At 73.8% G+C, this 57671-nt stretch carries 52 protein-coding genes and 2 riboswitches (2 of these 54 running past the window's edge); of the genes, 15 read left to right on the forward strand and 37 right to left on the reverse strand.

What is annotated here, in order from left to right:
- From murD to ACSIH6_RS01575, 4 genes are all read right to left on the reverse strand, one after another.
- On the reverse strand, positions 1–431 hold the start of the coding sequence (murD, locus tag ACSIH6_RS01560; RefSeq protein ID WP_435105784.1) for a UDP-N-acetylmuramoyl-L-alanine--D-glutamate ligase. Its footprint begins 1021 nt before the window's first position; the window shows 431 of its 1452 coding nt (coding positions 1–431); its start codon is at positions 429–431; its stop codon lies beyond the left edge, outside the window.
- 2 nt (positions 432–433) lie between these two features.
- Positions 434–1507, reverse strand: coding sequence for a phospho-N-acetylmuramoyl-pentapeptide-transferase (gene mraY / locus ACSIH6_RS01565; RefSeq protein WP_435105786.1), 1074 nt, complete (start codon positions 1505–1507; stop codon positions 434–436).
- Positions 1504–2952 carry a UDP-N-acetylmuramoyl-tripeptide--D-alanyl-D-alanine ligase gene (locus ACSIH6_RS01570; RefSeq protein ID WP_435105788.1) on the reverse strand — a complete coding sequence of 483 codons (1449 nt, stop codon included), beginning with the start codon at positions 2950–2952 and terminating at the stop codon, positions 1504–1506. Before ACSIH6_RS01570 ends, mraY begins: the two co-directional genes overlap by 4 nt.
- Positions 2953–3332: 380 nt before the next feature.
- The gene (locus ACSIH6_RS01575) at positions 3333–5000 is read right to left on the reverse strand and encodes a UDP-N-acetylmuramoyl-L-alanyl-D-glutamate--2,6-diaminopimelate ligase (RefSeq protein WP_435105790.1); all 1668 of its coding nucleotides are present in this window, start codon (positions 4998–5000) and stop codon (positions 3333–3335) included.
- Between the two features lie 308 nt (positions 5001–5308).
- Here ACSIH6_RS01575 and mmuM point away from each other — a divergent pair, with 308 nt between their 5' ends.
- Complete coding sequence (gene mmuM, locus ACSIH6_RS01580; RefSeq protein ID WP_435105792.1) at positions 5309–6220, forward strand: homocysteine S-methyltransferase; 912 nt, start codon at positions 5309–5311, stop codon at positions 6218–6220.
- Between the two features lie 134 nt (positions 6221–6354).
- On the opposite strand, the gene ACSIH6_RS01585 is transcribed toward mmuM, so the two are convergent.
- From ACSIH6_RS01585 to mraZ, 4 genes are all read right to left on the reverse strand, one after another.
- Positions 6355–8325: a peptidoglycan D,D-transpeptidase FtsI family protein gene (locus ACSIH6_RS01585; protein WP_435105794.1), complete on the reverse strand. Its 1971-nt coding sequence runs from the start codon at positions 8323–8325 to the stop codon at positions 6355–6357.
- Positions 8322–8780: a cell division protein FtsL gene (ftsL, locus tag ACSIH6_RS01590; RefSeq protein ID WP_435105796.1), complete on the reverse strand. Its 459-nt coding sequence runs from the start codon at positions 8778–8780 to the stop codon at positions 8322–8324. Before ftsL ends, ACSIH6_RS01585 begins: the two co-directional genes overlap by 4 nt.
- A 10-nt stretch (positions 8781–8790) precedes the next feature.
- Positions 8791–9888: a 16S rRNA (cytosine(1402)-N(4))-methyltransferase RsmH gene (rsmH, locus tag ACSIH6_RS01595; RefSeq protein ID WP_435105975.1), complete on the reverse strand. Its 1098-nt coding sequence runs from the start codon at positions 9886–9888 to the stop codon at positions 8791–8793.
- Positions 9889–10166: 278 nt separating this feature from the next.
- The gene (mraZ, locus tag ACSIH6_RS01600) at positions 10167–10598 is read right to left on the reverse strand and encodes a division/cell wall cluster transcriptional repressor MraZ (protein ID WP_274976909.1); all 432 of its coding nucleotides are present in this window, start codon (positions 10596–10598) and stop codon (positions 10167–10169) included.
- Positions 10599–11130: 532 nt separating this feature from the next.
- On the opposite strand from mraZ, the gene ACSIH6_RS01605 reads away from it, so the two are divergent.
- From ACSIH6_RS01605 to ACSIH6_RS01615, 3 genes are all read left to right on the forward strand, one after another.
- The gene (locus ACSIH6_RS01605) at positions 11131–12123 is read left to right on the forward strand and encodes an AAA family ATPase (RefSeq protein ID WP_435105798.1); all 993 of its coding nucleotides are present in this window, start codon (positions 11131–11133) and stop codon (positions 12121–12123) included.
- 65 nt (positions 12124–12188) lie between these two features.
- Complete coding sequence (locus ACSIH6_RS01610) at positions 12189–13430, forward strand: DUF58 domain-containing protein (protein ID WP_435105801.1); 1242 nt, start codon at positions 12189–12191, stop codon at positions 13428–13430.
- Positions 13431–13438: 8 nt separating this feature from the next.
- Positions 13439–15850 carry a transglutaminase TgpA family protein gene (locus ACSIH6_RS01615; RefSeq protein WP_435105977.1) on the forward strand — a complete coding sequence of 804 codons (2412 nt, stop codon included), beginning with the start codon at positions 13439–13441 and terminating at the stop codon, positions 15848–15850.
- Between the two features lie 552 nt (positions 15851–16402).
- Here ACSIH6_RS01615 and ACSIH6_RS01620 read toward each other — a convergent pair.
- The 11 genes from ACSIH6_RS01620 to ACSIH6_RS01670 all read right to left on the reverse strand — a co-directional run bounded on the left by ACSIH6_RS01620 (position 16403) and on the right by ACSIH6_RS01670 (position 26039).
- Positions 16403–16813, reverse strand: a complete 411-nt coding sequence (locus tag ACSIH6_RS01620) for an SCO2097 family morphological protein (protein WP_435105803.1) — start codon at positions 16811–16813, stop codon at positions 16403–16405.
- A gap of 243 nt (positions 16814–17056) precedes the next feature.
- Positions 17057–18310, reverse strand: coding sequence for a DNA polymerase IV (gene dinB, locus ACSIH6_RS01625; protein ID WP_435105980.1), 1254 nt, complete (start codon positions 18308–18310; stop codon positions 17057–17059).
- 85 nt (positions 18311–18395) lie between these two features.
- Entirely contained in the window at positions 18396–19184 is a 789-nt protein-coding gene (locus ACSIH6_RS01630) for a methyltransferase domain-containing protein (protein ID WP_435105805.1), read from the reverse strand.
- Between the two features lie 61 nt (positions 19185–19245).
- The gene (gene nusB, locus ACSIH6_RS01635; RefSeq protein WP_013151931.1) at positions 19246–19659 is read right to left on the reverse strand and encodes a transcription antitermination factor NusB; all 414 of its coding nucleotides are present in this window, start codon (positions 19657–19659) and stop codon (positions 19246–19248) included.
- A complete protein-coding gene (gene efp, locus ACSIH6_RS01640) occupies positions 19659–20222 on the reverse strand; it encodes an elongation factor P (protein ID WP_435105808.1) in 564 nt (187 codons plus the stop codon). The genes nusB and efp overlap by 1 nt, the downstream gene beginning before the upstream one ends.
- A gap of 137 nt (positions 20223–20359) precedes the next feature.
- Positions 20360–21460, reverse strand: coding sequence for a 3-dehydroquinate synthase (gene aroB / locus ACSIH6_RS01645; protein ID WP_435105810.1), 1101 nt, complete (start codon positions 21458–21460; stop codon positions 20360–20362).
- A complete protein-coding gene (locus ACSIH6_RS01650; protein WP_150253824.1) occupies positions 21457–21969 on the reverse strand; it encodes a shikimate kinase in 513 nt (170 codons plus the stop codon). Before ACSIH6_RS01650 ends, aroB begins: the two co-directional genes overlap by 4 nt.
- A 337-nt stretch (positions 21970–22306) precedes the next feature.
- On the reverse strand, positions 22307–23488 hold the full coding sequence (gene aroC, locus ACSIH6_RS01655; RefSeq protein ID WP_061078462.1) for a chorismate synthase: 1182 nt from the start codon (positions 23486–23488) through the stop codon (positions 22307–22309).
- Positions 23489–23533: 45 nt separating this feature from the next.
- Positions 23534–24508, reverse strand: a complete 975-nt coding sequence (locus ACSIH6_RS01660) for a prepilin peptidase (protein ID WP_435105812.1) — start codon at positions 24506–24508, stop codon at positions 23534–23536.
- Between the two features lie 176 nt (positions 24509–24684).
- A complete protein-coding gene (locus tag ACSIH6_RS01665) occupies positions 24685–25425 on the reverse strand; it encodes an SseB family protein (protein ID WP_435105814.1) in 741 nt (246 codons plus the stop codon).
- 149 nt (positions 25426–25574) lie between these two features.
- The gene (locus ACSIH6_RS01670) at positions 25575–26039 is read right to left on the reverse strand and encodes a MarR family winged helix-turn-helix transcriptional regulator (protein ID WP_435105816.1); all 465 of its coding nucleotides are present in this window, start codon (positions 26037–26039) and stop codon (positions 25575–25577) included.
- 201 nt (positions 26040–26240) lie between these two features.
- On the opposite strand from ACSIH6_RS01670, the gene ACSIH6_RS01675 reads away from it, so the two are divergent.
- From ACSIH6_RS01675 to ACSIH6_RS01690, 4 genes are all read left to right on the forward strand, one after another.
- Complete coding sequence (locus ACSIH6_RS01675; RefSeq protein WP_435105818.1) at positions 26241–26783, forward strand: YceI family protein; 543 nt, start codon at positions 26241–26243, stop codon at positions 26781–26783.
- Between the two features lie 197 nt (positions 26784–26980).
- Positions 26981–27292 (forward strand): DUF2470 domain-containing protein, encoded by a 312-nt coding sequence (locus ACSIH6_RS01680; RefSeq protein ID WP_435105820.1) that lies wholly within the window; start codon positions 26981–26983, stop codon positions 27290–27292.
- A 339-nt stretch (positions 27293–27631) separates the two neighbouring features.
- A complete protein-coding gene (locus ACSIH6_RS01685) occupies positions 27632–30343 on the forward strand; it encodes a protein kinase domain-containing protein (RefSeq protein WP_435105982.1) in 2712 nt (903 codons plus the stop codon).
- Between the two features lie 116 nt (positions 30344–30459).
- Positions 30460–31380, forward strand: coding sequence for an aldose 1-epimerase family protein (locus ACSIH6_RS01690; protein WP_435105822.1), 921 nt, complete (start codon positions 30460–30462; stop codon positions 31378–31380).
- A 171-nt stretch (positions 31381–31551) separates the two neighbouring features.
- Here ACSIH6_RS01690 and ACSIH6_RS01695 read toward each other — a convergent pair whose 3' ends face one another.
- The 8 genes from ACSIH6_RS01695 to rpe all read right to left on the reverse strand — a co-directional run bounded on the left by ACSIH6_RS01695 (position 31552) and on the right by rpe (position 39139).
- Entirely contained in the window at positions 31552–32139 is a 588-nt protein-coding gene (locus tag ACSIH6_RS01695; RefSeq protein ID WP_435105984.1) for a nucleotidyltransferase family protein, read from the reverse strand.
- Between the two features lie 176 nt (positions 32140–32315).
- Entirely contained in the window at positions 32316–33476 is a 1161-nt protein-coding gene (locus ACSIH6_RS01700; RefSeq protein WP_435105824.1) for an XdhC family protein, read from the reverse strand.
- Between the two features lie 111 nt (positions 33477–33587).
- Complete coding sequence (locus tag ACSIH6_RS01705; protein WP_435105986.1) at positions 33588–34052, reverse strand: PH domain-containing protein; 465 nt, start codon at positions 34050–34052, stop codon at positions 33588–33590.
- 162 nt (positions 34053–34214) lie between these two features.
- Positions 34215–34688, reverse strand: a complete 474-nt coding sequence (gene ribH, locus ACSIH6_RS01710; RefSeq protein WP_435105826.1) for a 6,7-dimethyl-8-ribityllumazine synthase — start codon at positions 34686–34688, stop codon at positions 34215–34217.
- Between the two features lie 129 nt (positions 34689–34817).
- Positions 34818–36107, reverse strand: a complete 1290-nt coding sequence (locus tag ACSIH6_RS01715) for a bifunctional 3,4-dihydroxy-2-butanone-4-phosphate synthase/GTP cyclohydrolase II (protein ID WP_435105828.1) — start codon at positions 36105–36107, stop codon at positions 34818–34820.
- 92 nt (positions 36108–36199) lie between these two features.
- Positions 36200–36832, reverse strand: a complete 633-nt coding sequence (locus ACSIH6_RS01720) for a riboflavin synthase (protein WP_435105830.1) — start codon at positions 36830–36832, stop codon at positions 36200–36202.
- Between the two features lie 119 nt (positions 36833–36951).
- Positions 36952–37082, reverse strand: a riboswitch (FMN riboswitch).
- A 154-nt stretch (positions 37083–37236) separates the two neighbouring features.
- On the reverse strand, positions 37237–38229 hold the full coding sequence (locus ACSIH6_RS01725; protein WP_435105988.1) for a phosphatase PAP2 family protein: 993 nt from the start codon (positions 38227–38229) through the stop codon (positions 37237–37239).
- A gap of 238 nt (positions 38230–38467) precedes the next feature.
- On the reverse strand, positions 38468–39139 hold the full coding sequence (gene rpe, locus ACSIH6_RS01730; RefSeq protein WP_435105832.1) for a ribulose-phosphate 3-epimerase: 672 nt from the start codon (positions 39137–39139) through the stop codon (positions 38468–38470).
- A 299-nt stretch (positions 39140–39438) separates the two neighbouring features.
- On the opposite strand from rpe, the gene ACSIH6_RS01735 reads away from it, so the two are divergent.
- Together ACSIH6_RS01735 and ACSIH6_RS01740 are read left to right on the forward strand one after the other, a co-directional pair.
- On the forward strand, positions 39439–39831 hold the full coding sequence (locus ACSIH6_RS01735) for a hypothetical protein (protein WP_435105834.1): 393 nt from the start codon (positions 39439–39441) through the stop codon (positions 39829–39831).
- Positions 39832–39834: 3 nt separating this feature from the next.
- Positions 39835–40773: a hypothetical protein gene (locus ACSIH6_RS01740; protein WP_435105836.1), complete on the forward strand. Its 939-nt coding sequence runs from the start codon at positions 39835–39837 to the stop codon at positions 40771–40773.
- 48 nt (positions 40774–40821) lie between these two features.
- On the opposite strand, the gene ACSIH6_RS01745 is transcribed toward ACSIH6_RS01740, so the two are convergent.
- Both ACSIH6_RS01745 and fmt read right to left on the reverse strand, forming a co-directional pair.
- Entirely contained in the window at positions 40822–42291 is a 1470-nt protein-coding gene (locus ACSIH6_RS01745; protein ID WP_435105838.1) for an RsmB/NOP family class I SAM-dependent RNA methyltransferase, read from the reverse strand.
- A gap of 68 nt (positions 42292–42359) precedes the next feature.
- The gene (gene fmt, locus ACSIH6_RS01750; RefSeq protein ID WP_435105840.1) at positions 42360–43295 is read right to left on the reverse strand and encodes a methionyl-tRNA formyltransferase; all 936 of its coding nucleotides are present in this window, start codon (positions 43293–43295) and stop codon (positions 42360–42362) included.
- A gap of 111 nt (positions 43296–43406) precedes the next feature.
- Between fmt and ACSIH6_RS01755 the strand changes: the two genes are divergently transcribed.
- Positions 43407–45680 carry a primosomal protein N' gene (locus ACSIH6_RS01755; RefSeq protein WP_435105842.1) on the forward strand — a complete coding sequence of 758 codons (2274 nt, stop codon included), beginning with the start codon at positions 43407–43409 and terminating at the stop codon, positions 45678–45680.
- Between the two features lie 67 nt (positions 45681–45747).
- Here the strand turns inward: ACSIH6_RS01755 and ACSIH6_RS01760 are convergent, their stop codons facing one another.
- The 5 genes from ACSIH6_RS01760 to ACSIH6_RS01780 form a co-directional block, all read right to left on the reverse strand.
- On the reverse strand, positions 45748–46287 hold the full coding sequence (locus ACSIH6_RS01760) for a DinB family protein (RefSeq protein WP_435105844.1): 540 nt from the start codon (positions 46285–46287) through the stop codon (positions 45748–45750).
- A complete protein-coding gene (locus tag ACSIH6_RS01765) occupies positions 46278–46985 on the reverse strand; it encodes an SAM-dependent methyltransferase (protein ID WP_435105846.1) in 708 nt (235 codons plus the stop codon). The genes ACSIH6_RS01760 and ACSIH6_RS01765 overlap by 10 nt, the downstream gene beginning before the upstream one ends.
- A gap of 494 nt (positions 46986–47479) precedes the next feature.
- Entirely contained in the window at positions 47480–47662 is a 183-nt protein-coding gene (locus tag ACSIH6_RS01770; RefSeq protein WP_435105848.1) for a hypothetical protein, read from the reverse strand.
- 216 nt (positions 47663–47878) lie between these two features.
- On the reverse strand, positions 47879–48148 hold the full coding sequence (locus tag ACSIH6_RS01775; protein WP_435105850.1) for a hypothetical protein: 270 nt from the start codon (positions 48146–48148) through the stop codon (positions 47879–47881).
- A gap of 262 nt (positions 48149–48410) precedes the next feature.
- The gene (locus ACSIH6_RS01780; RefSeq protein WP_435105851.1) at positions 48411–49760 is read right to left on the reverse strand and encodes an aminotransferase class V-fold PLP-dependent enzyme; all 1350 of its coding nucleotides are present in this window, start codon (positions 49758–49760) and stop codon (positions 48411–48413) included.
- Between the two features lie 61 nt (positions 49761–49821).
- Positions 49822–49936, reverse strand: a riboswitch (SAM riboswitch).
- A 214-nt stretch (positions 49937–50150) separates the two neighbouring features.
- Here ACSIH6_RS01780 and ACSIH6_RS01785 point away from each other — a divergent pair.
- From ACSIH6_RS01785 to ACSIH6_RS01800, 4 genes are all read left to right on the forward strand, one after another.
- Complete coding sequence (locus tag ACSIH6_RS01785; RefSeq protein ID WP_435105853.1) at positions 50151–50546, forward strand: DUF3870 domain-containing protein; 396 nt, start codon at positions 50151–50153, stop codon at positions 50544–50546.
- Positions 50543–51928, forward strand: coding sequence for a CaiB/BaiF CoA transferase family protein (locus ACSIH6_RS01790; protein WP_435105855.1), 1386 nt, complete (start codon positions 50543–50545; stop codon positions 51926–51928). Before ACSIH6_RS01785 ends, ACSIH6_RS01790 begins: the two co-directional genes overlap by 4 nt.
- Before the next feature lie 71 nt (positions 51929–51999).
- Complete coding sequence (locus tag ACSIH6_RS01795; protein ID WP_435105857.1) at positions 52000–53190, forward strand: acyl-CoA dehydrogenase family protein; 1191 nt, start codon at positions 52000–52002, stop codon at positions 53188–53190.
- 140 nt (positions 53191–53330) lie between these two features.
- Positions 53331–53798: a nitroreductase/quinone reductase family protein gene (locus ACSIH6_RS01800; protein ID WP_435105859.1), complete on the forward strand. Its 468-nt coding sequence runs from the start codon at positions 53331–53333 to the stop codon at positions 53796–53798.
- 139 nt (positions 53799–53937) lie between these two features.
- Here the strand turns inward: ACSIH6_RS01800 and ACSIH6_RS01805 are convergent, their stop codons facing one another.
- The 3 genes from ACSIH6_RS01805 to yajC form a co-directional block, all read right to left on the reverse strand.
- Complete coding sequence (locus ACSIH6_RS01805) at positions 53938–56115, reverse strand: RelA/SpoT family protein (protein ID WP_435105990.1); 2178 nt, start codon at positions 56113–56115, stop codon at positions 53938–53940.
- Between the two features lie 588 nt (positions 56116–56703).
- A complete protein-coding gene (locus tag ACSIH6_RS01810; RefSeq protein WP_435105861.1) occupies positions 56704–57258 on the reverse strand; it encodes an adenine phosphoribosyltransferase in 555 nt (184 codons plus the stop codon).
- A 283-nt stretch (positions 57259–57541) separates the two neighbouring features.
- Positions 57542–57671 carry the 3' end of a preprotein translocase subunit YajC gene (gene yajC, locus ACSIH6_RS01815; RefSeq protein WP_435105863.1) on the reverse strand. Its footprint extends 236 nt past the window's final position, so only the last 130 of its 366 coding nucleotides appear in the window; its start codon lies beyond the right edge, outside the window; the stop codon is at positions 57542–57544.

A 57671-nucleotide genomic window follows, 5' to 3' on the forward strand; every position in this document is an offset into this window, starting at 1 on the left:
GCCTCCAGCATGCGCACGGTGGTGGTCTTGCCGTTGGTGCCGGTCACGGCCAGCCACACCTGGTCGGCGGGCTTGAGCCGCCAGGCGAGTTCGACGTCCCCGATGACCTCGATCCCGGCCTCGGCGGCCCGGACCAGCAGCGGGGAGTCGGGGCGCCAGCCGGGCGAGGTGACGACCAGGTCACAGTCCCCGGGCAGCGGGGTGGCTCCCAGGACCACCTCGGCGCCCTCCGACCGGAGCCGGTCGGCCACCGGGCGGACGGTGTCGTCGTCGCGGCCGTCGACGACCGTCACACGGGCCCCGCGGGCCAGGAGCGCCCTGGCCACGGGTGGCCCGGACACGCCCAGGCCCGCGACGCAGACCCGGCGCCCCTCCAGGGGTGCGCCCTCCGGTGCGGGGCCGGACGGTGTGTCGGAAGCGTGGTGCGCCATGCCTACCTCGGCATCCATTCCAGGTAGAAGAGCCCGATGGCGATCGCCACGAACAGGCCCTGGATGATCCAGAAGCGGATCACGATGGTGGGTTCGGCCCAGCCCTTGAGCTCGAAGTGGTGTTGGAGGGGTGCCATGCGCAGCACACGTTTGCCGGTGAGGCGGAACGAGGTGATCTGGACCATCACCGACAGGGTGATGATGACGAACAGGCCGCCGATGAGCAGCAGCAGGAGCTGGGTGCGGGTGGTGATGGCCAGACCCACGATCAGGCCGCCCAGGGCCAGGGAGCCGGTGTCGCCCATGAAGATCTTGGCGGGCGGGGCGTTGAACCACAGGAAGGCGATGCAGGAGCCGAGCACGGAGGCGGCCACCACGGCCAGGTCCAGGGGGTCGCGGACCGTGTAGCAGCTGTCCGAGAGGTAGGACACGCAGGACTGGCGCAGCTGCCAGTTGCCGATGATGACGTAGGCGACCAGGGACAGGATCGTCGCGCCGGTGGCCAGGCCGTCGAGGCCGTCGGTCAGGTTCACCGCGTTGGAGAAGCCGACGATGAGGAAGAGGGCCCACAGGACGAACAGGCCGATCATCAGCGGGGGGCCGAAGTCGCGGAGGAAGGAGAGGCTGGGGGCGGCGGGGGTGTAGCCGTAGCCGTTGGGGAAGAGGGTGACGCCGTAGGCGAAGCCCACGCCGATGATGGCCTGGCCGACCATCTTCGCGCCGCTGCGCAGGCCCAGGCTGCGGCGCTTGTAGATCTTGATGAAGTCGTCGAGGAAGCCGACGCAGCCCATCCCGACGAACAGGAACATCACCAGCAGGCCCGAGGCGGTGGGCCCGCTGGAGCTGGGCTGCACGATCAGGAGCACCACGTGGGAGCCGAAGTAGCCCACGACGGCGCCGAGGATGACGACGATGCCGCCCATGGTGGGCGTGCCCTGCTTGGTCTTGTGGCCCTCGGGTCCGTCGTCGCGGACCTCCTGGCCGAACTTGAACCGGTACAGGAGCTTGATCAGCGGGGGCATCAGCCCCATGGAGACGACGAGCGCGAGGGCCGCCGCCAGAGTGATGCCGATCACCGGGCGTCACCCTCCATGATGAGGTCGATAACCCTTTCGAGCCCTGCCACGCGTGATCCCTTCACAATGACGACGTCTCCTGTGCGCATCCGCGCGCGCACCGCCGCGGCGGCCTCGTGAACGTCCGCCACGCGAACGCTCTCGCCCTGCCACAGTCCCTGCCGCGCGGCGCCCTCGGCGCCGACGGCGATGCCCTCGGCCGCCTCACCGACCACGACCAGGTGGGCCACGCCCGTGCGTGCGGCGAGCTCACCGATCCTCTCGTGCTCGACCCCGCCGTCCTCGCCGAGCTCGGCCATGTGGGCCAGGACGGCGATGGAGCGGCGGCCCCGGGCGAGGGCGCCCAGGGTGGTCAGCGCCGCCCGCATGGACTCGGGGTTGGCGTTGTAGGCGTCGTTGACGAGGGTGGCGCCGGCGTGCTCGGTGACCTCCATGCGCCACCGGCTGACCGGTGTGGCGGCGCCGAGCGCCTCGGCGATCTCGTCCACGCCCATGCCCAGTTCGTCGGCGACCGCGGCGGCGGCCAGCGCGTTGTGGACCTGGTGGGCTCCGACGAGGGCCAGTTCCACCCGGGCGGTGCGCCCGGCCAGGTGGAGGGTGAAGGAGGGGGCGCCCGTGTCGCGCAGGACCACGTCCGTGGCGCGCACGGCGGCGTCCTCCCCCAGTCCGTAGGTGACCACGCGCGCACGGGTACGCGAGGCCATGGCGTTCACGCGCGGATCGTCGGCGTTGAGGACGGCGACTCCTCCCCCGCCCCTGGCCGCGGCTCCCGGCGGGAGCGCCTCGACCAGCTCGCCCTTGGCCCTGGCGATGGCGTCGCGGTCGCCGAACTCCCCCATGTGGGCGCTGCCGACGTTGAGCACCACGCCGATCCGGGGCGGGGCCACGCCGCACAGGTGGGCGATGTGCCCGATGCCGCGGGCGGCGGCCTCCAGGACCAGGTACCGGGTGCCGGTGTCGGCGCGCAGCACGGTGAGGGGGTGACCGATCTCGTTGTTGAACGAGCCCGCCGGGGCGACGGTCGGGCCCATACGGGCCACGACCTGCGCGATGAGGTCCTTGGTCGTGGTCTTGCCGGAGGATCCGGTGACCGCGACGACCTCGGCGCGCTCCGCTCCGCGGCGGGGATCGCTGAGTTCTCCCGCGACGTGCCGGGCCAGCCGCGTCAGGGCCGCGACCACTCCCTCGTCCCCGCCCTCCGCCAGGAGGTGGGGGGCGTCGACGGGCCGGGAGACCAGGGCCGCCGCCGCTCCGTCCGCGACCGCGGACACGGCGAAGCCGTGTCCGTCGACGCGTTCGCCGCCCAGGGCGACGAAGAGCGCGCCTGGCGCTGCCTGCCGCGAATCGATGACGACGGGGCCGTCGACGACGGCTTCGGGGCGCGCTGATCCGCCGATGGCGGTTTGGGTGATCTCAGCGATCCGATCGAGCGTGAGCGCGATCAAATCCACTCCTCATGTCAGGCCCGGTCCACGACGCCACAGGGGCGGCTGGCCACCCGGCCGGAGTCTCAGGTCAGGGGATGACACCGCGGATGCCGCGCGTTGCCGCGCCGGGCCTCACCACGGTGTCGGCATGGGCCGCGTCGTGGTCGCCACCGGGGGCGTCACGTGTCGGGCTGCGATTGCCGGACCTACCTTAGAACATCTTGGGGCGTCCGGGATCCCGTCGGGCCCCACGGGCGGCAATATGCGCCACTTCGTGACCGTCGGCCCGCACCTGCCCCGAAGCGCTCGGACGCCGTCCGGCGCGGACGCGGAGGGGGCGCGGTCCGTGCCCGCGCCCCCTCGTCCAGACGGTTCGCACTCCGGGAGTGTCGGGGGTGTCAGCCCTGGTCAGGCACCCGGTGGATGTCCTGGAGGGCGACGCCCAGCCGCTCGCGGGCGCTCATGCCGAGATGGTCCTCGATGGCCGCGCGCAGCACCTCGCGGTCGTCGAAGGGCAGTACCTCGCCCTTGACGTACTGGCCGGTCTCGTGGCCCTTCCCAGCGACGACCACCACATCGCCCGGACGGGCGCGCTCGACGGCCATGCGGATGGCCTCGGCCCGGTCGAACTCCACCGTGACCCGGGCGCGGTGCTCCTCGGGGACCTTGGCGACCCCTTCGAGCATCGACGCGGCGATGCTCACGGGGTCCTCGGTGCGCGGGTTGTCGTTGGTGATGACCAGCTGGTCGGCCAGGCGCGCGGCGGCCTCGCCCATGAGCGGGCGTTTGGCGCGGTCGCGGTCGCCGCCGCAGCCGACCACCATGGTCACCTCGCCCTCGGTGGTGGCGCGCAGGGCGGTCAGGACGGCCTCGATGGCGCCGGGCTTGTGCGAGTAGTCCACGAGCGCGGTGAAGTCCTGGAAGGCGTGGGGCACGGCGTTGGCCACGACCGGTTCCATGCGCCCGGGCACGCCCGGGGCGGCGGCCACACCGGCGATCGCGGTCTCCAGCGGCAGTCCGGCCTCGACCAATCCGACGATGGCGGCCATCGCGTTGGAGACGTTGAAGGGGCCGGGCAGGGCGATGGAGGCGTTGGCCTCCATGCCGCCGGGGCCCACGATGCGGAAGGCGCTCCCCATGGCGCCCAGACGCACGTCCACGGCCCGCCAGTCGGCCTCCATGGCGGTGGCGGGGTCGGCGTCGGTGTAGCCGTCCACGGCGAAGGTGGTGACGGGGACGCGGCCGTCGGCCTGCACCATGTCCACGAGCGCGCGGCCGAAGCGGTCGTCGGCGTTGACCACCGCGATGTCGCAGTACTCGGGGGTGAACAGGCGGGCCTTGGCGTCGAAGTAGTCGCGCAGGTCGGAGTGGAAGTCCAGGTGGTCCTGGGACAGGTTGGTGAAGACCGCGACGTCGTAGCGGGTGCCGCCCACCCGGCCCAGGGCCAGGGCGTGGCTGGAGACCTCCATGGCGGCGGCGGAGACGCCGCGTTCGCGCATGAGGGCGAACAGGCCGTGCAGGTCGGTGGCCTCGGGCGTGGTGAGCGAGGAGGTGACGCGCTCGTCGCCCACACGCATCTCCACGGTGCCGACGAGGCCTGTGTGCATCCCGGCGTGGCGCAGGCCCGACTCGACCAGGTACGTGACGGTGGTCTTGCCGCTGGTGCCGGTGGTGCCGATCAGCAGCAGGTCCTGCGCCGGGTCCTTGAAGATCCACGAGGCCGCCGTGCCCAGCGCGGCGCGCGCGTCGGGGACCACGACGACGGGCAGCCCGGTGGCGGCGGCCCGCTCGACCCCGTCACCGTCGGTGAGGATGGCGGCGGCGCCCGCATCGGCCGCCTGCGCGGCGAAGTCGGCGCCGTGCGCGCGGGTCCCGGGCAGGGCGGCGTACAGGTCGCCGGGCCCCACCTTGCGGGAGTCGTGGGTGATGCCGCGGACGTGCACCTCCCTGTCGGGCACCTCGGGGGGTCGGTCCGCGCCCAGGTCCGGGCGCAGGAGGGAGGCGTCCGGCCCGAGCAGCGCTGCGAGGGCGGACAGTGGACGAAGTGGCGTGTGTTCAGGTCGCATTACCGGTGGCACGTGTGGAGGTTAACCGCTGTCGACGACCGGCCGGTAATTTCCACGCTGCGTTCGCCGAGGTTTCCCGAACCGGGCGTTTCGCCCAGGTTACGCGGGTTCGTCGCACGCGTCGATGACCGTCCTGTGTCCTTCTCGGCCGGGGGCGCGCTCCCGGCGGGCGGGATCCGCGGAACCAACGACCGCGAGGAGAGCGGCTGTGCCCTGGCGGGCTCCGGACGGTGCGGCGGCAGGCCGGCAGCCCCGGGCGGGCTGTTCCACGCCTAGTCTGGAGGTCTCCTCGGACGCGGAGGTGACACATGGCCGGAACCGTCCCGTCGGAGCGCCCTCTGGTGCTCGACGGCGGGCTGGCGACCCGCCTGGAGGCCTACGGCCGCGACCTGGGCGGCGGGCTCTGGTCGGCGCGGCTGCTGGCCGAGGAGCCCGACCTCGTCCGCCGGGTGCACCGGGACTACTTCGAGGCGGGTGCGGACGTGGCCATCGCCGCCGGTTACCAGGCGAGCGTTCCGGCGCTGACCGCGCGTGGCGCCACCGAGGCCGAGGCCCTGGCGCTGATCGCCCGCTCGGTGGAACTGGCGCGATCCGAGCGCGACGCTTTCGGCTCCGGCCTGGTGGCCGCCGGGGTGGGTCCCTACGGCGCGGCACGGGCGGACGGCTCGGAGTACACCGGCGACTACGACCTGGACGAGGAGGGCCTGTACGCCTGGCACCGGGAGCGCTGGCGGGTGCTCGCCGACGCCGGGGCGGACCTGCTCGCCTGCGAGACCGTCCCCTCGGCGGCCGAGGCCCGGGCGCTGGCCCGGCTGCTGGCCGAGACCCCCGGCGCCCGCGCGTGGATCAGCTTCTCCTGCCGGGACGGCGAGCGTGTCAGCGACGGCACGCCCCTGCGCGGGGTCGCCGCCGAACTCGCCCCTCTGCACGCCGACGGGCGCCTGGTGGCGGTGGGCGTCAACTGCACCGCGCCCCGGCACGTCCCCGCGCTGGTGCGCGCGGTCGCCGCGTGCGGCGTCCCGGCGGTGGCCTACCCCAACTCCGGGGAGGAGTGGGACGCGGCGCGGGGGCGGTGGACCGGCACGGCCGAGCCCGAGGAGTTCGGTCGCGCCGCCGTGGGCTGGTACGAGGCCGGAGCGGTGCTCGTGGGCGGGTGCTGCCGCACCGGACCCGAGCACGTGCGCTCCGTGCGCGCCCACCTGGACCGCGCCGCGCCCTGACCCGGTGGCCCGGCCCCGATTGGCCGTGATCTCGTACCTGTGGCGGGGTTCGAGCGCCGAGATCGGCGACAAGTACAAGATCAACGCAGGTCAGGGCCCACGCATCACACCGGCGACGCTTTCGGCCAGTCCGCCTAACCGGCGCTCTGGTCCTCCGACAGCCGGATGGCGGGCGGCTCGGTCCCCGACGGCGGGATCTTCAGCGTCTTGAGCGCGAAGGACATGATGTCGTTGAACACCGGTCCCGCGGCCTCGCCGCCGTAGTAGTCCTCCTGCGGGTCGTGCAGCACCACCTGGACGACGACCTCGGGGTCGTCGGCGGGCGCGAACCCGGAGAAGGTGGACGTGTACCCGCCGCCGTCGTAGTCGCCCGTCTCGGGGTCGATCCGGTTGGCGGTACCGGTCTTGCCCGCGACCCGGTACCCGTCGATGCGGGCCTGGGGCGCGGTGCCCTCGTCGCTGGTGACCGCCTCCAGCATCAGCGCGAGCTGCCCGGCGGTCTCCTCGCTGATCACACGCCGCTGTTCGGGCTCCTCGGACGGGGTGAACTCCCCCTGGGCGTTCACCGTCCCGGCGACCACCCGGGGCTCCACCCGCACCCCGCCGTTGGCGACGGTGGCGTACACCGACGCCATCTGCGCGGCGGTCACCGACAGGCTGTGGCCGATGGAGACCGACGGCAGCTGGGTGCCCCACCAGTCCTCGGGATCGTTGAGGACGCCCGCCTGCTCACCGGGCAGTTGGAGCCCGGTCGGCTGGCCGAGCCCGAAGTCCTCCAGGTAGGAGTGCAGGACGCCCCGCCCCACCTGGTCGGCGATCTTGATGGTGCCCACGTTGCTGGACTGGGCCATGATGCCGTTGGTCGTCAGGCGCAGGGTCTCGTGGGGGCTGGAGTCGTTGAACGTCTGGTCCAGGTACCGCATGCTGTCGGGCACGGTGTAGACCGTCTCCGGGGTGGTGAGCCCCTCCTCCAGGGCGGCGCCGATGGTGATGACCTTGTTGGTGCTGCCCGGCTCGAAGATCGTGGCCACCGCGCCGTTGGACCACTGCTCGGCGGAGCTGGAGGAGATGTCGCTCTGGGAGTAGGTGGGGTAGTCGGCCATGGCGAGGATCTCACCGGTGCCGACCCGCTCCACGATGACACTGCCGCCCTGGGCGTCCAGCTCCTCCACGCGCTCGGCGAGGGTCTGGGCGGCGTACCACTGGATGTCCTGGTTCAGGGTCAGGCGCACGTCCTGGCCCGGCTCGGGCTCCCTGACCAGGCCACCCGCCATGGGGATCTGGGTGCCGTCGGCGCCCACCTCGACGCGGCGCTTGCCCGCCTCACCGGCCAGGGTGTCGTTGAGGTAGCCCTCCAGCCCCTCCAGGCCGTGGCCCTCGGCGCCCACGAAGCCGACGAGGTCGGCGGCGCCGGTCTCCTCCGGGTAGACGCGCTCGTAGGAGGTCTGCGAGCCCAGACCGGACAGGTTGAGGCCGGCCAGCTCCTCCCACTCCTCGGGCAGGACCCCGCGGGCGACCACCTCGTAGCGGCTGGGCGCGGCGTCCACCTTCTGGGCGACCTCGTCCTCCTCCAGGCCGAAGCGGGTGACGAGCTCCTCGACGAGCTGGTCGCGCTCGTCCTCGGCGACCATCTCGGGGTCGACGAAGACGGTGCGCACCTCCAGCGACAGCGCGAAGGGGTTGCCGTCGGCGTCGGTGATCTGGCCGCGCAGGGTGGGGATGTCGATGGTCTGGAGGCGCGTGTTGGAGGCCGCCTCGGCGTAGTGGTCGGCCTCCACGACCTGGAGCTGCACCAGGCGTCCGGCGAAGAGCAGCAGGACGGCCATGACCAGGGCCCCGCCGATCTTGATGCGGCCCGGCGGCTCGCCCCTGCGGAAGGTGCGGCGCAGCAGGGGCGGGAGCGAGGGCGGGGAGCCCCCGCGGCGGGGGCGCTCACCGCCGCGCGCCTCCCGCGCCGGACGCCCCTGGGCTCGCGCCGAGGGGCGGGCGCCGCCGTCGGGGCGGCGCGGCTCGCGCTGGGGCCTCCTGTTGGGCCGGGACCCCGAGCGGTTGGCCGCCCCGGGCCTGCGCGGGTCCCGGGGACGCCGGTCCCTGGGAGCGCTCACTCACCGCTCCCGGCGGCGCCGCTGATCTCACCGGTGTCGGGATCGAGGAAGAGCGGGGGCTCCCCGCCCTGCTCCATGCCCATGGCCTCGGCCTCGTCGGAGATGCGCCCGGAGCTCTCCAGCTCGGCGACGGTGCGGCGCCCCTGCTGCTCCTCGTAGGACAGCTCCCGGTTCTCCTCCTTGAGGTTGGAGATGGCGAAGGCCTCCTCCGCCACGACGCTGCGCAGGACGAGCAGGCTGACGAGCGTGGCTCCCAGCAGGAACAGGATGAGCAGGACGAAGGGGATGCGCGGCGCCCGTCCCTGCGCACCGTCCCCGGACCGGGTGCGCCCGGCCGGTGCGGGCGTGGGCTTGGCCGGGGGCTTGGTCGCGCGCTTGGGCCGCGCGGGGGCCTTCCCGGCTGGGGCCTTGCCACCGCGGGCGGGTGCGCGGCGCGTGTCCGTCCTCGTGCTCATCTGGGTCTCCCTACTGCCGCGGTGGTCGCACGCGCTCGGCCGCCCGGAGGCGGGCCGACTGTGCGCGCGGGTTGCGTTCGTTCTCTTCGTCCGTGGGGAGTTCGGCGCCCCGGGTGAGGAGCCGGAGTTCGGGCTGCCGGTCGGGCAGGGGAACCGGCAGGTCGGCGGGCGTGGTGTCGGTGGCCAGTGCGGCCAGGGCCCTCTTGGTCATCCGGTCCTCCAGCGAGTGGTAGGACAGCACGGCCACGCGGCCGCCGACCGCCAGGCGCGCGACCGCGGCGGGCAGGGCGCGTTCGAGGATGGACAGCTCGGCGTTGACCTCGATGCGCAGGCCCTGGAAGGCGCGCTTGGCGGGGTGGCCGCCGGTGCGGCGGGTGGCCGCCGGGATGGCCTCGCGCACCAGCTCGGCCAGGGCGCGGGTGGACTCGATGGGCGCCTGGGCGCGCTGGCGCTCGATGGCCCTGGCCACGCGGGAGGCGAAGCGCTCCTCGCCGTAGGCGCGCAGCACGCGGGTGAGCTCGGCGACCGGGTAGGTGTTGACGACCTCGGCGGCGGTGAGCGGCTGAGTGCGGTCCATGCGCATGTCCAGCGGCGCGTCGTGGGCGTAGGCGAAGCCGCGGTCGGTCTCGTCCAGCTGCGGTGAGGAGACGCCGAGGTCGAGCAGGACGGCGTCGGCCTCGGCTGCGCCCGCCTCGTCCAGGGCGCGCGGGATGTCGGAGTAGACCGCGTGCACGAAGTGGGTGCGGTCGGCGTAGGGCGCCAGGCGTGCGGCGCTGCGCTCCAAGGCGGTGGTGTCGCGGTCGACGCCGACCAGGCGCATGCCGGGGCAGGCGCGCAGGAGCGCCTCGGAGTGGCCGCCCAGGCCCAGGGTGCCGTCGACCAGGACGGCGCCGGGCCGTTCCAGGGCCGGGGCGAGCAGTTCCACGATCCGGTCGAGCATGACGGGCACGTGCAGGGGGTCGGCTCCGGAACGGGCCGCGTCGCCGCGCGTCCGCTCCCCGCCGGTGTGCTTCTCGCCGGTGTGCTCCCCGTCTGCGGGGACGCCGTCCCCGCCCGGGTGGGCGTCCCCGGGCCCGCCGTCCTGCCCGTGCTGCCGGATGTCCCCCATGCGCTGCTGTTCCTCCACGCTGTCGCCGTCTCCCCCCGAGTCGCCGCGGTAGCGCCCCGGTCGGTGCGCTCCACGGTGTCCTTGGCACGGCCCGGCGGGTTCCGACGGGCCTCCGGACACGGCCGCTATTGTCCACCTTCCGGTGGCTTCGCGCTCACGACCTGGCACCGGGGAAGTCGCGCCAGCTCGTGGAGACCGCACCCGGAGGCCGTTGCCGGACTCCGGCTTGCGAGGGTGTGGACTGTGTGCTGGTCGGCCCGGCGGTGCTTCCGCCGGGGTCACAGCACCCCGGGCAGCACCTCCTCCGACAGTTGCGCGAAGGCGGGTTCCTGTTCGGCCTCGTAGTCCGACCACGCCCGGGAGTCCCAGATCTCCAGGCGGGTGTTGGCGCCGATCACGACGCACTCCCGGTCCAGGCCCGCGTAGTCGCGGAGCTTGGCCGGGATGGTGACCCTGCCCTGTTTGTCGCAGTTCTCGTCCGAGGCGCTGGCGAAGAGGACCCTGCTGTAGTCGCGCACCGCCTTGGCGGTGACCGGGGTGGTGGCGAGCGCGTCGGTGATGCGCCGGAACTCCTCCGCCGGGAAGACGTAGAGGCAGCGTTCCTGGCCCTTGGTGATCACCAGACCCCCCGACAGCTCGTCGCGGTACTTCGCGGGGAGGAAGAGCCGCCCCTTCTGGTCGAGCCGGGGCGTGTGGGTGCCGAGGAACACACTTCCACCTCCCTCACCCTCGAAGTGGAGAATTCACCCTCTCCACGGTGCCCCACCTTACTCCACTCTTCCCCACCGTCAACAGATCTTTCCGGCTTTTGCGACCTCTGGGAACGGCGAAACCGCAGTTCACAGCGCTGGGCGCGGAGGTGGGGGGAAGTGGAGGGCGCGGGGTGTGTCGCGGGGCACGGACCTTCGGGACCGCGGCGACCTGCGGCGACACCGCGCGCGTGCGAGCGTGCGCGCGCGGAGGAACGGGGGTGGGCGCCCGCCGGATCGGCTCGGCGTGTCGGACCGGCGTGTCGGGTTCCGGGGCTGGTCGGAGACAGGATCCTCCCCGCTCCGCACCCTCGCCCCGGACCAGCGACGTCACCGAGGATCAGGTGGGTAGTTGGAACCCTTTGACCTCTTTGGCCATCCCTGAAACCAATCGTCCGCTGATTCCGGCACTTTGGTTTGCAATCGGTTTGAATGGGCTTAGCCTCAGTTCCGAACAGCGACACACGGAGCCACAGGGAGCGGGAGGGGTCTGGTGTCACTCGGTACACACCACGGCGGTCGCGGGGGCGGCGTCCAGGGGGACGTCGGTGAGATCGTCGCCGTGGCCGACCGCGTCCGCGCCGCGATCGAGACGGTCATCGAGGGCAAGCCGGAGGTGCTGCGCCTGGCGCTGACGGTCCTGCTCGCCGAGGGCCACCTGCTCATCGAGGACGTCCCCGGCGTCGGCAAGACCATGCTGGCCAAGGCCTTGGGCCGGGCCGTGGACTGCTCCGTGCAGCGCGTGCAGTTCACGCCGGACCTGCTGCCCAGTGACATCACCGGCGTCAGCGTCTACCACCAGGACCGGCGCGAGTTCGAGTTCAACCCCGGCCCGGTGTTCGCCAACATCGTGGTGGGCGACGAGATCAACCGCGCCTCGCCCAAGACCCAGGCCGCCCTGCTGGAGTGCATGGCCGAACGCCAGGTGAGCGTGGACGGCCAGACCCGCGCCCTGGAGCGGCCGTTCATGGTGGTGGCCACCCAGAACCCGGGCGACATGGAGGGCACCTACGCCCTCCCCGAGGCCCAGCGCGACCGGTTCATGGCCCGCGTCTCGGTCGGCTACCCCGCTCCCCAGGCCGAACTCGACATGATCGACTCGCACAGCTCCAGCTCGCCGCTGGACAGCCTGACGCCCGTCACCAACGCCGCCCAGATCCGCGACCTGGCCGACCGGGTGCGCACGGTGCACGTGGCCCCGGGCATGCGCCGCTACGTCGTGGACCTGATCAACGCGACCCGGACCAGCCCCGAGTTGCGCCTGGGCGCCTCGCCGCGGGCCACCCTGCACCTGGTGCAGGCCGCCCGCGCCTACGCCGCCCTGGACGGACGGCACTACGTCGTTCCCGACGACGTGCAGGCCCTGGCCGTCCCGGTGCTCGCGCACCGGCTGCTGCCCGGCCCCGAGGCGCAGATGGAGCGCCTGACCCCCGAGCAGATCGTGGCCAAGCTGGTCGCGCGCCTGCCCGTGCCCGGCCCGCAGTAGACCCGGCGCCCGCGGCACTCACGTCCGCCCCGCCCCCGTACGCACCCGCCCCCGAGAGAGGGTCCATGCGCCCGCACCGAACCCTCACCGCACGAGGCGTCTGCATGCTCATCCTCGGCCTGACCGCCCTGGTGGCCGGCCTGGTCGTGGGACAGCGCGAGGTCGTGGGCCTGGGCGTGCTGCTGACCGTGGTCCCGCCGCTGTCGGCGCTGACGATCCTGGGTGCCGCCTCCCGCGTCGTGCACAGCCGCACCCTGTCCCCCGTCCGGATCCCGGCGGGGCACAACGCCCAGGTACAGCTGCGCGTGGGCAACTCCTCGCGAACCTGGCCGGTGGCCGCGGTGTCGGTGCAGGACACACTGCCCGTACCGCTGGGCGGCGAACCCCGTTACACGGTGGGTTACCTGGGTCCGCGCGCCGTGCGCGACGTCGCCTACCTGGTGCGCCCGGCCGTACGCGGGAACTACCCGGTGGGCCCGCTGCGGATCGGGGTGACCGACCCGCTGGGGTGCGTGCGGGTCAGCCGCAGCGTGGGCGGGCCCTCGCGCCTGCTCGTGACCCCCGTGACCGTCCCGCTGACCGCGCTGGGCGCCGCCGACGGCTCCAAGGGCGAGGACTCACCACGGCGTTCGATGACCGGCGCCGGGGAGCAGGACCCCGTCCCCCGCGAGTACCGGTACGGCGACGACCTGCGCAAGGTGCACTGGCGGTCCACCGCCAAGCACGGTGAGCTCATGGTGCGCCGGGACGAGCAGCACTCGCGCGAGAACAGCGTGGTCCTGCTGGACACGCGGCGCGGGGCGCACGGGTACCCGGGCCCCGGCGGGTCCCTGGAGACCGCGGTGAGCGCGGCCGCCTCGGTGGCGGTGCACCTGCTCGACAGCGGCCACGAGCTGCGCCTGCACACCGAGCGGGGCCGGGTGCGGACCGCGAACGCGTCGGGCGTGCTGGACAGCCTGGCCGTCGCGGAGTCCTCCGACACACCCGGGCTGCTCGGCGGGATCGGCATGCTGGCCGACTCCCGCGGGACGACCAGCCTGGTCGTGGCGGTACTGGGCGCGGTGGACCCAGAGGAGGCCGCCGCCCTGTCCCGCGCGGGCGGCCGGGGCGTGCGCGTCGCCGTGCTGTGCGCGCACGCCGCCTGGCCCGGCCCCGACACCCTGCGCGGGGTCCACGACGTGCTGACCGCGGCCGGATGGCGCGTCCTCGTCCTGGGTTCCGCCGCCGAACTGCCCGACCTGTGGCGCCGCGCCTGCGCGCCCGCTCCCGCCGCCGGGCCGCACACCCCTCGGAAGGGTCCGCGTTGAGAGCACTGATGCCCCTGGCCACCCTGGTCTGCCTGCTGATGGCGCTGCCGCTGCTGGGCAGCCTCGTACGGGGCGAGACCTGGTGGGTCCCGGCCCTCGTGATGACGGTGGCGGTGGGCGGGGTGTCCGCGCTGTACCGCCTCGGCGGCTGGAGCTCCTTCCCGGTGCCGTTCCTCCAGGTGCTGGTGGCGGCGCTGCTGATGACGCCGCTGTTCGCCGGGCACGTCGCGCCCCTGGGGCTGCTGCCCTCCGGTGACGTGGCGGCGCACCTGCTGCGGGTGTTCGACGAGGGCCTGGAGACGGTCAACGCCAGCGCGCCCCCGGTCTCCTCCACCGCCGGGATCATGCTGATCATCGCGCTGGTGTTCGTCCTGTTCGCGATCGTCGCGGACTTCCTCGCGGTGACCGCGCGCTGCCCCGGGATGGTCGGCGCCCTGGTGGCCGTGCTGATGGCGGTCCCGCTGATCGTGGACGACGCCGGACTGGGCTGGCTGCCCGCGGCCAGCGGCGCCGTGGGCTTCCTGCTGCTGCTCGCGGTGGACGTGTGGGTGCGCGGCCGCGAGTGGGGCGTGCGCGTCCCGGACGGCCACGACTCCTCGGCCCGGGTGCTGAGCGCGGTGCGCAGGACGGCGATGGTGTCGCTGGCCTCGGCCGCCGCGGTGCTGCTGGCGCTGACGGTGCCGCTCGCGGTGCCGTCGTTGCGCACCGACGTGCTCCACACGATGGCCGACGGCACCTACATCGGCACCGGCGGGGACCTCATCACCACCACGCACCCGCTGGTCTCGCTGCGGCGCGAACTGGCCGCCTCCTCCGACCGCACGGTGCTGACCTACCGGACCGACGCCGAGCAGCCCGACTACCTGCGCACGTACGTGCTGGACGAGTTCGACGGCGCGAACTGGACGATGACGCCGGTGAACGCCTCGGGCGACACCCTGGTCGACGGGGAGCTGCCGCCGCCCACCGGGTGGGGGGCGGACTCCTCCGGCGACGCGGTGACCACGCGGATCTCGATGGACTCGGACTCGCCCGGGATCGACTTCCTGCCGCTGCCGTACTGGGCGCGGACGGTGGACGTGGCCGGGGAGTGGTACGCCGACCCCGCCAGCCACATGATCTTCACGACCGAGAGCGCGCCCACGGGGCTGAGCTTCACCGTGGAGACCGTGGACCGGGAGCCGTCAGTCGAGGAACTGGCCGACAGCGGCAGCCCGCGGTCGCTGCCGGGCGACTTCCGCGACCTGCCGAGCGGGCTGGACCCGCGGGTCCGGGAGCTGGCCGAGCAGCTGACCGGGGACGCCCGCACTCCCTACGAGCGGGCGGTGGCGATCCAGGACCACTTCACGGGGGGCGCGTTCACCTACGACCTGTCCCCGCCCGCGGTGCCCGACGGCGCCGACCCGCTCGCCTACTTCCTGTTCGAGGACCAGGTGGGCTACTGCGAGCAGTTCGCGGGGGCGATGGCGGTCATGGCCCGGCAGGTGGACATCCCGGCGCGGGTGGCGGTGGGCTACACCGCGGGCGAACGCCAGGGCGACGACCGCTGGGCGGTGTCCGTGGGCGACGCCCACGCCTGGCCGGAGCTGTACTTCGAGGGCGCGGGCTGGGTGCGGTTCGAGCCGACCCCGTCCTCTGCCGGGGGGCAGGGTTCGGCGTCGGTGCCCGACTACTCCCGGGGCGGGCAGGAGGGCGCCGACACCCCGGAAAGCGCCGCGGAGGAGACGGAGGACCCCTCCCCCGAGGAGTCGGAGGCCGCGGAGGACGAGGCCTCCGCGGAGGACGAGGAGCCCAGTGATGCTCCTGAGGAGGAGCCCGAGGACGAGCCGTCCTCGTCGGTGGCGGCTCCGGGCGGCGGTGCGCAGGACGGCCCGGACCTGTCGTGGCTGCCCGTGGCGGGCGCCGTCGCGGGCGTGCTGCTGCTGTTGGCGCTGCCCGCGCTGGTGCGCGCCCTGACCCGCTGGTCCCGGACGGCGTCGCTGTCCGGCGGCGGGCGGGAGACGGGCGCCGGGGGCGCGCACACCGCGTGGCGGGAGCTGCGGGACACCTGCCTGGACCTGGGCGGTACGTGGTCGCTGGCGGAGAGCCCGCGTGCCACGGCCGAACGCCTGGCCGGTTCCGGCCCGGTGCCGCGGCCCGAGACGGCCCCGGTGGGGCTGATGTCGGGGGCCGCTCCGGGTCCGGTGCCGCCGGAGGCCGCGGCGGCGCTGCGGCGGCTGGCCCTGGCCGAGGAGCAGGCGCGCTACGCGCCCTCGCCCCAGGCCCCGGAGGAGCTGCGCGAGGACCTGCGGACGGCCCTGGCGGGGCTGGCCGGAGTGGTCGGTGCGGGAGCGCGCTTGCGCGCGGTGCTCCTGCCCCGGTCGCTGGCCCCGTGGCACCGACCGCGCCGCGCCGTCGACCCCGAGCCCGTGACGTCGTAGTTGGCTGACCAGCAATGTTGTTGGCGTGACGCAAGGGTCCTGACCTGCGATGATCTTGTACCCATAGCCGATGTCGGCGCTCGGACCTCGCTATGGGTACAAGATCTACTGCTTCACCATGGTGGTGTCGGGGAGGGTTTCGACGGGAACCGCTCTGACCGTGGTGCTGGGGTGACTCCTACAAGATCTGTCCGTGAGGACCTGGTCGTGACCTGTCCACCAGCGGTACCGGCCGGGCTCCCGCCGCGGGACGGGGCCCGGAAACCGGGTACTCGGACGCCGTCCGCGCCGACGCCGGACCCCGCCGGTGCTCCCGGCACGCGGGCGCTGGCCAATGTCCGGGCACGGGCAGGGCGATCGGCGACCCCCTGTGCGCCTCCTCAGCCCCGGGACGCCTCCCGAGCGACCACGACCCCCGCAAACGTGGTGGGCCCCGCACCACTGTGCGGGGCCCACCACGGGGAACTGCGTGTCCGGCACGGATCCCCTGCGGGATCCCCGCCCGACAGGGTACGGCCGAGCGCGACCGGCGCGGGGTGTGGGACCGGGGTCCTACTCCTCACCCTCCTGGCGACGGCGCCAGCGCTCCTCGAAACGATTCATCATGCCGGGACGGCTGCCGCCCCGACGCTTCTGCTTGGGCTCCGCCACCGCGGTGCCCTGGTCGGCACCGCCGCCCCCCGAGGCCTTGCGCCAGGCGTTGGCACCCCACAGGAAGCACAGCAACATGACGAGGAAACCGAGGACGCTGATGGCGACCTGGGCGACTGTGGACTGGAGCATCAACCCCGTCATCAGCAGCACGATACCGATGACGAAACCGAGTCCGGCCTTGATGATCCAGCGCTTGTAATGGACCGCGGGGTTCGTTTGCCGAACGGTGTTCGCGAACTTCGGGTCCTCGGCATACAGCGCCCGCTCGATCTGGTCGAGCATGCGCTGCTCGTGTTCAGAGAGCGGCACGGCGCCTCCCTACGGCAGTCCCCGGTTGGGGTGACGGGTACTGAAGAACAGTCTCTTGGTCAGTGGTATGCCCAGAATACGATGAGCTAGCGCCCGGTGGAAAGAAAAGCTGCGTGCGTACCTGACCACCACAGGCCACGATACCCTCGCCCTGTATCGGAAACACCGGCTTCCATGCCTCTCTTCTACCCTCATTCCGGTCCTACCCTTGGGAACGCTCCGAGGGCCCCGGAAGTTGCCGCATCATACGTCGTTTTCGTCACGCTTGGCCAACACGGCCGACTGTATCGCGCCCGGCCCGAAACGTGCCGTTACGCGATCCATAACCCGTTCAACATCCCTCCAACCCGATTCCTCCTCCCCCAGTGCCAACTGGCGGTGCACCTGCTCCACCGGAATGACCCCCTCCACCCGCACCCCCACCAGGCGCAGCGGTACCCCCCGCAACCCGGAGGCGGTGTACAGCTCGCGGGCGACGGCGCTGATCTCGCGGGCCACGTCGGTGCCCTCGGGCAGTGTCCGCGACCGGGTGATGGTGGAGAAGTCGCCGCGGCGCAGCTTCACGCTCACCGTGCGTCCCGCCTGCCTCGAGGCCCTCAGGCGGCGTCCGACCTTCTCGGCCAGCCTCAGCAGCTCGCGGTCCACCACCCCGGGGTCGGCCACGTCCTCGTCGAAGGTCTCCTCCGAGCCGACGCTCTTGTCCGGCGACTCGGGCACGACCGGGCTCGTGTCCACGCCCCGGGACAGCTCGGCCAGGCGGGTTCCGGCCTTGTCGCCCAGCTCCATACGCAGCAGGTCCGGCTCGTAGCGGGCCAGCTGGCCGACCGTGCGCACGCCCAGCCGGGCCAGGGTCCGCTCGGTCCGGTCTCCCACCCCGGGCAGCGCCCCGACCGGCAGCGGGTCCAGGAAGCCGCGCACGTGGGCGGTGGGCACCAGGAGCAGGCCGTCGGGCTTGCAGTGCGTGGAGCCGAGCTTGGCGGTGAAGCGGGTGGCGGCCACGCCCACGGAGCAGGTCAGGCGCTGTTCCCGGCGCACCCGCTCGCGGATCATCGCGGCGATGCGCACCGGCCCGCCCAGGCGGCGGCGCGCGCCGGACACGTCCAGGAAGGCCTCGTCCAGGGAGAGTGGCTGCACCAGCGGCGTCACCGAGCGCAGGATGTCCATGACGGCCTCCGACGCCTGACGGTAGGCGCGGCCGTCGGGCGGGAAGACCAGGGCCTCCGGGCACAGGCGCAGGGCCCGCGCCATGGGCATCGCCGAGTGCACGCCGTGCGCGCGGGCGAGGTAGTCGGCGGAGGAGACCACGCTGCGCGGGCCTGTGCCGCCCACGATGACGGGACGCCCGCGCGCCTCGGGGTGGCGCAGCTGCTCCACGCTCGCGAAGAAGGCGTCCATGTCCAGGTGCAGGATGTGGCAGTCACCGTCCGGTCCGGAGCCGTCCGCGGGGAAGTCCGCGTCCAGCGCCGCGATGCCCTCCGGGGAGGCCATGCCCCGCATCGCGGCGCCGCGTTCCAGTTGGCGTCGGCTCATACAGCCAGGTTATGCCGTGCCGGGGGGAGCCCCGTCCCCCCGGCACCGGGGTTCAGGAGCGGTGTGCGACAACGTGCAGCTGGGTGGCGACGCCGATCAACTCGGGGTGCTCGGCGGCGGCCCTCTCCAGTTCCACCAGGTGCTGCCCGGCGTGGGCGTCGCCCTCCCAGGCGTGCCCGGGCACGAGGTCGGCGAACGCGCGGACGCCGCGGACGCTCTCCCCGGACAGTCCGGCCCGGCCGATCAGCTCCAGGATCTGCTGACGGGTGAAACGGCGCGGCATCGGGTCCCCCTCGCCCCAGCGGCCGTCGGGGTCGCCGAGCAGGTGGTGGGCCTCGGTGATGTGCCCGGCCAGCGCACGGTGCAGGGCGCCGGCGACCGCGTTGGTGACCAGCAGGCTCACCGCACCGCCCTCCCGGGTGGTGCCGACCACGTCGTGCAGCGCCGCGGCGGGGTCGTCCACGTACTCCAGCACGTTGTGCACCAGGACGAGGTCGGCGCTGCCCGGTGCGAACAGGGAGGCCAGGTCGCGGGTCTCCCCCTGGACCCCGCGCACGGACACCCCCCGCTCCGCGGCGCGGCGCTCCAGGGCCGCGAGCGAGTCGGGGCTGGGCTCGACCACGGTCACCCGGTGGCCGAGCTCGGCCAGGGGGACGGCGGCTCCGCCGGTGCCCCCGCCCGCGTCGACGATCTCCAGGGGTCCGTCCCCGAGCCGGTCCAACAGTCCGACGAGGGCGTCCCACACGACCGCGGTCCGGGCCGCGTTGGCGGCCCGCCCCGGTCCGGTCGCCCCGCTCGCGCCGAGGCCGCCGCCCGCGGCCACGCTGGTCCTGTCAGTCACCTGCGTTCCCTCAATCCACGTTGCCCCGGCGGTCCCCCGAGCGCCGATGTGCCGACACTCCCTAGAGCGAGAGCGTCGACTTGTTCTCCATCAGCCTGGACAGGAGTCCGCTGACGAAGTTGGGGGACTCGTCGGTGGACAGCTCCTTGGCCACGCCGACCGCCTCGGCGATCGCCACGCCGTCCGGGATGTCGTCGGCCCACAGCAGTTCGTAGGCGCCCATCCGCAGGATGTTGCGGTCCACGACCGGCATGCGCTCCAGGGTCCAGCCGATGGCGTAGGTGTCCAGGAGCTCGTCGATGCGCTCGCGCCGCTCGTCGACCGAGCGGGCCAGACTCTCGGTGAAGTCGTTGATCGGCGGTTCGGGCTGGGCCCGCCGGCGCCGGATGACGTCCTCCACCGAGGTGGCGCGCACCTCGGCCTCGTAGAGGACCTCGACCGCGCGCCGCCGCGCCTTGCGCCGTGCTCCGCTCATCAGTTGACTCGCCCGAGGTAGTCACCCGTGCGGGTGTCGACCTTGACGGTCTCACCGGTGGTGATGAACAGGGGCACCTGGATGGTGGCGCCGGTCTGGACGGTGGCGGGCTTGGTGCCGCCGGTGGAGCGGTCGCCCTGGACGCCCGGGTCGGTCTGGGTGATCTCCAGCTCGACAGCGGGGGGCAGCTCGATGTAGAGGGGGTTGCCCTCGTTGATGGCCACGGTGGCCTTGGTGTTCTCCAGCATGAAGTTCTTGTCGTCGCCGACGACGGTCGCCGAGACCGGGATCTGGTCGTAGGTCTGGGTGTCCATGAAGACGAAGGACTCGCCGTCGTGGTAGAGGTACTCCATCTCGCGGCGGTCGACGTTGGCGAACTCGACCTTGGACCCGGCGTTGAAGGTCTTGTCGACGATCTTGCCCGTGAGGACGTTCTTGAGCTTGGTACGGACGAACGCGCCGCCCTTGCCCGGCTTGACGTGCTGGAACTCGATGACGTTCCAGAGGACACCGCCGTCGAGCCGCAGGGTCGTGCCGTTCTTGATGTCGTTCGTCGTGGCCACTTCGGTCGTCTCTCCAAGGGGTCTGACACGTCGGGGACCGGTCCTCGCGGGGACCCGGTCGGTGTTCGGTGGGGCCGGGCACGGGCACCTCGGGGAGTTCCCCGGGCGCGCCGGTGCGCACGTCGCCTGTGTGCAGTCTAGTGGCTTCGCGGAACCCGGGTGTCGCTCGTGACCGCGCGGTACGCCTCGTCCAGCAGTTCGGGGGCGGGGCCGCTGAGGATGGTGGGCCGCGCCAGGCCGTCCAGGACGACGAAGCGCAGGGTGGCCCCGCGGGCCTTCTTGTCCACGCTCATGGCGGCGCGCAGCTCGGGCCAGGCCTCGGGTGCGTAGGAGACGGGCAGGCCGACCGAGGAGAGCAGTGAGCGGTGGCGTTGGACCAGGTCGTCGCCCACGCGGCCGTCCAGGCGGGCGAGTTCGGCGGCGTAGACCATGCCGATGGAGACCGCGTAGCCGTGCCGGAAGGTGTAGTTCTCGGCGCGCTCGATCGCGTGGCCCAGGGTGTGGCCGTAGTTGAGGATCTCGCGGCGGCCGCTCTCCCGCAGGTCACCGGAGACGACGTCGGCCTTGACCCGGATGGCGCGCTCGATGAGCTCGCGGGTGTGCCTGCCCTCGGGTGCGGCCGCGCCCTCGGGGTCGTCCTCGACCAGGTCGCAGATGACGGGGTCGTCGATGAACCCGGCCTTGACGATCTCGGCGAGGCCGCCGATGTAGTCGGCCCGGGGAAGGCTCGGCAGGGTGGCGAGGTCGCACAGGACCCCGGCCGGCGGGTGGAAGGCGCCGACGAGGTTCTTGCCCTCGGGGGTGTTGACGCCGGTCTTGCCGCCGACGGCGGCGTCGACCATGCCGAGCAGGGTGGTGGGCACCAGGACGGAACGCACGCCGCGCAGCCAGGTGGCGGCGACGAACCCGGCCAGGTCGGTGGCGGCTCCCCCTCCGACGCCGACGACGGCGTCGCTGCGGGTGAAGCCCCGCTGCCCGAGCCGGGACCACAGGTCGGCGGCGACGGCGGCGGTCTTGGCGGCCTCGCCGTCCGGGACGGGCATGGAGTGCGCCCGGTAACCGGCGGCCTCCAGGGCGCCGACCACGGGACGGGCGATCCCGTCCAGGCTCTGGGGGTGGATGACGGCCACCTGGGCGGCGTCGCCGACCAGGGAGGGGAGTTCGGAGAGGACCCCGCTGCCGACCACCACGTCGTAGCGGCCGGCGGAGTCGCCCACACCGATCCGGGTCGCGGTCACTGCTGAGCCTTTCCGGAGTCCTGCCCGGCCAGCGAGGGCAGGATGGCGTCGACGATCTCTTCGGGGTGGTAGCCGGTCGTCTCGACGGTGACGGTGGCCAGGCGCTCGTAGACGGGCAGGCGCTCGTTGAGCAGCTGGCGCAGCCGGGTGCGGGGGTTGCCCGCGAGCAGGGGGCGGGCGACGTCCATGCCCACGCGCTTGGCGGCCTCGCCGAACTCCACCTGGAGGTAGACCACGTGGTGCTCGGCCAGGTCGCGCTGGGTGTCCTCGTCCAGGACCGCGCCGCCGCCGACGGCGATCACGCCCTCCCAGGCGCGCAGGCCCTCGGCGACGACCTCGCGCTCCAGGGCGCGGAAGCGCTCCTCGCCGTCCTCGACGAAGATGTCGCCGATGGGCTTGCCCGCGCGCTTCTCGACCTCGGTGTCGGTGCACAACAGGTCGGCGCCCAGACGCCCGGCCAGGGCCTCACCAACGGTGGACTTGCCCGATCCGGGCGAACCGATGAGCACCGCGATCGCTTTTGCCACGCTCTGCCTGCCTAGGTGATCCGTGGGTCCCTTCCCCGCGTGCGCGGGAGGTACCGCCCTGTTACGTGCGTCTTCCTGTCTAGCAGACCTCGGACACGCGGGTTCGGGAAGACGGGGTTGTCCACAGGCCGGGCCACGCCGCTGGTGCGGGTGCTCGGTCCGCCTCTACGCTCGGATTCGGGGGCGACTTCGTCGCTCACAGGCGCGTCGTGCGCCCCCGAATCCAGTGTGGCCCCTTCCGTCCGTGCCCCGCCAGCCCCGAAGACGCCCCTGTGGACAACCGCTCCGGCAACGGGGCGCCCGGACCGGTGACCGAAGGTCAGCGGATGGTCAGCGCGTCCAGGTAGCCCTTGAGGTTGCGCGCCGTCTCGGCGACCGAGTCGCCGCCGAACTTCTCGACGGCGGCCTCGGCGAGCACCAGGGCGACCATCGCCTCGGCGACCACACCGGCAGCCGGGACGGCGGTGACGTCGCTGCGCTGGTGGTTGGCCTGCGCGGGCTCGCCGGTCTCGACGTCGATGGTGTCCAGCGCCCTGGGCACCGTCGCGATGGGCTTCATCGCCGCGCGCACGCGCAGCGGGTCGCCGGTGGTCATACCACCCTCGACACCTCCGGCGCGGTTGGTGCGGCGGCGCACGCCGTCCGGACCGGGTTCGATCTCGTCGTGGGCGGCGGAACCGCGGCGGGCGGCGGTACGGAAGCCGTCGCCGACCTCCACGCCCTTGATCGCCTGGATGCCCATGAGCGCACCGGCCAGGCGCGCGTCCAGGCGCCGGTCCCAGTGCACGTGGCTGCCCAGGCCGGGCGGCAGGCCGTAGGCCAGCACCTCGACCACGCCGCCGAGGGTGTCGCCGGACTTCTTGGTGTCGTCGACCTCCTCGACCATGCGGGCGCTGGTCTGGGCGTCGAAGCAGCGCAGCGGGTCGGCGTCGATCGCGGCCAGGTCCTCCGGGCGCGGCTCCGGCGCGTCCTCGGGCACCGCCACGGGCCCCATGGACACCACGTGGCTCAGGATCTCCACGCCCAGGGCCTGGCGGCAGAACTGGCGCGCCACCTCGCCGATCGCGACGCGGGCGGCGGTCTCGCGGGCGCTGGCGCGCTCCAGGATCGGCCGCGACTCCTCGTGGCCGTACTTCTGCATGCCGACCAGGTCGGCGTGGCCGGGGCGGGGCCGGGTGAGCGGCGCGTTGCGCGCCACGCTCTCCAGTTCCTCGGCGGGCACGGGGTCGGGGGACATCACCTTCTCCCACTTGGGCCACTCGGTGTTCCCGACCTCGACCGCGACCGGACCCCCCTGGGTGCGGCCGTGGCGAATGCCCCCGATCACGGAGACCTGGTCCTTCTCGAACTTCATCCGGGCACCCCGGCCGTACCCGGCGCGGCGGCGGAGCAACGCGGCGGCGATGTCGTCAGAGGTGACGGACACACCGGCCGGGAGGCCCTCCAGAATCGCGACGAGTGCGGGTCCGTGGGACTCCCCCGCGGTCAGCCAACGCAACATGTGCACGATCCTTTCACGGATCGGTGTGCGGTGGCGCCCCCGGGTTCAGGGTTGTGGAAACAGCGCTCCTCCCGCCAGGACGGTGGCCAGCGCGGCGGCGAGCATGAACGGGCCGAGGGGGAAGGGGTCCCTGCGGGTGAGCCTTCGCAGCGCCATGAGCACGATTCCCACCAGGGAGAAGGCCGCGAAGGCCCAGAACACGGCGACCAGCGCGCCGAAGGTCCCCGCCGCCCACCCCGCGTACAGCGCGGTGAGCCCGGAGAGCTTGACGTCGCCGAACCCCAGCCCCGCGCTGTGCACCCGCCACAGCAGCCAGTACAGCACCGTGACCAGGGCCATGCTGGCGAGCGCCCCCGCGGCCCGGTCGGTGTCGGGGCCCTCGGGGGGCAGCAGGACGGCCATCCCGATCAGGGCCGCGGCGACGGGGTAGGCGGGGAGGACGACGGCGTCGGGCAGGCGCATGACCCGCAGGTCGATGACGGCCAGCGGCACGCCGACGGCGGTCAGCCAGAGCACGGCCAGTACGCCGAAGGGGCACCAGTCGGGTTGGAGGGTGGCCCACAGGCCGACGCAGCCGAAGAGCGCGGCGGTCACGACGACGACCGCGGGGTGGGATCGGATGACCTGCTCGCAGTGGGGGCAGGCCCCCCGTCTTCGAAACGTCCGGGCCCCCACGGCGGGGAACCAGCGCAGGAAACGCAGCTCGGCGCGGCAGTGGGGACAGCGGGGCGGCGGCGGGCCCTCGTCGTCGTCCTCCGGTGGGAGTCGGCGCTCACCGCGCACGTCCTCGCCGGTGTCGGGGACCGTGGTGGCGTCGTCGCGCGCGGGCTGGACGTGCCGGTCGGCGCGGGGTGTGAGCGAACCGCGGGAGGCGGGTGCCCGCGGCGGGCTGGCGGGGCCGAAGAGGTGGACGAGGCGGCCGTTGACCTGGCCCACCACCACTCCGAGCAGGGCGAGCAGGACGGCGACGGTGACCGTCCACAGGTGCGGGTGGAGGAGGAGTGTCGAGGGGGTGGGCATGGTGGGAAGCTACCCTTCCGGGGCCCGTGGCGACACCGCCTGGCTTGGCCTGTGGAAAACTCCAGGCCCGCGAACGCCGTGGCACCGCACGCCCGCACGGGGCGCACGGGACGAAGGCGCGCGGCGGCCGGGACCCGCGGGGCCCGCGTGTCCGGCCGGACACGCGGGGCCGGGCGTCAGTCCTGGTCGGCGGCCCCGGGCCCGTTCGGGGACGCGTCGTCGCGCCGGGCGCGCACGACGGCGCTCAGTTCGATGCCCCCGGGCAGCACGTACCGCAGTTCGGCGGTGAGCCTCTCGGCCACACGGCGCAGGACCTCGTCGTCGCGCTCGTCGAGTTCGAGGCGGATGCCGATCTCGCCGCGCTCGGAGGGGTGGATGCGGACGCGCTCGATGCCGAATTCGACCTGGGTGATCTGGTGGATGAGTCCGAGGACCTGCGGGTCGTCCTTGGGCTCGGGAACGGCGCCGTTCTCGGCGAGCATGCTGAGGAAGGGCCCCTGCACGGTGTAGGGCACGGGACCGGCCACGTCGAGCACCAGCGCGTCCGCCTCCTCCTCCAGGGCCGCCTGGCAGGCGTCCCTGACGGTGAAGGGGACGGGGCGCGCGTCCGGGCGCCAGCGGCGGACCGCGTCCACGGAGGTGAAGGCGAGCATGCCGCGCCGCCCGTCCCTGCCGGTCATGATCGGGACGGCGACCTCGCTGTTCTTGTCCCTGGTGAGCCCGCCGACGCCCTCCTCGGTCTCGGTGGCCACGGCGACCACGGGGATGAGCACGCGGGTTCCGCTGAGCGCGGCCAGCACCTGGCGGTCGCCCGTCTCACCCGACGCGTGTTCGCGCAGGCGTGCCTCGACCTCGGGATCGACGCTGCCGTCGTCGTCGCGGAAGTTCTGGGCGCCGATGATGGATGGTCTGCTCACGTGCACCGACTCTACCGGTGGGGTGCGGGACCCGTATCGCGCACGCGCGAAGCGGCGCGAATCGGACGATGCGCGCCCGAGTCCCGGCCGACCCCGAGGATTCGGACACACGAAACGCTCGGACCCACGGGTACGGCACGCACGGACCTTTACCCCCGCCGGGCGGCCCCGCCGTCCTCCAGCGCCCCGATGATCGAGCCGAGCTGGGCGACCTGCTCCCCGCTGAGGCGGTCGAAGATCAGCGAGCGCACGCGTGTGGCGTGTCCGGGCGCGGCCTGGCGCAGGAGGAGGGAGCCCTTCTCGCTGAGCACGGCCCACAGCCCGCGGCGGTCGTCGTCGCAGTGCTCCCGGTGCACGTAGCCGCCGCGTTCGAGCCGTGCGACCTGGTGGGAGAGCCTGCTCTTGGACACGATGACGCTGTCGGCGAGCACCCGCATGCGCATGCGCTGCCCCTCGGCCTCGGACAGGTGCACGAGGATGCCGTACTCGATGAGCGAGAGCCCGGTACGGGCGCGCAGGTCCTTCTCCAGCTCGTCGTAGACCCAGGCGTTCATCCTGAGGAAACCACGCCAGACGTGCTGTTCTCCGACGTCGAGCCACCCGGCGTTCTCCATGCGGCCCATCGTAGCGGCGTGTCCGAAACCTCCGCCTCGCCACACCGCCGAGTCCCACGACGACGCGCGGCGGAAGAACGCCTTGCACGAGCGCCCGGCATTGCCTAAACTCCTCTTCCAAGGAAGATTCTTCTAAGATGCCTTGTTACACCTCAGCGAATGGGCCCGACCCCGGGTCCACCGACCCGACAGGGAGACACCATGGCAGCGCAGGAACTTCAGGCCGGAACCTGGAAGATCGACACCGCCCACAGCGTGGTCGGCTTCTCCGTACGCCACATGATGGTCAGCAAGGTCCGCGGGCGGTTCGAGAAGTTCGACGCCACGCTGACGGTGCCCGAGGACCCCGCCCAGGCGTCCGTCGAGGCCACCATCGACGCCAGCTCGATCAACACCGACAACGGTGACCGCGACAACCACATCCGCTCCGCCGACTTCTTCAATGTCGAGGAGCACCCGGAGTTCACCTTCCGCTCCACCGGCGCCGTCGCCAAGGGCGAGGACTTCGTCCTGCGGGGCGAGCTGAGCATCAAGGGCAACACCCGCCCCATCGAGATCGCGCTGGAGTTCAACGGCTCCACCATCGACCCCTACGGTCTCAACCGCGCCGGCTTCACCGGCTCCACGCAGATCAGCCGCAAGGAGTTCGGCGTGGACATCGAGATGCCGATGGACGGCGGCGGCGTGGTCGTCGGCGACAAGATCACCATCGACATCGACGCCGAGTTCACCCGCCAGGCCTGAGAGCACCCGTGACGGCCGGGCGGACTCCGGGCCGGAGGGGGCGGGGGAACGGGCGGGGCGGAGCGGCCTCCCGGAAGTTTTGACGACACACCGTCATCACCTTCGGGGCCGCTCGGATATCGTCAGCGGGGGGAGGGCGCACAGCCCTCCCCCCGCTCGTGTCACGCGTGCGCGCCACCCGCCGGCCAGGAGGTCCCGTGTCCCCGTCCAACCCCTTCTCCCCCGAGGTCGTCGCCGCCGTCACCGCCCACATGAACGGCGACCACCCCGAGGACACCCTGCTCATCTGCCGCGCGCTGGGCGGTCGGCCCGAGGCCACCGCCGCGCGCATGACGGGCCTGGACGGCGACGGCGGCGACTACGCGGTCACCGTGGAGGGGACCGAGCACGCCGTGCGCGTGCCGTGGGCGCGGCCGCTCACCGAGCGCGCCCAGATCCGCGCCGAGGTCGTGCGCATGCACCAGGAGGCCTGCGAGAAGCTCGGCGTGGCCCCGCGCGGGCGGCACTGAGGACCTCGGACAGGTCCGGGCCCTCGTGCGGCAGGGGCGTGGCCCCGCGCGGGCGGCACTGAGCGGGCGGCACTGAGCGGGCGGCACTGAGGCGCGCGGAGGGCGACGGCACCGTCCGCTTCGTCCCGTGTCCGGTCCCACACGCACCGTTTCGCACCCCGGGTGGAACTCCACGCGCCCGCGGGGAGTCAAAGGAACGAGGGGCTACGTCGAGGAACCCGCACCGGGGCCCGGGTCAACGGCGCGCGAACCGCGCCGCGTGGACCTACCCTGGAGGGATCCTCGTTCCCCCGCAGGTCCACGACACGAACGCCTATCCGAAGGATGGCTCCGACCCCGATGGTCACGCCCGACCCCGGTGACGAGAACGCGCCGACCCAGCGGATCGAACCCACCGCGCCCACCACACGCATCGGCCCCGGTGAGGACCACACGCGTGCGGGACGCACGCGCTGGGCCACCCGTGTGTTCCGCCCGGGGACAGCCCCGGGGGACGACACCGAGCCCACCCGTGTGTCCTCCCCGGCCGCGGACCGCACCAGCGTCCTGCCCGGCGCCGGTCAGGCCGACGCCACCCGCACAGCCGCCGGGGCCCCGGGAACGCGCCCCGCCCGCACCATCCCGGGCGACGGCCGCGTCGACGGCCGCGCGCCCTGGTGGCGGACCCTGTTCGGCCCGCTCCTGGACTGGATGGCCCGCCTGGTCTCGCGCGTGGTGGTCGGCCCCGCGAGCGACCTCGACTACGCCGTCCCCGCCGAACTGCGCCGCCGCTACCGCGTGCTCGACCACATCGGCGCGGGCGGCGAGGCCGTCGTCTACCTGGCCGAGCCCACCGACTCCCCCGGGCGCAGGCTCGCGCTCAAGGTGTACCGGCCCGGCCACGACATCAACCGCGAACTCCTCGACCGCCTGCGCGCCCGCGGCACCGCCTCACCGCACACCCCCGCCATCCAGGGGTACGGCACCGCCGCCAGCTCCTGGGGCGAGGACCTGGCTTGGGAGGCCCAGGAGTACTTCTCCCACGGCTCGCTGCGCGCGCTCATCGACCAGGCCCCGCTGCCGGACGAGCGCGCCCGCGCCGTGGTCTCCGCCGTCGCCGAGTGCCTGCACCACTGGCAGGACGAGCTCCAGCACAACCACACCGACGTCAAACCCGAGAACCTGCTGGTGCGGTCCCTGGACCCGCCGGTCGTGGCGCTCACCGACTTCGGCGGCGCCGTGCGCGCCACCATGAGCCGCGTCTACGGCGGGCTGGCGGTCACCGAGGACTACGCCGCGCCGGAGGTCGTCGAGGGCCGCCGCGAGGCGCCCGCGGCCTGGTGGTCCCTGGGCGTGATCGTGCACGAGCTGGTGGCCGGACGCCGCCCCGAGCGCGGCGGCAACTGGCTGACCGCCCGCAACACCGAGGTGGACATCTCCGCGATCACCGACGAGCGCTGGCGCCTGCTGGCCCGCGGCCTGCTCGCGCTCGCCCCGTCGGCCCGCTGGGGCTACGACGAGGTCGTGCAGTGGCTGGCGGGCGAGCGCCCGCGGATCCGCGCGGTGAGCCGCCTGCGCCCCATCGAGTTCGCCGGGACCAGCCACGAGGACCCGCCGAGCCTGGCCTTCGACCTGCTCGACCGCTCCGAGACCGGCGCCATGTGGCTGCGCACCCACTGGTCGCAGCTGCGCAGCTGGCTGGACCGCGAGGTCAACGACTACACCTTCGACCGCGCCTACCTGACCGGTCTGGACGCCCACCCCGAACAGGCGCACGTGGCGATCAGCGCGCTGGCCGCCCGGTACGTGCCCGGGATGCCGCCGCGCTTCCGCGGCCACGAGATCAGCGCCGACGGGCTGCTGGAACTGGCCACCGGCGACGCCAGCCGCCACGCGGTGGTGCGCGAGGCCGTGACCTCGGGCGCGGTGGGACTGGGCTCCCAGCACTGGTGCCCGCACCCGGCCTGCCGCTCGGGCGGTTCGGGGCGGTGCGCCCTGCTGGAGCGCGTCCAGCACGAGGTGCCCCTGATCATGCGCAAGGTGTCCGAGAACGTCGACCGGCTGGTCGGTTCGGGCCCCGACGCGCCCCGGCGCCCGGACACCCACGAGACCGACACCGCCTGGGCCAGGGCGGTCGAACTGGTCCTGCTCCCCGACACCGCGTCCCGGAGCCGGTCGCTGCTGCGCCGCCAGTCCTGGCACCCGCGCCAGCGCACCGCCGCCCCGCACGCCCCGTGGTGGGTGGAGCAACGGCGCCTGGCCCTGCGCGACGCCAACGGCCGCGACGCCCTGGCCACCCGGGGCGCCCTGATCACGGCGGTGCTCCTGCTGCCCGAGGCGGCCCGGGTGGGCGGCGGGATCGCCGAGCGCGAGCGCGCCGACGGCAGGGCGCGCCGCCAGGACCGGTGGGCGTCGCTGGCCGGTTCGGCCGGTGAGCGCTGGTCGCAGGTCCGCCAGAAGGCGGCCGGAGTCCGCAGGCGCGCCGCCGGGTCCTCCGCGCCCGGCCGCCCGGAGGACCCGACCGCTCCGCACCCCTACAACCCCGCGGGAACGCAGGACCCCTCGCTCGACCCCCGGGAACAGGAACGCCGCAGGCGCCGGGCCGACAGGACCATGGGCCAGATCCAGCGGGCGATGAAGGCGGGCAAGTGTCGCCGGTTCGCCTACCCCGCGGCACTGCTCGGGCTCCTGGACGGGTTGGGCCGTGTGATGCGCCCGCAGGAGGGGTTCTACCCCGAGAGCGAGTTCGTGACCTCGGCCTACACCGGACTGCTGGACGCCAGCGACGGCGCCGTCCTGGGCTGGCTGTCGGAGGTCACCGGGGTCGTCACCGGCCTGCTGCCCGGTGGCGTCGGCGCCGCGTGGTGGCTGCCGGTGCTGCTGTCGGTGCTGCTGCTGGCGCTGGGCCGCTCGGCGGCCAGCAGGAAGCCCACCTCGCGGGCCCGGCGACGGCTGGGGGCCTTCCGCCTGGCCGTGGTGGGAACGCTGTTCATGGTGGTGGTGCTGCTGTCCACGGGCCTGCTGGCGCTGGGCTCGGGCGTGCTGATCCCCCTGGACGGCCTGCTCGCCTGAACAACTTCCGTCACACGCGTCACGTGTCCCGCCGTGTCCCCCCGGCGGGGCGTGTGGGCTATGATCGCCCGGTTCGGCACACGGACGCATGGCGACGACGGGGAAGCAGGTGTCAGGTGGGTGAGGTGATCGAGCTGCGCTCGGGAGAGTACCGAGCGCGCGTCGACCGCACGGGAGCGGGACTGCGGGCACTCACCTGGCGCGGCCGCGACGTGGTCTGGCCCTACGACGGGGACGGGCCCAAGGCCTTCCAGGGCCAGGTGCTGGCGCCGTGGCCCAACCGCGTGACCGAGAACGGCTACCGCTTCGACGGGGTCGAGCACCACCCGGAACCCAACGACCCGGCGACGGGCACGGCCATCCACGGCCTGGTCCACGACCGGACGTGGACACCGAAGAGGGTGTCCGAGGACACGGTCGAACTGCGGCTGGACTTCGAGGGCGGACCCGGCTTCCCCTTCCCCCTGGAGATGACCGTCGCCTACCGGCTCACCGCCGACGGGCTGACGGTCGCCACCACCGCCCGCAACCGGGGCGACTCCCCCGCGCCGTTCGGGCTGGGCTTCCACCCCTACCTGACCCTGGGCGAGCCGGTTTCGGTGCTGGCCGCGCGCGGCGAGCTCGCGCTGGAGGTCACCGCCGGCATCCGGCAGCCGGTGGACGGGCAGATGCTGCCCGTGGGAGACCCCGTACCCGTGGACGGCGGCGACTTCGACTTCCGCACGCCGGGCCGCCAGCTGGGTGACACCGTCCTGGACACCGCCTTCTCCGCGTTGGAGCGGGACGCCGACGGGCGCGCGTGGGTGCGGGCGAGCGGCCCGGAGCACCGGGTGTCGCTGTGGTGCGACCGCAGCTTCGGCTGGTTGCAGCTGTTCAGCGCGGACACCCTCGGCGGGGACGACCACCGGGCCCACTTGGCCGCCGAGCCCATGACCTGCCCGGCCAACGCGCTGGCCACCGGCACCGACCTGATCGTGCTCGCCCCGGGGGAGTCGACCGCGCACGTGTTCGGCATCCTCGCCGAGCCCCTGGCCTGAGCTGAGCCCGGGCGCCGACGCACCAGTGCGCACCGTGTTCGTGACTCGAACCGCGGGCCCGGCCGCGCCGGGAGTGCCCGCGGTCGGGCGACCCGGCGACGCGGCCCACGGAAGGGCAGCCGCGCAGGGGGCTCGCGTACCGGCACCGGACACGGCCCGCGGCACGGGGACTCAGCCCGAGCCGGAGGGCTCCCTGCCCAGCACGTCGCTGAGCCGCTCCAGGTCCTCCGCCGTGTCGATGTCCTCCGGACTGGCGATGTCGTCGCAGGCCACGGCGGTGACCAGATGGGAGTACGCGCGCAGGAACGGGCGCGCCCCCACGTCGTGCACGGCCATGGCGTAGGCCGTCGACCAGTGCTCGCGGCCCAGCAGCACGGGGTTGCGCTGGTTGCCGTGGTAGGTGGCCACCGCGGCGCGGGCGCCCTGCTCGTGCGCCTCCACCAGGCGGTGCACCGCCTCGGGAGTGACCAGGGGCTGGTCGGCCAGCGCGATCAGCACGGCGTCGACCGTGTCGGGCAGGGCGTCGATCCCGGCGCGCACCGAGGATCCCATGCCGGTCCGCCAGTCGGGGTTGTGCACCGTGTGGGCGCCGCGCACCGGGGTGTCGGCGGCACCCAGCACCACCATGACGGGGACGCAACCGCCCTCGGTCAGCGTACGCACGCCGCGGTCGACCAGGCGTTCGCCGCCCACCTCGACCAGCGCCTTGGGACGCCCGAGTCTGCTCCCCGAACCCGCGGCCAACAGCAGGCCCGCCACCGGGCCCGTACGCGTCCGCTCCCTGCCCTGCTCCTGCCCCCCAGTACCCATGACGTGATGATGCCACGCACGGGCACGGAGGAGGGGCGACCTGGCGCAGCCCGTCCGGACGTGTTCCGCGACCGTCCCCGGGGACCCGCCGTGACCAGGCACTCCAGGGCCGGACGGGTTTCGGTTCACTTCACACGGTGGCCGAATCCGGCCGGAACCAGGGGTTTACCCGTTGTTTCGTGGTGGATCCGGCCGCTGGTCTCGCGCAGGGCCCGCCCGCTGCCGCCCCACCGGGCCTGCACCAGCTCCGCGGCGATCGACACCGCCGTCTCCTCCGGGGTGCGCGCCCCCAGGTCCAGGCCGATCGGCGAGTGCAGGCGCGCCAGCTCCGTCTCCCCCACCCCGGCCTCGCGCAGCCGCTCCAGCCGGTCCTCGTGGGTGCGCCGGGACCCCATCGCGCCGATGTACCCGGCACGGGTGCGCAGGGCCACGCTGAGCACCGGCACGTCGAACTTGGGGTCGTGGGTGAGCACGCAGATGGCCGTGCGCTCGTCGATCTGGTCGGCGATCTCGTCCAGGAACACGTGCGGCCACTTGACCACCACCTCCTCGGCGGTGGGGAAGCGCTTGGCCGTCGCGAACACCGGCCGGGCGTCGCACACCGTCACCCGGTAGCCCAGATAGGTGCCCAGGTCGGCGACGGCCGCCGCGAAGTCGATCGCGCCGAACACCAGCATGCGGGGCGCGGGCGCGAAGGACTGCACGAACACCTCCAGCTCGTCCCCGCGCCGCTGCCCGTCGGTGCCGTACCGCAGCAGGCCCGTACTGCCCTGGGCGAGCATGCCGCGCACGTCGTCGTCCAGGGCGTCGGCCAGCCTGTCGCTGCCCAGGTCGCCCTCGGCGTGGCCGGGCCAGACCACGCGCCGGCGCCCCACCCGCCCCGGGTCGGAGGGGTCGGAGACGATGGTGGCCACGGCGACCGGCTGGTGCTCGTCGATCGCGCCGATCACCGAACCCAGCTGGGGATAGGCGGCCCGGCTGATCGGCTCGACGAACATGTGCAGTGTTCCGCCGCAGGTCAGGCCGACGCTGAAGGCGTCGTCGTCGCTGACCCCGTAGGTGCGGCGCACGGGGACCCCCGTGCGGATGACCTCCAGGGCCTCCTCGTAGACCGCGCCCTCCACGCAGCCGCCGGACACGCTGCCGACGGCCTCCCCCGAGGCGCTGACCAGCATCGCCGCCCCGGCGTCGCGGGGCGCGCTCTTGTAGGTGTCGATCACGGTGGCCAGCGCGAACGTCTCGCCCGACGCGTACAGGTCGGACACGGCCGCTCGGATGTCGCGCACGCGGTACCTCTTCCACGTTCCGTCGATGGCTCTCGGTACCAAGCTATGTGCCCCGCACAACACTCGGGAGCCACCGATCCTCAGGAATTGGGCGGCTCCCTCCGGAGGTTCCTACGAGCGGCCGGGCTCGCGGCCTTCGCCGCGCGCGTGCAGCAGCGCCCGGAACTCCTCCAGTCCGAGCCGTGCGGTCTCGCCGTCGGCGCTCTGGATGGCCATCACCGCCAGGGTCGTACCGTCGGACAGGTCCGCCGAGGGCCAGGGTTCTCCCTCGGGCATCCGCATGTCCACGACCTCCGCCCAGGACAGCACGTGGGTGCGGATGCTGTTGACCACCGTCACACCCTCCTCGGTGGCCACCAGCCGCGGCCGGGCCAGCAGGTGCAGGGCGGCCGCGATGGCCAGGCCCAGGCCCACCATCAGGACCCGGTCCATGATCCCCCAGCTCCCCGGCAGGATCGCGGCCAGGACCGCCAGGGTCGCCACGATCAGCAGCGCCAGGCCGTAGGCGACCCACCGCACCGACCGGGGCCGCCACGTCCTGGGCAGCACCGCCTGCCTCGACGCCTCGTCGTCCACGGGCTGTTCCCTCGTCCGCACCAACTGCTCCACTTCTGGACCGTGTTCGCCGCTGCCCCTCGGCTCACCGCCTCCGGACCGCGTCCCCGCGCACAACACCTCTTCGACCACCCGCGTGTGCGGGCGGTCCACCACCGTCACCGTGCGCGCCACCGGGCCGGATCAGCGGCGCAGCCCGCGCAGGACCACCGCCGTCTCCAGGGCGGCCAGCGCGGCCTCGGCACCCTTGTCCTCGGCGCTCCCCGGCAGTCCGGCGCGGTCGAGCGCCTGCTCCAGGGTGTCACAGGTGAGCACGCCGTTGCCCACGGGGGTGGAGTGGCGCAGAGCCACCTCGCTCAGGCCGTGGGTGACCGACTGGCACACGTAGTCGAAGTGCGGGGTGCCCCCGCGGATGACCGCGCCCAGAGCGATCACGGCGTCGTGCTTGCGGGCCAACTCCTGGGCGACCACCGGGATCTCGACCGCCCCGGCCACCTCCACCACGGCGGGCTCGGCCGCGCCCGAGGACCTCACCACGTCCAGGGCCCTGGTGAGCATCGGCTGGACCACGCCCGCGTTCCAGCGGGTCACGACGATGCCCACCGACATCCCCGAGGCGTCGACACCGCTGCGGTCGGGGCGTCCTTCACCACTCATGGGTTCCTGCTTTCTGTCCGAACGTGTTGTGCGGGCCCGGGCCGCCGCGCCCGCCGGGGGCGGCGCTGCGGCCGGGAACCCCCCGAGCGGGGCCTTCGGCGGCCGGTCGGCCGCGCCGGGAGGCCGGGGTCAGCGGACGACGCCGGTCAGGTCGTGGCCCATGCGGTCGCGCTTGGTGCGCAGGTAGTCGATGTTGTCCTCGGTGACGAAGGAGGGCATCGCCACCCGCTCCTTGACCCGCACCCCGTGGTGCTCCAGAGCCTCGGCCTTGGCGGGGTTGTTGGTCAGCAGCCGCACCGACGACACTCCCAGGTCGGCCAGGATCCGCGCCCCGGCGCCGAACTCGCGCGCGTCGGCGGGCAGGCCCAGTCGCAGGTTGGCGTCCACGGTGTCCGCCCCCTCGTCCTGGAGGCTGTAGGCGCTCAGCTTGTGCAGCAGGCCGATCCCCCGGCCCTCGTGGCCGCCCAGGTAGACGACCACCCCGCGCCCCTCCTCGGCGATGTCGGCCATGGCGGCGTCCAGCTGGGCGCCGCAGTCGCAGCGGTGGGAGCCGAACGCGTCGCCGGTGAGGCACTCCGAGTGCAGGCGCGCCAGGACGTCCGTGCCGTCGGTCAGGTCCCCGTACACCAGCGCGACGTGCTCGGCGCCGTCGGCGGCGCCCCGGTACCCGACCGCGCGCCACTGGCCGTACCTGTTGGGCATGCGCGTCTCGACCACGCGGGTGACCAGCGGCGGGTGGGCCTCGGCGTCGGTGAGCGCCTCGCCCAGGGCCTCCCGGTACGCGGCGAGCTGCTCGACCGAGACCAGTTTGAGGCCGTGCTCGTCGGCGAACGCGCGCAGTCGCGGCAGGCGGGCCATGGTGCCGTCGTCGTTGACGACCTCGGCGAGCACGCCCGCGGGACGCAGACCGGCCAGGCGGGCGAGGTCGACGGAGGCCTCGGTGTGTCCGCGCCGGGCCAGCACGCCGCCCGGGCGGGCGCGCAGCGGCAGGACGTGGCCGGGGCGTACGAAGTCGGCGGGGCTGCTGCCCTCCGCGGCCAGCAGGCGGATGGTCCGGGCCCGGTCGGCGGCGGAGATCCCCGTGGTGACGCCCTCGCGCGCGTCCACGGTGACCGTGTAGGCGGTGCGCAGGCTCTCCTCGTTGCGCGCGGTCATCAGCGGCAGGTCGAGGCGGTCCAGGTCCCCGCCCTCCAGGGGGACGCACACCACGCCGGAGGTGTGGCGGATCATGAACGCCAGGAGTTCGGGCGTGGCGAGCTCGGCGGCGAAGATGATGTCGCCCTCGTTCTCGCGGTCCTCGTCGTCCACCACCACGATGGCCCGCCCCGCGGCGAACTCGGCGATGGCCTCCTCGATCGGGTCGAGGACGACGGCCTGGTCGATCGGTGTCGTGGCCGGGGTGGGCTCGGTGACGGTCAAGGCCGCTCCCTGGGATGGGTCGTGGATGTGGGTGGTGTAGCGGGTGGCGGCCCGCCCTCGCGGGTCCGCCCCCTCGTGCCGTGCGCGGGCGCTCACACCCGCGGACGGACCGCCGCCATGGCGGTGATCCTCTCGACGTACTTGGCGATGACGTCCACCTCGATGTTCACGGTGGCGCCGGTGGCCAGGCCGCCCAGGGTGGTCGCCCGCAGGGTCTCGGGAATGAGGCTGACCTCGAAGAACTCCTGCTCGGCGCCGGGCTCGCTGACCGCGGAGACGGTGAGGCTGGTGCCGTCGACGGTGATCGAGCCCTTCTCGACCACGTACGGCGAGAGGTGTGCGGGCAGCCCGAAGCGCAGAACGTCCCAGTTGTCGCCGGGATTCCGGGAGACCAGGGCGGCGGTGCCGTCGACGTGGCCCTGGACGATGTGGCCGCCCAGGCGGCCGTCGGCGCGGGCGGCGCGTTCGAGGTTGACGGGGGAGCCCGGGACCAGGCCGCCGAGGTTGGAGCGGTCCAGCGACTCCTTCATGACGTCGGCGGTGAAGGTGCCCTCGCCCCGGTCGACGACGGTCAGGCACACGCCGTTGACCGCGATGGAGTCGCCGTGTCCGGCGTCCGAGCTGACCAGGGGGCCTCGGACGGTGAGCAGCGCGGCCTCACCCGTGGTGCCCGCGGCCTGGATGGAGACGACCTCGCCGAGTTCCTCGACGATTCCGGTGAACACGTCCTTGTCTTCCCTTCGCCTGGTGGCTCCGGGGTGAGGGGACGCGTGGAGAAGGGTCCACGAACAGGACGGCACTGGGGCCGCGCGTCAGCGGACGCGGGCGGCGAGGGGCCGTCCCGACACGTACTGCCTCCCATCCGGACTTTCACCGTCGGTACCGGAATTCCACCGGTTCAACCGGCCGATGGACTCGGCCGGGTCGCGGACTGTCACCGCCGGTTCGGAATTACACCGACCCCGGAGCACGTGTTGAACTTGCTGCTAGGGATCCTAACCCCTCGTCAACAGGAGCACCTAGACGGTGTGACGCGAATCATTCGGCCCCGCCGCCGTCGGCGGAGACGGCGCGCGCTCGGGCGGGCGGCCCCGGCGGGCGTGTCGCCGCGGCCGTGCGTCCCGCCCGCTCAGGGGGTTTCGGCCGCGGTTTCGGGCCGGGCGGCCAGACCGCTGCGGACGAAGGCCTCCGGGGCCAGGAAGGAGGCCCAGAAGGTGATCGCGCCGTAGGCGACGAAGGACACGGCGGCGTCGGCGAGCCCGGTCAGGTGGCCGAAGAGCACGCTCACGAACACCTGCACCAGCACGATCACCGAGACGCCGAGGACGAAGCGGGCGGCCCGGGAGGCCAGGGTGCCCGCGGCGCTGTACCAGCCGCGCCGGGCGAGCAGGGTGAAGCCCACGAGTCCGCCGAGCAGGGTTCCGGCCACCGTGTACAGGCCGGTGAGGGTCTCGGCGGCCGGGTCGGCGGGGACGGCGCCGATCCACTCCTCGGGGACCGTCCAGTCGCCGCGCACCAGCAGCTGCCACAGGGTGGCCGCCAGGCAGGGCAGCAGGGCGGCGGCCAGGGCGTAGCCCACCCAGCGGGCGGTGCCCAGACCCAGCCACCAGGCGGTGACGCGCTCCTCCCAGCGCAGGACCGCCCACAGCAGTGCGGCACCCACCAGCAGCCCGGCCACGACGTCGCTGACGAAGTGCGCGCCCAGGTAGATCCGCGAGAGCGAGACGAGTGCGATGACGGCGGCCGCCGCCCACAGCACGGCGCGGCGGCCGGACCTGATCCCGAGATAGCCCCAGGTGACGGTGGCGCCCTGGGTGTGCCCGGAGGGGATCCCGAAGCTGTCCGAACTCGTGTGGGCCGTGACCCGGGCGTCGAACCAGGGCGGCCGGGCACCGTAGAGCACGGACTTGAACAGCTGGTTGACCACTCCGGAGGAGGCCACCACGACGAACAGGCGCGCACCCAGGCCGGGGTTGACGCACCAGAAGACCAGGGTGAGGGCGAGGATGACGAGGGTGTGGGAGCCCAGGTGGGTAACCAGGCCCAGCGGGTGGGCGAGCCAGTCCCCCAGGCCCTGGAGCCAGAGGATGGGGACGGTCTCCGCCTCCCACAGCGCGTCCATGGCCAGGTGCTCGACGGTCCAAGCGTTCAACGCGTACTCCCGGGGGTCCGCGCCTGGCAACGCGCTCACGCCGCGCCGCTCCCCCACGCGCACGAAGGCGGAGGGGAAGACGGAGCCGCGACCAAGCGAGATTCACGACTACGAGTCGCACAGCATAGGGGGAGGCACCGGACGGGGCCAGCGGAGGGCGGAACCGTGTCGCGATCGTTGCGCAGACGGACGTTCGGTGACGGCGGGGTCAGGGCTTCGCGGAGGCCCCTGCGGCGAGGGCGCGCAGGGACTCCACGGCCTTGGCCGGGTCCTGGGCCCCGTAGACGGCCGAACCGGCGACGAAGACGTCGGCTCCGGCCTCGGCGGCCCGCTCGATGGTCTCGTCGCTGACGCCGCCGTCGACCTGGAGCCAGACGGAGGCCTCGCGGCTGTCGAGGATCTCACGGGCGCGGCGGATCTTGGGCAGGACCACGTCGAGGAACTTCTGTCCGCCGAATCCGGGCTCGACGGTCATGAGCAGGAGCATGTCCATCTCGCCGACGAGGTCGGCGTAGGGATCGACGGCCTCGGCGGGGTTGAGGGCCAGGCCCGCGCGGGCGCCCAGACGGCGGATCTCGCGCAGCGTGCGCACGGGGGCCCCGGCGGCCTTGGCGTGGATGGTGACGCTGCCCGCGCCCGCCTCGGCGTAGGCCGGGGCCCAGCGGTCGGGCTCCTCGATCATCAGGTGGCAGTCCAGGGGGGTGTCGGTGGCCTTGAGCAGGGACTCCACGATGGGCAGGCCGAGCGTCAGGTTCGGGACGAAGTGGTTGTCCATGACGTCGACGTGGAGCCAGTCGGCGGACGGGGACACGGCGGCCGCTTCGTCGGCGAGGTGCGCGAAGTCGGCGCTCAGGATGCTGGGTGAGATCTGGATGGCCACGCGTGCAGTGTAGCCACGGCGAGCGGGGTCGGGTGGTCCGGGTGCGGGGCCCGGAACTGCGGGGACGCGGGGGGGGACGCGGAGAAACGGTTTCTCTCCCCCCCATCACGCGGGGATGGCTCTGCGGCGGATCTTTACGACGTAGATTACAAATCGCCCTTTTCGGACACGGGACTGGCCGAGAGGAGTGGGGGGAGGGCGCCCGCGCGCACCGGAAACGGCCCCCGGGGAGGTGGGGCCCGTGCCAGGTGCCGTGGCGGGCGCCCGCGCGCAAGAGCGGCCGGGAGGGTGGGAGATCCGTGAGCGAGGACACCGCGACGGGACTGGGCGTGGTCTGCGAGCACGCCCGCGACATCCGCGACCGGCTGGAACGGGTGCCCGGCGGACCCGCGCTGGTCGACGCGGTGCTCGGGGCCGCACACGGCGGCGGGGACGCGTCGGCGGAGCTGGCCCGGCTCCAGGAGGCCCTGGTCGCCCTCGACGGGCACGGGCTGGCCGCCCACGCCGACGGCGTGCACCGGGTGGGGTCCGGGGGCGCGGGGGTGGCCGGGGTCGGGCTGCCCCGCCCCGCCTTCGCCCTGTACGGGTGCCCCCAGGGCCGGTGCGCGCGCACGTGGGAGCCCACACCGGCCGAGGACGTGCCGGTCTGCCTGGTCAGCGGCGCCTCCCTGCGCCCGCCACGAGGGCGGTAGGCGGTGGGCGACCTGTGGGCGGAACTGGGCCGCAGGCTCACCGAGCGGTGGGGCAGCGCCCTCGCGCTGCCCGGCGCCCTCTACCTGGCCGTCGCCACCGCCGCGTACGCCCTCGGATGGTCCGGGGCGTGGGACGTGGGACACCTGGCCGAGCGGGTCACCGGCTGGGCCGCGGACCCGCGCGTGGACACCCTCGGCGGCCAGGCCCTGGTGCTGGCCGCCGTGCTGGCCGGGAGCACCGCCGTGGGCCTGGTCGCCCGGGGGCTGGGCTGGCTGGTCGAGCGCCTGTGGACGGCCGCGGACTGGGAGCGGTGGCCGCCGCCGCTGCGCGGCTGGACCGGGCGGTGGGTGCGGTCGCGCCGCGCGAGGTGGGACCGGTTGCGCGGGGAGGTCGAGCGGGCGCGGCGCGGGGGCGGGGAGGAGGCGTTCGCGGAGGCCTACGACCGCATGGCGCGGCTCTCCCCCGAGCGGCCGGAGCGCCCCACCTGGTGCGGTGACCGGATCGGGGCCGTGCGCACGCGGCTGGCCCGCGACCACCGCGCGGACCTGGCCGTGCTGTGGCCGCACCTGTGGCTGGTCTTGCCGGAGGAGGAGCGCGTGGAGGTCACCGGGGCCCGCGAGGACCTGGCCCGCGCCACCGGGCTGACGGCGTGGGCGCTGCTGTACCTGCCGCTGACCGTGTGGTGGTGGCCCGCCGTGCTCGTCGCGGCCGCCGTGGCGGGGATCGCGTGGGTGCGGGCCCGGTCGGCGGCCGGAACCTACGCCACGCTGGTGGAGGCCGTCGTGCGCCTGCACGCGGTGGAGCTGGCCGACCGCGCGGGGGTGGCGCACGACGGGTCGTTCAGCGGGGAGCTGGGCGAGCGGCTGACCCTGCGCCTGCGCGCGAGCATGCCGCCGGTGCCCGCGCCCTCACCCCCGCCCCGGCCGGACGGCGGCGCCTGAACACCGCGCGGGCGCCCCCGGACGGGTCGCGGACGGCCCCGGGCGGGCTCAGGTCTGCTCGGACCTGCGCAGCAGCGCCAGGAACATCGCGTCGGTCCCGTGCACGTGCGGCCAGAACTGGGCGTACCTTCCCTCCGGACCGGCCGCGAGGTCGGGTACCCCGTCCAGGTAGTCGGCGGCGCGCAGCAGCGTGAGGTCGTCGCGCTCGGAGAGCACCCCGCGCACGATCCCGTCGGTCTCGTCCAGGTGCGGCGAGCACGTGACGTAGGCGACCACACCGCCGGGGCGCACGGCCTCGACCGCGCTCACCAGCAGGTCGTGCTGGAGCGGCGCCAGATCGGCGGCCGACCTCTCGGTGCGCCGCCAGCGCGACTCCGGGCGTCGGCGCAGCGCGCCCAGGCCCGTGCACGGCGCGTCCACCAGCACCCGGTCGAAGGCCCCCGGACGCCAGGCGGGCCTGGTCCCGTCGGCGACCACGACCCGGCCCGCGTCGCGCGGGGAGCGGCGCACCGCACCGGCCACCAGCCCGGCCCGCGCGGGCTGCACCTCGCCGGCCAGCAGGCGGGCGTCGCGCTGCCCGGCCAGGGACGCCAGCAGACCGGCCTTGCCACCCGGCCCCGCGCACATGTCGAGCCAGCGCGCGTCGTCGCCGTGGGCGTCCACCCTGGTCAGGGCGAGGGCGACCAGCTGGCTGGCCTCGTCCTGCACCGCGGCCCGGTTCTGGTGCACCTCGCGGATCGCCGCCGGGTCGCCCTCGGGCAGGTAGGCGGCGAACGGCGAGTAGCGGGCCTCCTCGGCGCCGGAGGCCACCAGGTCGGCGACGGTGGCGCGGCCCGGCTTGGCCACGAGGGTCACCCGGGGGCGCTCGTTGTGCGCGGCGAGCAGGCGCTCGGTCTCGACCAGCCCGCCGGCGGACCGCTCCCCCAGTGCCCGGGCCAGCTCCTTGACGATCCAGCGCGGGTGGCTGTGCACGACCGACAGGTACCCGCTGGGGTCGGTGGCGCGGTCGGGGGCGACCACGGCCGTCCACGCGTCCAGGTCGCGGGCGGACACCTTGCGCAGGACGGCGTTGACGAACCGGCCGCGGTGGTGGCCCACCACCCTGCGCGCCAGGTCCACGGTGGCGCTGACCGCGGCGTGCGGCGGGATCTTGGTGGACAGCAGCTGGTGGGCGCCCAGGCGCAGCAGCGGCAGCGCCTCGGTGTCCACGGAGGCGAGCGTGCGGTCCACGCAGGCCTCCAGGATCGCGTCGTAGGTGCCCTGGAGGCGCAGGGTCCCGTAGGTCAGCTCGGTGGCCAGGGCCGCGTCGCGGCCGCTGATGCCGCGTTCGCTGAGCAGGGCGGGCAGCAACAGGTTGGCGTAGGCGTCGCGCTGGCCGACCGCGCGCAGCACGTCGTAGGCGACGCGGCGGGAGGGGTCGCGGGGCGGGGACTGTCCGTCCCCGCCCCGGCCGCCGCCCTGCGCGGGCTTCCCGCCGCGGCGGGGACGGCGGTACGGGGATCGGGACTGCTCGCTCAACGTGTGCTGCCTCAACAAACCGGGGACGGGACAGGCGGGCTCAGCCGCCAGGTCGAGACTACGGCAGCTCAGCGCCCCAGGCGGTCCTCGTCGCCGGGACGCACGCCGCGCGCCCAGTCGACCGCGGCCATGGCGCGCTTGCCCTGCGGCTGCACCTCGCCCAGGACGACCGGGTGGGTGGCGGTCCCGACCAGGACCCGCTTCTTGTCGGCGTGCAGCTGGCCGGGGTCGAGCGCGGGTGTGTCGGCGTCGGTGAGGGGGGTGACCGGACCCACCTTGAGGCGGCCGCCGCGGAAGGTGGTCCAGGCGCCCGGGGCGGGGGTGCAGGCGCGGGCCGTGCGGTCCACGCGCAGGGCGGGGGCGGTGAAGTCGAGTTCGGCGTCCTCGGGGGTGAGCTTGGAGGCGTAGGAGACGCCGTCGGCGGGCTGCTCGACCGGGCTGAGCCGGTCGGCGGCGATGCCGTCGACCGTGCGCACGAGGAGTTCGGCGCCGGAGACGGAGAGCCGTTCCAGGAGTTCGCCGCTGGTGTCGGTGGGGCGCACGGTCTCGGTGAGGGTGCCGTAGACGGGACCGGCGTCGAGTTCCTTGACGATCCGGAAGGTGGACGCGCCGGTGATGTCGTCGCCGTGCAGGACCGCGTGCTGGACGGGGGCGGCGCCACGCCAGGCGGGCAGCAGGGAGAAGTGCAGGTTGACCCAGCCGTGGCGGGGGATGTCGAGCGCGGACTGGGGCAGCAGGGCTCCGTAGGCGACGACGGGGCAGCAGTCGGGGGCGATCCGCGCCAAGCGCTCCAGGAACTCGGGATCACCCGCCTTGGCGGGTTTGAGGACCTCGATGCCCTCGCTCGCGGCGAGTTCTCCGACCGGGCTGGCGGAGACCTTCCGGCCGCGCCCGGAGCGGGCGTCGGGGCGGGTGACCACGGCGGCGACATCGTGGCCGGAGTCGATCAGTGCGCGCAGGGACGGTACCGCCACCTGCGGTGTTCCGGCAAAGACAAGCTTCAACGTGGGTTCCCCTCCACCGCGGTCTGTCGGTTCCCCAGTTCTACCAGTGGCGCCGGGCCGCGCCGCCCGGTGCGCGGGGCGGTGTCGCACGGTTCTGGTAGACAGAAGAGGATGACAGCGCAGCCCGGTCAGCCCGACGGGGTCCTCTTCGACCTTCCGGAGCAGGAGAAGGCCACGGCTCGGGCGGCAAGCAGATCCCGCCGCCCGGCCCCACGCGGGCCCGCCGAGCGGCTGCCCGTCGCGCGCGTGGTCGTGGACACCCCGCTGCCCCACCTGGACCGGTACTTCGACTACCGGGTGCCCGCCGACATGGACGAGGCGGCGGTGCCCGGCTGCCGGGTGAAGGTGCGGTTCAACAACCGCCAGCTGGGGGGGTTCCTGGCCGAGCGGGTGGAGACCTCGGAGTTCTCGGGGCAGCTGGCGTACCTGGAGGCGGTCGTCTCCCCCGAGCCCGTGCTCACCCCCGAGATCCTGGGGCTGGCCCGCGCGGTCGCCGACCGCTACGCGGGCACGCTGAGCGACGTGCTGCGGTTGGCGGTGCCGCCCCGCCACGCCCGCGTGGAGAAGGAGGCGGCGAAGGCCGCGGCGAAGTCGGGGGCCGACGCGTCCGCGGAGACAGCAGGGTCCGGCGCGGATCCCGGGACGGCGGCGACCGGGACGGACCCGAACGACCCTCCGCCAGGGTCGGCCCCCGACGCCGAGCCGGACACCGCTGACGCCCCGCGGGTGTCCGTAACCGTGGCGGACGTGGCCCCCGGGGTGACAGCGACACAGGTGGCAGCGACACAGGATGTCACCGAGGCGAATCCCGGTCCCGAACCCGGCCCCTGGGCGGACTACCCCGAGGGCCCCTCGTTCCTGCGCGCGCTGCGCGCGGGCCAGCCCGCCCGTGCGGTGTGGAACGCCCTGCCCGGCACCGACTGGGCGGACGCGGTGGCGGTCGCCGCCGGGGAGACCCTGGCCGCCGGGCGCGGCACCGTGGTCGTGGTGCCCGACGGCCGCGACGTGCAGGCCGTCGACCACGCCCTGGAACAGCGCCTGGGCGAGGGCCGGTACGTGGCGCTCACCGCCGACCTCGGACCGGCCGAGCGCTACCGGCGCTGGCTCTCGGTACTGCGCGGCGGGGTCCGGGTCGTGGTCGGCACGCGCGCGGCGGTGTTCGCGCCCGTGCGGGACCTGGGGCTGGTGGTGCTGTGGGACGACGGCGACGACGTGCACGCCGATCCGCACGCCCCCTACCCGCACTCGCGCACGGTGCTGTCGATGCGCGCGCACCGGGCCGGGGCCGGTGCCCTGATCGGCGGGCACACGCGCACCACCGACGCCCAGCTGCTGGTGGAGTCGGGGTGGGCGCACCCGCTGGCCGCCGACCGGGCGACCCTGCGCCGCCGCGCGCCCGTGGTCCGGGCGGCCGGGGACGACCGGGAGCTGGCCCGCGACGAGGCGGCGCGGTCGGCGCGGATGCCGAGCGTGGCCCTGCGCGCGGCCCGCGAGGCCGCCCGGACCGGTCCGGTGCTCTTCCAGGTTCCGCGCCGGGGCTACCTCAACACACTGGCCTGCGCCGGGTGCCGCGAACCCGCGCGCTGTGACTCCTGCCGGGGCCCGCTGGCCGTGCGCGGTTCGCACGCCATGCCCTCGTGCGGCTGGTGCGGCCGGGTCGCCGGTCAGTGGGCGTGCCCGGAGTGCGGCGTCACCCGCATGCGCGCCGTGGTGGTGGGCGCCCGCCGCACCGCCGAGGAGCTGGGCCGCGCGTTCCCCTCGCTGACCGTGCGCACCTCGGGCCGCGAGGACGTGCTGTCGCGGGTGGCGGACGCGCCGTCGCTGGTGGTGGCCACCCCGGGGGCCGAACCGGTGGCCGAGAACGGGTACGCGGCGGCGGTCCTGCTGGACGGCTGGGCGCTGCTGAACCGGATGGACCTGCGCGCCTCGGAGGAGGCGCTGCGGCGCTGGTTGAACGCGGGGGCCCTGGTGCGGCCGGGCGGCACGGTGGTGGTGTCGGCCGACGCCTCGCTACCGGTGGTGCAGTCGTTCGTGCGGTGGGACCCGGCGGGCTTCGCCGAGCGCGAGCTGGCCGAGCGCCGCGAACTGGGGTTCCCTCCCGCGGTGGCGATGGCCTCGGTCACCGGCGCCCCCGAACACGTGCGCGAGCTGCTCGACCAGATCGAGCTGCCCGAGGGCACCGAGCTCCTGGGGCCGGTGCCGGTGGGTGCGGACCGGACGGTCGGCCCGGACGGCACCCACCCCACGGAGCGCGCGCTGCTGCGGGTGCCCCGGGGCGGGGTGGGCGCGCTGTCCCGGTCGCTCAAGGTGGCGGCCTCGGCGCGCAGCGCGCGCCGCGACGAGCACCTGGCGCAGGTGCGGATGGACCCGCTGCACGTGGTCTAGCCGTGACCGGCCGGAAGTGTTCCCGGTGTGACTCAAGTGGCCCTGGCCTGCGCGGTGTGGGGGCGGCTCAGCGGCCGTACTCCGCGCGGTACAGGTCGCGCAGCGCGGCCACCTCCGCCGCGTGGTGGATGACCTCCCGGTTGACGTGGAGCACGAGGGCGACCATCGGGAAGTCCTCCCACTGGGGCGCCTCGGCGCCGCGCACCGGCGCGGCCAGGCCGCTCTCGTCCAACTCCTGGACGTGCGCGGTCCAGGCCGTGTAGGCGTGGCGCAGCCGCTGCCGGGCCTCGGCGGCGGTCGCGGGCCAGTCGGCGTTCTCCCGCGTGGCGGTGCGGTCGCCGAAGTGCCAGTTGACGCGGGTCTCCAGGACCTCGACGACGATGTGCCCGAGCCGCCAGGCGATGGTGGTCACCGGCGGCGGTTCGGGTTCGGGGACGGCCGTGTCGGGCCGGTGGCGCCCGTCCGGTCCCTCGCGCACGGTCCAGGCGCCGGGCACCGGCACCCAGTGGAACTCCTCGTCGGTGAGCCCCTCCAGGCGGGGCCACAGGGAGAAGTCCCAGTAGAACCGCAACTGCGCCAGAACCTCTCCGGTCCAGTTCACCGCCACCTGCGAACACCCCCTCCGCGGCCGGGCGCGCGGCCCAGCCCGGCGAGGACGCCGGTTCCCGGGTCGGGCACGTCCTCGTCCGGGTAGGGCCACCACCGCAGGTCGGCCACCCCCGGTTCGATCGGCTGGAAGGGGGCGAAGGCGCGCTCCACCGCGGCGCGGGGCGCCGGGGAGGTGAGCGCGAGATAGCCGCCCCCGCGCATGAGGGCGTGCAGGCCGTCGATCCCGGCGGGCGGGTCGTCCGCGGTGAAGGGGCGGGTCATCAGAACGGCGACGGGCTCGTCGAAGTCGACGAGCCCGGAGGTGCCGAGGCGGCGCAGGAGCGTGTCCGTGCCGGATCCGTCGCCGGAGAGCACGGAGGCCCCGGCGGTGGAGAGCATGCCCGCCGCGCCGTGCGGGGCGACGTGGACGACCGAGGCGTCGGGGGCGGCGGCGTGCACCCGCTCGGCGGTCCCGGGCACCGGGCACCCCCAGTCGACGAACTGGCGCACGCCCGCGTCGGCGGACAGGTAGTCGACCGCGCGCCCCAGGAAGGCCTGGTGCAGGCGGGTGTGCTCGGCGTGCCGCGGGTCGGGACGCTCGCCCGTGCGGGAGCCGAGGTCGACCACACCGGACCGTTGGCCGGGGACGGGCACGGCCCCGCGCCCGCGGAACACGGCCGTGAGCCGACCTGTCTTGGGCCCTCGGACGTTGGTCACGTTCACGCTCCCCCAGCCGGTTCGCTCGCGGGAGGCAGACGCTCGGCGGGGCGGGCCGGTCGGGCCCGGACAGCGTCGCGCCATGCCGTCAGGGCCCGATGGTACCCCCTGCGAAAGTGACCCTCGGCACACACATGGGTGTTATGTACCCTATTTCGCCCTTTGGGGCCTCCTGAGTCGCAAGTGTTTCTGGTGAACGCACCCGGCTCCGCGGACGGAGGGGGAGCGTCACGCCCCGCTCCCCCGCGATTCCAGCAGGTCACCGCTCTGCGCCCTCGGGAAGGCCTTCCGACACGGCCGGACAGTCCCAAAAAGCACACTTCCGTCCGTTTCCTGGGAAACGGCCCCGTCCGGCGACAGAGGCTCCCCATCCGGCCACCGGACACCCGTCCCGAGACGCTGACCCGTGGTGGAAGGGCCCGACCCTCCACCACGGAAACCGCCCCCCGTCGGAGGGGCACTCGTCAGGCCCCCCTCGCGCTACCGGTCGGCGCTCAGCAACCGGGACAGGGCATGGCGCCGATCCTGCGGTCCCGATGGGACGCGGCACCGGACAGATCGAGCTCAAAGCGGCGCGGGTCACCGACCGGATTGCCATGCGCGTCCAGCCGCCAGGCGGCCAGGTGGTCGACGTTGGCGTCGACACCTACCACCCCGTGGATCAGGGCCGCTTCCATGAAGATGGCCGGAGCACCCCGGTGGGTCCGGGACGCGGTCGCGTACCGCCTGCCCCGGCCGGTGTCGTGATGGATGCTTTCCAAGGTGCGAGGGGTCGCGGCCTACGACCAGGGCCGAGACGGCGCCCTCGCCGTCGGAGTGGACGCGGTGGACGTCGGTGAGCCGGACGGCCTCGCCGTCGGCGTCCGGGGCGGTGGCCGCCCCGTTCGCGCCGCTCACCGGTCGCCCCTGCGGGCCAGGGCGATCAGCGCGACGAGCGAGACCAGCGCCGTGAGCCCGAAGGCCGAACCGATCAGCGTGTGACCGAGCAGGGACAGGGTGCCGTTGGCCGCGGCGGACCCGGCGAAGACGACGCCGAGCAGGACCAGGAGGGCTCTGCGGGCGGGTGTGCGCCGGGGCCGGGAGGGCGCCGGTGGCGGCTGCGGAACGGAGGTCGACGGAGCTCCGGCGGTCGGGGCGTCGATGCGATAGGGGTCGTCGGACACGGCTGCTCCCGGGGTTCGGTGGGTGGCTGGACACGGCCGGTGTACCGTCCGCCGTGTCGTCTCCGACGCTACAAAGGCGCGGCCCGCCGAAACATCCCGCTCACCCGCCGACCCCTGCTACAGCCAGCTGTAGCAGCGCCGACCCGAACCCCTCTGAACGGCCTCGACACGCGCTCCCGAACGCGCCCCCGCCGCCACGGCGAGCGCCCCGCGACCGCACCGCCGCCGGGGTCCGGCGGGTCGGCTCCTTCCGCGGCTCCCGTCAGAGCACCCGCGCGGGGGCGGGCACCGGGGCGAGGCGGCCGTCGCGGTCGGCGTACTCCCAGCGCGGTCCGCGGGCCACGAGTTCGGCGACCGCGCCGACGAGGCGGTCCACGTGCTCCCGCGTGGTGCCCACCCCCAGGCTCGCCCGCACCGCCTGGGCGTGGCCCCGGGGCAGCAGGTGCCGGGTGAGCGGGTGGGCGCAGAACAGGCCGTCGCGCACCCCGATCCCGTACTCGGCGGACAGGGAGGCGGCCAGCAGGTCGGCGGGCAGGCCGTCCACGGTGAACGACACGATGCCCACCCGCGGGTGCTCCCCGCCCCAGAGGGTCAGCTCGGTGACGCCGTCGATCTCGGCCAGCCCCGCGCGCAGCCGCTCCAGCAGCGCCGACTCGCGGACGTGCAGGAGTTCCTGGGTGTCGGGGGCGAGGGCGTCGCAGGCGGCGGCCAGCGCCACGGCGCCCAGCACGTTGGGGCTGCCCGCCTCGTGCCGCGCGGGCAGGTCGTTCCACACCACGTCGTGCTCGGTGACCAGCCGCGTGGCCCCGCCGCCGGACAGGTAGGGCGTGGCCTCGCGCAGCCAGTCGGCGCGACCGGCCAGCACCCCGGAGCCGAAGGGGGCGTAGAGCTTGTGGGCGGACAGGGCGACGTAGTCGGCGCCGGTCGCCTCCAGGCTGAAGGGCAGGTGCGGCACGTACTGGGCGGCGTCCACGACCACGCGCGCGTCCTCGGCGTGGGCGGCCTCCACCAGTTCCTCCACCGGCCAGATCTCGCCGGTGACGTTGGAGGCGGCGGTCACGCACAGCAGGCGCGGGCCCTCGGGGGCCCCGCGCAGCGCGGAGCGTGCGGCCTCCACCGCGTCCTCCGGGGAGGCGGGCAGCGGCAGGCGCACCACCCGACCGGCCCGGGCGGCGGGGTGCTCCCAGGGCAGCAGGCTGGCGTGGTGCTCGGACTCGAACACGACCACCGTGCAGCCCTCGGGCACCGAACGGGCCAGCAGGTTGAGGGCGTCGGTGGTGCCGCGCACGAACACCACGGCGTCGGCGGGCTGTGAGCGCACGCCCACGAAGCGGGCGACGCTGCGGCGGGCGCGCTCGTAGGCGTCGGTGCTGACCTGGGAGTGGTGGCCCGCGCCGCGGTGCACGCTGGCGTAGTAGGGCAGCGCCGCGGACAGGGCCTCGGCCACCGGGGTCAGACACGGGGCGCTGGCCGCGTAGTCGAAGTTGGCGTACTCGACGCGTTCGCCGGTGACCAGGGGGACGCCCTCGTCGGAGGTGACGACGGTGCACGCGCCGGGGTCGGCCGGGGGCGCGGTGCGACGGACGGCGTGGACGGAAACGGCAGTGGTCATGAAGGCACCTCTCCTACGGGTCGTGGGACCCGCGGAGATGTCACTCCGGCAACGCCTCAGGGGTCCGCGCTTGTCCGACACGGTCGTGTCGGGACCTGGTCCTCACCCGGGGCACCCCACCGCGGTAGGAGGGTTGCCGACCAGCTAGCCGGGGCTTGACGCTGGTACTCGTGACCTGCGAGGCAGATTAACACAGCCGTCCGGCGCGCGGCAGGGGAACGGGGTGTGGCCCGGACCACCGCCCCGCTTGACAGCGGTGCGCGCGGTGGGGACATACTTGTGCCTGCCTGCCCTCACGCCGCGGGTGTCCGGTTTCCCCCGGCCGCCCTCCAGGCGCGAGACTCCAGAGCATCGGAGTTTTCGCGTGCCCGTGAGCGAGAGGTGTCCACCTTGTACGGCGACGACCGTATCCAGCAGGTCCTGCGCAATCCCAGGGTCGTCCTGGTGTCCGGCTACGCCCGTCTCCCCGACTCGGTGGCGAGCCACTCCCAGTACCAGCGGCTCGGCGTCGTGCTGGCCGTGGACACCGCCGACGGGCGCGTCGTCGCCGCGGACACCACCCTGCTCACCGAGCTGGCCAGGGACTTCTTCCGCGCCCTGGTCGAGGGGGCGTCGGTGACCGAGGACGTCGCCGAGCTGGTGCGGCGGGTACAGACCCGCTACGCGGGCCAGTCCGGCGCCGCGCTGACCACCGCCCTCCGCCGCTGCCTGGAGACCTACGGCCAGCTGCGGGAGGGCGACCAGTTGCCCGGAGCCCCCGAGGACGGGGAGGAGGCGCTGTCGTGACCGACGACCTTTCCGGAAACGGGGCACGCACCGAAGCCGGAACCGGAGCCAGGGCCGAAACCGGGGCCGGGCCCCGGTCTGGGACCGAGGCCGGGCCCGAGACCGGAGCCGGAGCCGCGACCGGAGCCGGAGCCGCGACCGGAAGCGGGCACCGGACCGCGCCGCTGCCGCTGGCGGGCGTACGCGTCGCCGACCTGTCCCGCGTGCTGGCGGGCCCCTACGCCACCATGCTGCTCGCCGACATGGGCGCCGAGGTGGTCAAGGTGGAACAGCCCGGACGCGGCGACGACACCCGCTCCTGGGGTCCGCCCTGGGCCGGGGAGGCCGGGACCGAGGGGCACGGTGAGGCCGCCTACTTCCTGTCGGTGAACCGCAACAAGCGCAGCCTGGCCGTGGACCTGAAGGACCCTGAGGGCCTGGCCGCGGTACAGGAGCTGTGCGCGGCCTCCGACGTGGTCATCCAGAACTTCCGGCCCGGGGTGATCGACCGACTCGGGCTCGGCTACGAGTCGGTCAGCGCCCGCAACCCGGCCGTCGTGTACTGCTCGGTGAGCGGTTTCGGGCCCGAGCACGAGCCCGCGACGCGCCCCGGCTTCGACATCGTGGTGCAGGCCGAGAGCGGGCTCATGGCCACCACCGGGCCCGCCGGAGGACCGGCCAGCAAGGTGGGCGTGGCCCTGACCGACGTGCTCACCGGGCTCAACGCCGCCGTGGGCGTTCTGGGCGCGCTCATGCGGGCCCGCGTCACCGGGCGCGGGGAGAACATCAGCGTGTCGCTGATCAACTCCACCCTCTCCGGCCTGGTCAACATCACCCAGCAGGCGCTGGTGACGGGGACCGAGCCCGCCCGGGTCGGCAACGCGCACACCACGATCGTGCCCTACCAGGCCTTTCCGACGGCGGACGCCGAGATCGTCGTCGCCGCCGGGAACGACGCCCTGTACCAGCGTCTGTGCGCGGCCCTGGACCGCCCCGACCTGGGCGCGGACCCGCGCTACGCCACCAATCCCGGCCGGGTGGCGCACCGGGAGGAGCTGGTCGGCGAACTGTCGGCGACCCTGCGCTCCCGGCCCGCCGACCACTGGATGGAGCTGCTGGTGGGGGCCGGGGTGCCTGTGGGGCGGGTGCGCGGGGTGCTCGACGCGCTGCGCACCGCCGACGCCAGCGGCGACGACGTCCTGCGCACCGTGAAGCACCCCACCGCCGGGCTGCTCGAACAGGTCCGCGCGGGGTTCCGCCTGGAGGGCACCCCGCCACCGCTCACCGCGCCGCCGCTGCTGGGGCAGCACTCCCGGCAGGTCCTGGCCGAACTCGGCGTCGACGGGGCCAGCGTGGACGCGATGGTCGCGCGCGGCGCCGTCCAGCAGCCCGACCTGCCCTGACACCTCAGCGGGTCACGCACCGGATCCACCCGGCCGCATCGGCCGTCAGCACCACGAAGGGACACCCGACCATGAGCGACTCCCGCAAGCCCGCCGCCCCGGACCCGCGCGACTTCCTGGCCGTGGACGCCGACCTGTCCGACACCGAGCGCGACGTCCGCGACGCCGTGCGCGACTTCGCCGCGCGCGAGCTGGCGCCGAACGTGGCCGAGTGGTTCGACGCGGGAACCCTGCCCGACCCGCGCGGGCTGGCCCGGGCCTTCGGCTCCCTCGGGGTGCTGGGCATGCACCTGGAGGGGTACGGCTGCGGCGGCTCCAGCGCGGTCGCCTACGGCCTGGCCTGCCGCGAGCTGGAGGCCGTGGACTCGGGCCTGCGCAGCTTCGTGTCGGTGCAGGGCTCGCTGGCGATGGCGGCCATCCACAAGTTCGGCTCCGAGGAGCAGAAGGAGGCGTGGCTGCCGCGCATGGCCGCCGGTGAGGCGATCGGCTGCTTCGGCCTGACCGAGCCCGACTCCGGCTCCGACCCGGGCTCGATGCGCACCCGCGCCCGCAGGGACGGGGCGGACTGGGTGCTCGACGGCACCAAGATGTGGATCACCAACGGCTCGGTCGCCGACGTGGCCGTGGTGTGGGCCGCCACCGACGAGGGCGTGCGCGGGTTCGTGGTGCCCACCGACACGCCCGGCTTCTCGGCCAACGTCATCCACCGCAAGCTGTCGCTGCGCGCGTCCATCACCTCCGAACTGGTGCTGGAGGGCGTACGGCTGCCCGCAGACGCGGTCCTGCCCGGGTCCCGCGGTCTGGGCTCGCCGTTGTCGTGCCTGAACGAGGCCCGCTACGGCATCGTGTGGGGCGCGGCCGGCGCCGCGCGCGCCTGCTACGAGGCGGCTCTGGAGTACGCGCTGAGCCGCGAGCAGTTCGGTCGGCCGATCGCCGGGTTCCAGCTGACCCAGCGCAAGCTCGCCGACATGGTGGTGGACGTCAACCAGGCGGCCATGACCGCGCTGCGGATCGGGCGCCTGAAGGACGAGGGCCGCTGCCACCACAACCACGTGAGCTTCGGCAAGCTCTCGTGCGTGGCCGCCGCCCAGCGGGTGGCGGCGGCGGCGCGCTCGGTGCACGGCGCCAACGGCATCACCCTGGAGTACCCGGTGATGCGGCACATGGTGAACCTGGAGACGGTCGCCACCTACGAGGGCACCGAGGAGATCCACGCGCTCAGCATCGGCCAGTCGGTGACGGGGATCTCCGCCTTCCGCTGACCGTACCCCTGCGGACCCTCCGCTTCGGTCCGTGTCCGGGCCGGTCAGGGGGACTCGCCGCGGGATGTGCGCCTCCCCCGGTGCCGCCGGGTGCGCGCAGCCACCAGAATGGGGAGCAGCCGAGCGAGGGAGTTGCCGAGATGGGGAACGAGCCGACGAAGCGGTTCGAGATGACGGGGCTGCGGCGGACCGCCAACGCCGTCGTCAGCGGCTTCGTCAAGTACGGGGTGTGCCTGCCCGAGTTGCACCTGCTCACCACGCGTGGGCGCAAGTCGGGCTTCCTGCGCACCATCCCGCTCAGTGTGCTGGACAGCGACCGCGGCCGGTTCCTGGTCTCCCCCTACGGGGAGATGGACTGGGTCCGCAACCTGCGCGGGGACGGCTTCGCGACGCTGCGCCAGGGCGGCTGGATCGAGCTGATCAGCGTGCGCGAACTGGGAGCCGAGGAAGCCGCCCCGCTGCTCAAGGAGTACCTGGACCACCCGCGCTCCGCCGTGGTGGGCCTGTACTTCGAGACGCCGCCGGACGCCCCCGAGGAGGCGTTCGCGGCCGAGGCCGACCGCCACCCGGTGTTCGAGATCGTGCGCTCGACCACGATCCGCATCTGACCGGCGCGCACGGGCCCCGGGCTCCCCGCGCGGGTGCCCGGAGCCCGGCCGTGTCCGGCCCGGTCGTGTCCGCGTAGCCCCGGAAGCGGTGCCGGGACGGGACCGCCGTACCCGCGGCCTCCCCCGCCGTCCGACGGGATCAGTTGCGGACGCGGAAGACGTCGTAGACGCCGTCCACACCCCGCACCGCGCGCAGCACGCTGCCCAGGTGGGCGGGGTCGGCCATCTCGAAGGTGAAGCGGCTCTGCGCCACGCGGTCGCGGCTGGTCTGGACGGTCGCGGACAGGATGTTGACGTGCTGGTCGCTCAGCACCCGCGTGATGTCCGACAGCAGCCGGGACCGGTCCAGTGCCTCCACGTGCAGCGCCACCAGGAACATGGAGTCCTCGGTGGGCGACCAGTCCACCTTGACCATGCGGTCGGTGTCCAGCGTCGCGGTGTTCACGCAGTCCCGGCGGTGCACCGACACCCCGTTGCCCCTCGTCACGAAGCCGACGATCTCGTCGCCCGGCACGGGGGTACAGCACTTGGACAGGCGCGCCCACACGTCGGCGTCGCCCTCCACGACCACGCCCGGGTTGCCGTGCTGGCGCTGGCGGGTGGCCGCCTTGGTGGGCAGCGCCGACTCGGCGATGTCCTCGGTGTGGCTCTCCAGGCCGCCCATGGAGTCGACGAGCTTGCCGACCACGTGCTGGGCGCTGACCTGGCGCTCCCCCACGGCCGCGTACAGCGAGTCCACGTCCGGGTAGCGCAGGTCGCTGGCCAGGCCGATGATCGCCTCACCGCTGAACAGGCGCTTGACCGGAAGCTCCTGCTTGCGCATGACCTTGGCGATCTCGTCCTTGCCCTGCTCGATGGCGGCCTCGCGGCGCTCCTTGGTGAACCAGTGCCGGATCTTGTTGCGGGCCCGGGCGCTCTTGACGAAGTTCAGCCAGTCGCGGCTGGGTCCGGCGTCGGGCGTCTTGGAGGTGAGGATCTCCACCGTCTCGCCGTTGTGCAGCTCGTTCTCCAGCGGCACCAGGCGGCCGTTGATGCGGGCGCCCACGGTGCGGTGGCCGACCTCGGTGTGCACCGCGTAGGCGAAGTCCACGGCGGTGGCGCCCTGGGGCAGCGAGATGACGTCGCCGCCCGGGGTGAAGACGAACACCTCCTGCACCGACAGGTCGAAGCGCAGCGACTCCAGGAACTCGCCCGGGTCCTTGGTCTCCTGCTGCCAGTCGATGAGCTGGCGCAGCCACTGCATGTCGGAGCCGCCCCGGGGCTTGCTCTCGCCCCCGCTGCCCCGGTCCTCCTTGTACTTCCAGTGCGCCGCGATGCCGTACTCGGCGCGCCGGTGCATCGCGCGCGTGCGGATCTGGAGCTCGACCGGGTTGCCCGAGGGCCCTATGACCGTCGTGTGCAGCGACTGGTACATGTTGAACTTGGGCATCGCGATGTAGTCCTTGAACCGGCCGGGCACCGGGTTCCACCGCGCGTGGATGGTCCCCAGGGCCGCGTAGCAGTCGCGGACGCTGTCCACCAGGACCCGCACGGCGATGAGGTCGTAGATCTCGTCGAAGCCGCAGTTGCGGGCGATCATCTTCTGGTAGATCGAGTAGTAGTGCTTGGGCCGCCCGCGCACGGTGGCCTTGAGCTTGGACTCGCGCAGGTCGGCCGAGACCGCCTCGATGACCTCCTGGAGGTAGACGTCGCGGCGCGGGGCGCGCTCGGACACCAGGCGGGCGATCTCGTCGAAGCGCTTGGGGTAGAGGGTGGCGAAGGCCAGGTCCTCCAGCTCCCACTTGATGGTGTTCATGCCCAGCCGGTGGGCGAGGGGGGCGAAGATCTCCAGGGTCTCGCGGGCCTTCTTCTCCCGTTTGGCGCGGGAGGGCAGGTAGCGCAGGGTGCGCATGTTGTGCAGCCGGTCGCACAGCTTGATGACCAGCACGCGGATGTCGCGGGCCATGGCCACGACCATCTTGCGCACGGTCTCGGCCTGGGTGGCCTCGCCGTACTTGACCTTGTCGAGCTTGGTGACCCCGTCGACCAGCTCGGCGATCTCGTCGCCGAAGTCCGAGCGCAGCTCGCCCAGGGAGTAGTCGGTGTCCTCGACGGTGTCGTGCAGGAGGGCGGCGGCCAGGGTGGCCTCCTGCATGCCCAGCTCGGCGAGGATCGTGGCGACGGCGAGCGGGTGGGTGATGTAGGGATCGCCGCTCTTGCGCTTCTGGTCGCGGTGGTGGTGGGCGGCAACCTCGTAGGCGCGCTCGACCAGCCGCACGTCCACCTTGGGATGGGTGGCCCGCACTGTCTTGATCAGTGGTTCGAGCACCGGGTTCATCGTCACTCCCCGCTGGGCGCCGAGTCGGGCGAGCCTTCTGCGTACTCGCACCGTGGAGGGCGTGGTGGAGGGGGGCGGCTGCCGCGTGGCCCCCGCTCCGGAGACGTCGGAGGGCGCCGCTCCGTTCGCGGCGCCCTCCGGCCGGTCTCCCCGTGGTCTTGTGGCGGCGTCCCGCGCGCCGGTACCGTCCGCGCGCCCCTGGGGCGCGTCCGGTCGCGGTTCCTGGGAGGCGTCCCGCCGCGTCTCGCCCGTCGGTACCGCCCCGGTCGAGACCACTTCGCTTGGCATGCCTACCTCCCGCGGATCCGTCCGGTCGCGCGGGCGCCGTCAGCGCCGCCCGGCTCCACCGGTGCACGTGTGTCATCAGGGCCAGTCGTGACGTGGCCGCCGCGGTACCTCTCCCACCAGTCTAGTGGGGCCGTTCCCGCCGGGAACGGCCTCGGCCTCCCCGCTCCCGCCGCACCCGGCGGCGGGTGTGACACTGACCACCGGCAGGCTCACCCCCGGTGGTGGAGTACGTCAACGATGACGGGCCGTCGCGCATTCCCCCGTGGGGAGGGGCGTCGGCCGCGGCGCGGGTCGGCCGGATCAGACCGTGAGGAGGGTGTGCAGCTCCACGTCGGGCACCCTGTCCCGTCCCCGGAGCGCGGAGAGCTCCATCAGGACGGAGAATCCCACGACCGTACCACCCGCCTTGCGGACCAGATCCACCGCGGCCCTGCCGGTGCCGCCGGTGGCGAGGACGTCGTCGACGATCAGCACACGGCTGCCCGGGGAGACCGCGTCGGCGTGGATCTCGACGGTCGCGGTGCCGTACTCGAGATCATAGGCCTGCCCGATGGTCCGTGAGGGCAGTTTCCCGGCTTTGCGCGCGGGGACGAAGCCGGAGCCCAGCGCCATGGCGACCGGGGCGCCGAAGATGAACCCGCGCGCCTCCAGTCCGACCACGTGGTCGACCCCGGCGGCGCGGAAGGGGGCGGCGAGGCCCTCCACGGCGGCGGCGAAAGCCTCCCGGTGGTTGAGCAGCGGCGTGATGTCCTTGAACAGGACGCCGGGCTTCGGGAAGTCGGGGACGTCGCGGATGTGCGCCCGGATGAGCTCCGGGCTCGGGGCGGGCGCCGCGGTGACGGTGTCGTCGGGCATGTGGGATGGGCCTTCTGCTGGGTTCTCGTGCTGTGGGGGCCGACGGGGCCGGGGCCTTCCGGGGCGTCGCGGCGGCGGTCCGCGGCGGGCCGGACACGGCGGTACCGGCCCCCGTGTGGAGGCCGGTACCGGGGTCGGACGCGCGCGAACCGGGAAAGTACCGCGCGTAGCGTCCGTTGAGGGTGGTAGCCCTCTTCGGCGCGGAGCGCCCCGGCGGGCGATGGCGGGCGACGGGCGGGCCGTCCGCTCACCGCGCGGGGAGCGAAGGCCCGAAGAGGTACGTCTAGCCCTTGGGCTTGTCGTCGTCGCCGAAGTCGGGGCGGTCCTCCACCGGGGTGTCGTCGGCGGCCGGGGTGACGACCTCTCCGACACCGGCCTTGAGCATGCGGATGCGGGTCCCGGGCGCGATCTCC

The sequence above is a fragment of the Nocardiopsis synnemataformans genome (genome assembly GCF_965343085.1).
GTDB lineage: Bacteria > Actinomycetota > Actinomycetes > Streptosporangiales > Streptosporangiaceae > Nocardiopsis > Nocardiopsis alborubida.

Excerpts from the sequence above, each read along its gene's own strand:
- ACSIH6_RS01575 (WP_435105790.1), bottom strand. The coding sequence starts at position 5,000 with ATGCGACCTGAACACACGCCACTTCGTCCACTGTCCGCCCTCGCAGCG.
- mmuM (WP_435105792.1), top strand. The coding sequence starts at position 5,309 with ATGGCCGGAACCGTCCCGTCGGAGCGCCCTCTGGTGCTCGACGGCGGG.
- ftsL (WP_435105796.1), bottom strand. The coding sequence starts at position 8,780 with ATGAGCACGAGGACGGACACGCGCCGCGCACCCGCCCGCGGTGGCAAG.
- rsmH (WP_435105975.1), bottom strand. The coding sequence starts at position 9,888 with ATGGGGGACATCCGGCAGCACGGGCAGGACGGCGGGCCCGGGGACGCC.
- ACSIH6_RS01610 (WP_435105801.1), top strand. The coding sequence starts at position 12,189 with ATGCGCCCGCACCGAACCCTCACCGCACGAGGCGTCTGCATGCTCATC.
- ACSIH6_RS01615 (WP_435105977.1), top strand. The coding sequence starts at position 13,439 with ATGCCCCTGGCCACCCTGGTCTGCCTGCTGATGGCGCTGCCGCTGCTG.
- dinB (WP_435105980.1), bottom strand. The coding sequence starts at position 18,310 with ATGCGGGGCATGGCCTCCCCGGAGGGCATCGCGGCGCTGGACGCGGAC.
- nusB (WP_013151931.1), bottom strand. The coding sequence starts at position 19,659 with ATGAGCGGAGCACGGCGCAAGGCGCGGCGGCGCGCGGTCGAGGTCCTC.
- aroC (WP_061078462.1), bottom strand. The coding sequence starts at position 23,488 with ATGTTGCGTTGGCTGACCGCGGGGGAGTCCCACGGACCCGCACTCGTC.
- ACSIH6_RS01660 (WP_435105812.1), bottom strand. The coding sequence starts at position 24,508 with ATGCCCACCCCCTCGACACTCCTCCTCCACCCGCACCTGTGGACGGTC.
- ACSIH6_RS01670 (WP_435105816.1), bottom strand. The coding sequence starts at position 26,039 with ATGGAGAACGCCGGGTGGCTCGACGTCGGAGAACAGCACGTCTGGCGT.
- ACSIH6_RS01675 (WP_435105818.1), top strand. The coding sequence starts at position 26,241 with ATGGCAGCGCAGGAACTTCAGGCCGGAACCTGGAAGATCGACACCGCC.
- ACSIH6_RS01685 (WP_435105982.1), top strand. The coding sequence starts at position 27,632 with ATGGTCACGCCCGACCCCGGTGACGAGAACGCGCCGACCCAGCGGATC.
- ribH (WP_435105826.1), bottom strand. The coding sequence starts at position 34,688 with ATGAGTGGTGAAGGACGCCCCGACCGCAGCGGTGTCGACGCCTCGGGG.
- ACSIH6_RS01725 (WP_435105988.1), bottom strand. The coding sequence starts at position 38,229 with ATGGACGCGCTGTGGGAGGCGGAGACCGTCCCCATCCTCTGGCTCCAG.
- ACSIH6_RS01755 (WP_435105842.1), top strand. The coding sequence starts at position 43,407 with ATGACAGCGCAGCCCGGTCAGCCCGACGGGGTCCTCTTCGACCTTCCG.
- ACSIH6_RS01770 (WP_435105848.1), bottom strand. The coding sequence starts at position 47,662 with ATGGAAGCGGCCCTGATCCACGGGGTGGTAGGTGTCGACGCCAACGTC.
- ACSIH6_RS01780 (WP_435105851.1), bottom strand. The coding sequence starts at position 49,760 with ATGACCACTGCCGTTTCCGTCCACGCCGTCCGTCGCACCGCGCCCCCG.
- ACSIH6_RS01795 (WP_435105857.1), top strand. The coding sequence starts at position 52,000 with ATGAGCGACTCCCGCAAGCCCGCCGCCCCGGACCCGCGCGACTTCCTG.
- ACSIH6_RS01800 (WP_435105859.1), top strand. The coding sequence starts at position 53,331 with ATGGGGAACGAGCCGACGAAGCGGTTCGAGATGACGGGGCTGCGGCGG.
- ACSIH6_RS01805 (WP_435105990.1), bottom strand. The coding sequence starts at position 56,115 with ATGAACCCGGTGCTCGAACCACTGATCAAGACAGTGCGGGCCACCCAT.
- ACSIH6_RS01810 (WP_435105861.1), bottom strand. The coding sequence starts at position 57,258 with ATGCCCGACGACACCGTCACCGCGGCGCCCGCCCCGAGCCCGGAGCTC.